Source organism: Bradyrhizobium sp. SZCCHNS1050, from assembly GCF_032484785.1.
In the GTDB taxonomy this organism is placed as follows: Bacteria; Pseudomonadota; Alphaproteobacteria; order Rhizobiales; family Xanthobacteraceae; genus Bradyrhizobium.
The window spans coordinates 1,424,566-1,480,185 of sequence record NZ_JAUETR010000001.1; the positions used below are offsets into that span (position 1 = coordinate 1,424,566).

Consider the following 55,620-nt stretch of genomic DNA (forward strand, 5'->3'; position numbering starts at 1 on the left):
AGCGACGTCAGGCCGACGGCGACGATGCCGATCGCGATCGCCAGCCCGGTCTGCACGCCGGCGATATTGACGAGCGCGGCGCGGGTCCCGTGGCGCAGACCGTTGGCGATCAGCAGCGTCACGACGGGACCCGGCAGCAGCGCCAGCCCGATACAGGCGGCGACGAAGGCGAGATAGACTTGCAGGGACATGAAGCGCCTCGATGCGAATGAGGCGCTCACTAATGCACGACATGTCTGCAGAGGGAAGCCCGCTTGTCCTCGCGCGATCCACAACGCAGCGCCCTTGACACGCAACCATTTGGTTGCCTATTCTTTCTCACATGGATGATGTCTTCAAGGCGCTTGCGGACGGCTCACGACGCGCCCTGCTCGACAGGCTCCACGCGCGGAACGGGCAAACCCTGACCGAACTCTGCGACGGCCTCGCGATGACGCGACAGGCCGTGACCAAGCACCTTGCCATTCTGGAAGCGGCCAATCTGGTCGCGACGATCCGGCATGGCCGCGAGAAGCTGCACTATCTCAATCCGGTGCCGATCCATCACATCGGGGAGCGCTGGATCAAGAAATTCGAGCGCGGCAAGCTCGCCGCGCTCAGCGAGTTGAAGCGGCAATTGGAGGAGCGCGATGAGTAAGCCCGAATTCGTCTACGTCACGTATATCGCGACGACGCCCGAGAAATTGTGGGAAGCGCTGACATCAAACGAATTCGCGAAGCGCTACTGGTTCGGCACCGAACTGCATTCCGATTGGCGCGTCGGCTCGCCGTTCACGCTGGTGACCGACGGGATGACGACGGATGTCGGCCAGATTCTGGAGTTCGATCCGCCACGCCGGCTCTCCTACACCTTCCAGCACGTCCTGAAAGACGAGTTTCGCAACGAGCAGCCGACCAAGGTCGTGTTCGCGATCGAACAGCACGGCGACTCCGTCAAGCTGACCCTGACGCATGAAGGCTTCGAAGGGGCGGCAAGATTGCTCGATGCGGTTTCCAACGGCTGGCCCGCGATCATGTCCGGCCTAAAAAGTCTGCTGGAGACCGGAACGGCGCTGGCGATCCCGATGTCAGCGCTCGGCAAAGGAGTCTGAGCGATGGATCTTGCAAAGTTCAAGCCCGCCACCGTCTACACGATCTACATCGCCGCCAGCCCTGAGAAGGTATGGCAGGCGCTGACCTCCGCCGAGTTCAGCCGACAATATTTCTTCGGCTTCGCCGTGGAAGCCGAACTGAGGGCGGGCGGCGCCTTCATCGTGCGCGCGCCGGACGGCTCCGAACACATCAGCGGCCAGGTGATCGTCTGCGAGCCGCCGCACCGGCTGACCGTCACGTGGGACGTCAACTGGCCCGGCCTCGTCGAGGCACTGGGCCGCACGCTCGTGACCTATGAGATCGAACCGGCCGGCGACGCCGTCCGTCTCACGATGACTGAAGCGCATGAGCGGCCGCTCTCCGACGACATCCTGTCTGGCGGACGCCAGGGCTGGCCGGCCATCCTGTCGAGCCTCAAGAGCGTGCTCGAGACCGGCAAGCCGCTCGCGGTGAAGATGACGCCGCCGACGCGCATGCTGGCGGCCCTGAAGGCGATGGGGATTGCAGTGCCTTAAACGACAACGCCTGCTACGACACCGCGGCGATCTGTGGGATGCTGGCGAGGACGGCGCCGACCTGGACCGCATTGCTCAGCATGCCACCCCAATGTAACCAGCGCAGCCGACGCAGGGCCGTCGCATCGCCGGAATCCCTGTCGCGGATGCGCGCGTCCATCTGCCGCAGAAACCAGCGGCGCGAGAGCAGCGCGAACGCCGCGATCAGCCCAATGCCCAGCCCCAGAACGGGGCGGCCGTCGGCCAGCACGGCGAGCGCGCCGATGCCGCCAGCGATCGAAAGCGCCACGAAGTAGGAGTCGAACATGCCGCGCAGGAGCCGGGTGACCGGCACGATGTCGAGCCGCACCAACAGAAAGGCCGGCGCGGCCAGCAGCAGATAGAACATCGGCAGCAACAAGACGATCGTGGCAAACAACGCGATGTTGTCCGGCATCATCCTCCTCCGACATTGGGGCCGGCCGGACCACCGGCGAGCCGCGTTTCGAAACGAGCCCGTTCGACGGCGTCCATGCGCCATCGAACCTACGTCGCGGCTCGCCCTTGCCTTATGCCGGAGCTACGATCCGGCGGTACAGATGCCAGGTCGCATGGCCTAGCACCGGCACAGTGACCAGCAGCCCGAGGAAGTACGGTAATGCCGAAATGATCAGCAGCACGGTGATGACGGCGGCCCAGCCGATCATCGGGCCGGGACTCGTCACGACCGCGCGCACGCTGGTGATCATCGCCGTCACGAAATCGACGTCGCGCTCCAGCAGCAGCGGAAACGACACGACCGTGAGCGAGAACAGCACCAGCGATAGAGCGGCGCCGTCGAGATTGCCGATCGCGAGGAAGAGCAGACCCTCGTTGGTCGTCAGCACCACGGTCATGAATTCCTTGATGCTGGAGAACGAGGCATTGAGCCCGAGCAGCAGCGCGATCAGGAGGCGCACCTGGTACATCCAGATGATGAAGAAAAATAGTGTCACGAACGCCATCCAGCCGATCTCGCCGCGCGAAGTGATCGTGCGCCAGATCCCGCCATAGGAAATCGGCTGGCCGAGTTCGCGGCGGCGGCTGACCTCGTAGAGACCGATCGCGACGAACGGGCCGATCAGCGCAAACCCCGCGGCCAGCGGATAGGCCAAGTAGACCATCCCGAAGGCGGTGACGCACAGCACGATGCTGATGCCGCCGAGTACGTAGATCAGCCCGAAAGCAAGGCCGAACATGGGCTGAGCCTGAAAATCGCGGAGGCCTTGCGTCAAGGCTTCGGCAATATCGGCCGTGGTGATGCGGCGCACCACGGGATCGGATCGTCCCGAGACGGATGCGGTCATCGGCGGTCCCTCCTGAATGTTGTTGTTGCCGTGATGCTAACAGCGGGAGGGCGGGGATTTCAATTTCAACTTGTGGGCAGAGGGGCGGAGCGATCACATATGACGATGCAGTTTTGCACTCGTCTGTCGCCATCCGTCGTGCCGTGCGGGACTGCCGGCGAGGCGAGGGAGCCAGGCGCACCATTGGGCACCCACGAACGGGAGCCCCCTACCCCCGCGCCCGCAACTCCCGCCTCAGCACCTTGCCGGTCGCCGTCATCGGCAGGGTGTCGGTGAATTCAACGTGGCGCGGGTATTCGTGCGCGGCAAGCTTCACTTTGACGAAGTCCTGGATCTCTCGCGACAGCGTGTCATTTGCAACGAAGCCAGGGCGCAGCACGATCCACGCCTTGATGGCCTCCGTGCGCACCGGGTCGGGAATGCCGACGACGGCCGCCAGCGCGACTGCCGGATGCTTGAGCAGCGTGTCCTCGATCTCCGCCGGGCCGATGCGATAGCCGGCCGACGTGATGACATCGTCCTCGCGGCTCGCATACCAGAAATAGCCGTCGTCATCCTGGGTGCCGAGATCGCCTGTCAGCAGCACGTCGCCCGCGAACTTCTTCTGCGTCGCCTCCGGATTGCGCCAATATTCGATCATGGTGCAGGGATTGGGCTGGCGCACGCCGATGATGCCCCTCTCTCCGCGCGGCAGCTCCTCGCCCTTGTCGTTGACGATCAGCACCTCGAAGCCCGGCGTCGCCTTGCCCATCGAGCCCGGCCGGATCGGAAACAGCCTCGCATTGTTGCCGACGACGAGATTGCATTCGGTCTGGCCGTAGATCTCGTGCGCATCGATGCCGAAGGTCGCGCGCACCCAGTCGAGCAGCTCGGCGCCGAGCGACTCGCCGCCGGTGAGGATGCTGCGCAGCTTGACGCCCTCGTGCTTGACATTGGCCTGGCGCATCAACTTCAGCGCGGTCGGGGGCAGGAACACGTTGCGGACGGCGTAGTCCGCCATCAGTTGCATTGCGGCCTGCGGCTCGAATTTCCTGGCGCGATAACCGATCATCGGGATCGCGTGATACCATGCAGGAAACAGCGCATCGAACAGGCCGCCGATCCATGCCCAATCCGCCGGCGTCCACATGACGTCGCCGGGCTTCGGCAGGAAGCCGTGCACCATCTCGACATTGGGCAGGTGGCCGAGCAGTACGCGATGGGCGTGCAGCGCGCCCTTGGGATTTCCGGTCGTACCCGAGGTATAGATGATGATGGCAGGGTCGTCGCTCGACGTGGCGACGGTCGGGAATTGATCGGAGGCGCGCTCCAGCGTCGGCCAGAAGGCTTGGGCGCCGAGGCCGTCGCCGTCAGTGACATAGATCGTCTTGAGTTCCGGCAGGCGGTCGCGAATGCGCGCGAGCTTCGCAAGGCCCGTGGCGTCGGTGACGACGACCTTGGCGCCGGAGTTCTGCAGCCGGAATTGCAGCGCGTCCTCGCCGAACAGCGTGAACAGCGGCACCGAGACGAGACCGGCGCGGAACGCCGCCAGATGGACGATCGGCAGCTCCAGCGACTGCGACAGGAACACCGCGACGCGGTCGCCCTGCGCGAGACCATCGGCCTTCAATACGTTGGCGAAGCGGCAGGAGTAATCGCGCAGCTCATCGAATGAGACGCGCCGTGCGGCGCCGTCCTCTTCGACGACGATCAGCGCCAGGCGCCCCGAGCCGTCGGCGTGGCGATCGCAGGTCGCGACCGCGATGTTGAACTGCGCCGGGATGTCCCAGCGGAAGTCGCGAGTGAGCTGGTCGTAGTCGGACGTTTCCTTGAGCATCGTTCTCTCCGTCATGGCCAGGCGAAGACCCGCCTGCGGGGCCGAAGCCCCTTCGGCGCGGCGAAGGCCCGGCCATCCACGTCTTTCTTCTTGATGACAGTCTTAAAGACGTGGATGCCCGGGACAAGCCCGGGCATGACGATGTGGGGATGGCTCGGCGCTTCGCGTCGCGCGGCCTAGCCCGACAGCGCCGCCTTCACCAGCGCGCTCGCCTTGGCGAAATCCATCTGGCCGGTATACTTGGCCTTCAGCACGGCGATCACCTTGCCCATGTCCTTCATGCCGGCGGCGCCGGTCTCGGCGACTGCAGCGGAGATAGCGGTCTTCACCTCGTCGTCGCTCATCTGCTTCGGCAGATAGGCCGAGATGACCGCGATCTCCTCGCGCTCGCCGGCGGCGAGCTCGGCGCGGCCGCCCTTTTCATACAGCTCGACCGACTCCTGACGCTGCTTGATCATCTTCTGCAGCACCGCGAGCACGTCGGCGTCGGTCAAGGGCGGCTTGCCTTCGCCGCGCGCGGCGATGTCGGCGTTCTTCAAGGTCGAGTTCACCATGCGAAGGGTGGACAGCTTGCGCTCGTCCTTGGCCTTCATCGCCTCCTTGACCGCATTGTTGATGTCGTCGCGCAGCATGCTCTCGCCCTCTCAAAATCCATTGGCGCTGGTCTAGGCGGTTCGCCCACCCGAAACAACACGGTTCCGCATCCGTTCCGGTCGGATGCCTCGAAACTCCGGCCGAATTGACCGAAATCGCATGTGAATCGGCCGCTTCCCGCTTTGACGCCGCGCGCCTGGGGCACTATGTAGGGGCCTCATGACACACATCGATACTGACGCCGCCTGGCCGGACCATAAACCGACCGCGCTCCTCGTGCTCGCCGACGGCACGGTGCTGGAAGGCTACGGCCTCGGCGCCGAAGGCCACGCCGTGGGCGAGGTCTGCTTCAACACCGCCATGACCGGCTATGAGGAGATCCTGACCGATCCATCCTATGCCGGCCAGCTCATCACCTTCACCTTCCCGCATATCGGCAATGTCGGCACCAACGACGAGGATATCGAGACGGTGAACATGGCGGCGACGCCGGGCGCGCGCGGGGTGATCCTGCGCACCGCGATCACCGATCCGTCGAACTACCGCGCCACCCGCCATCTCGACCAGTGGCTGCGTGCGCGCGGGATCATCGGGCTGTCCGGCATCGACACCCGGGCGCTGACCGCGCTGATCCGCTCCAAGGGCATGCCGAACGCCGTGATCGCGCATGCCAAGGACGGCAATTTCGACCTCGACGCCCTGAAGAAGGAAGCGCGGGAATGGCCCGGCCTGGAGGGCATGGACCTCGTGCCGATGGTGACCTCCGCCCAGCGCTTCACCTGGGACGAGACCCCCTGGGTGTGGAACGAGGGCTTCGGCCGACAGGTCAATCCGGAGTTCAACGTCGTCGCGATCGACTACGGCATCAAGCGCAACATCCTGCGCCTGCTCGCCGGCGTCGGCTGCAAGGTGACGGTGGTGCCGGCGACGACGCCGGCCGAGGACATCCTGGCGATGAAGCCGGACGGCGTGTTCCTGTCGAACGGACCCGGCGATCCCGCGGCGACCGGTAAATATGCCGTGCCGGTCATTCAGCAGGTGATTTCGTCGGGCACACCGACCTTCGGCATCTGCCTCGGCCATCAGATGCTCGGGCTTGCGGTCGGCGCCAAGACCAAGAAGATGCACCAGGGCCATCACGGCGCCAACCATCCGGTCAAGGACGAGACCACTGGCAAGGTCGAGATCACCTCGATGAACCATGGCTTCGCGGTCGACCAGGACACGTTGCCATCGGGCGCGACGCAGACCCACATCTCGCTGTTCGACGGCTCGAATTGCGGCATCCAGCTCGAGGGCAAACCGGTGTTCTCGGTGCAGTACCACCCGGAAGCTTCGCCCGGCCCGCGCGACTCGCATTACCTCTTTCAGCGCTTCGCCGAGCTGATGCGCGAGAAGAAGCGCAGCGCAGCCTGAGGTCGGCAGCTTGACGACACTCGACATGCCCGGGCTGGTCCCGGGCATTTTTCTGTCCGCAATCTTGTGATCGCCGGCATCTGTTTTGCCCTCGATCTTTTCGCACCGCATTCATATGATGATCATCATATATTGTAGATCGACAATATGAGCGAGACGGATTCGCGCGCTGAATTCGGCGTGGTGCCCCTGGCGGTACTGGCCTCGATGCCCGGGCTCGATTTCGTGCGCGGCATCTTCGCCGGGACCTTGCCGCAGCCGCCGATCATGCAGACCGTCGCGCCGTTCGACTGCAGCGCCGAGCCCGGCCGGGTCGTCATGCACAGCGTGCCGGCCTTGCGGCACTACAATCCGATCTGCTCGGTGCATGGCGGCTACACCGCGATCCTGCTGGATTCCGCGATGGGGCTCGCCGTCCCACGATGTGCCCGCAGGGCAGCGGTTACACCACGCTGGAATTCAAGGTCTCCTTCATCAAGGCAATGACCGAGACCACCGGCATCGTGAGAACGGAGGGCAGGACGCTGTCGTTCGGACGCCGCGCCGCGACCGCCGAGGCACGCATCGCCGAGGCACGCATCGCCGATTCGCAAGGGCGCCTGCTGGCGCACGCCACCACGACTTGCCTGGTGCTCGAGCTGCCCAAGGCGTGAGCCTGGAACGGCTACCGCGCAGGCCGGTTGATAGGGTGAGGCCCCATCCTTTGTTCCGAGGTCGCCATGCCTGCCGCCCCCTCGCCCCGCGTCAAGTCGCTCAGCATCGTGTTCGCGGATGACGGCCTGGTGCCCAATAATCCGATGCCGTTCCTGGTCTACAAGGCCGTCATCGATCTGGGTGGCGCCGATCCGGCGGCCGACATCGAGCGCGTGTTCGCCGCCAATGGCTGGGGCGACATGTGGCGCAACGGCGTCTACGACTATCTGCACTATCACGCGACCGTGCATGAGGCGCTGGGTGTCGCCGGCGGAACGGCGCGGGTCCGCTTCGGCGGCGATCAGGGCCGGGAGCTGGAGCTCAGGCCGGGCGACGTCGCCATCCTGCCGGCCGGCACTGGACATCAATGCATCGCTGCCAGCAGCGATTTCTGCATCGTCGGCGCCTATCCGCCCGGACCGAAGATGCAGATCACGCGGCCGACGCCGGAGAACCACGCCCGCGCATCGAAAACCATTCCGGAGGTGCCGCTGCCCGCGACCGATCCTGTGCTCGGCGCGGGCGGCCCGCTCACGCGCCTGTGGCACCAGGCGCGCTGATCAGGCGCAATACAGCCGATACAGCGTCTGCAGGATCTCGCGGACCTCCCGGCTCGCCAGCCGATAGTAGATGGTCTGGCCATCGCGCCGGGTGGCGACGAGATCGAGCGCGCGCATCTTCGCGAGATGCTGAGACAGCGCCGCCTGTCGCAACCCGACCTGTTCGGCGAGATCGCCGACCGCGCGCTCGCCGTCGATGAGGTTGCAGAGCACCATGAGGCGCTTCGAATTCGCCATGGCAGCGAGCAGGCCCGCCGCCTCCTCCGCCTTGTCGTCGAGCGCCGCCACCATGGCCTCACGGGTTTTGCGCCTGGCCTGTGTTGTCATGATTGTTACTTCTTCATTTTCGTATATATGCAATAATGCACATGACAGCCGATTGCAACATGCCCCCGACGAGGGAATCAAGGACGATATGATCACGGAGTATACAGCGGTCACGGCGCTCGCAGGCGGCGCCCTCATCGGCGCTGCAGCCGTCATGCTGATGGGCCTGACCGGCCGTATTGCCGGCGTCAGCGGCATTGCCGCGCGGCTGTTGCCGCCCTGGGACGGTGCGCTCGCTGGCCGGCTCGCCTTCATAGGAGGGCTGGTCGCGGCCGCCCTTGCAGTCCGCATCGTCAGCGGGAGCCTGCCGCCGCTGAAGCTGGAGGTCGGTTCGATCGATATGGTTGCAGCCGGGCTGCTGGTCGGCTTCGGGGCGGTCTGGGGCAACGGCTGCACCTCGGGTCATGGCGTCTGCGGCATCGCCAGCCTGTCGCCGCGCTCGATCGTCGCCACGCTGGTGTTCATGGCCACCGCGGTCGTGACCACCTTCCTCGTTCGCCACGTGCTGTGAGGCACCATGATCATTTTCGTCCAGTTCACCGTCGGCCTCATCTTCGGACTCGGGCTGCTGCTCTCGGGCATGTCCAATCCAGAGAAGGTGCTCAACTTCCTCGATTTCGCGGCGATCCGCTTCGGCGGCTGGGATCCGAGCCTGATCCTCGTGATGGCTGGAGCGGTGGGGGTCACCTTCGCCGGCTTCCGACTGGTTTTCCGGCGCCGGCGTCCCGTCCTCGGTGACCAATTCCACCTGCCATCCTTTCAGACGCTGGATTGGCGGATCGCAACCGGCCCTGCGATCTTCGGCATCGGCTGGGGCCTCGCCGGCATCTGCCCGGGCCCGGCCTTCGTGGCGCTCGGCTACGGCTCGCCTGCCATCGTCCTGTTCGTCACGGCCATGATGATCGGAATGGCCGCAGCCCGCATGCTCGCGAGCCGCCGGCCCTCGCTCGCCGCAGTCGCTTCAGAATGAGGGAGGCTTGAATGTCCGGCATTCCTCATCCGGTCGACCTGTCAGTGAAACCCGAGGTCACACCGTTCTTCGATCGCGCCACCAACACCGTCAGCTATGTGGTCAAGGACCCAGGCTCGCGGGCCTGCGCGGTGATCGATTCGGTCATGGACATCGACTATGCATCGGGGCGCATCGCACCGCATTCGGCCGACGAGATCATTCGCCTGATCGAGGATCGCGGCTGGCAACTGGACTGGCTGATCGAGACCCATGTCCATGCCGATCATCTGTCGGCGGCGCCCTACATCCAGTCAAGGCTGGGCGGCAGGATCGGCATCGGCGCCAACATCAGGATGGTGCAGGAGACGTTCGGCAAGATCTTCAACGAAGGCACCGAGTTTCAGCGCGACGGCAGCCAGTTCGACCGCCTGTTCCATGATGGCGACACCTACCGGATCGGCACAATCACCGCCTTCGCCATGCATACGCCGGGGCACACGCCGGCCTGCATGACTCATGTGATCGGAGACGCCGCCTTCGTCGGCGACACGCTATTCATGCCGGACGGCGGCTCGGCACGCGCCGACTTTCCTGGCGGCGATGCCCGCACGCTGTATCGCTCGATCCGCCGGGTGCTGGAGTTGCCTGACGCGACGCGGCTGTTCATGTGCCACGACTACGGTCCAAACGGCCGCGACATCCGCTGGGAAACGACGGTGGCCGAGCAGCGCGCGCACAACATCCACGTCCGCGACGGCATCACCGAGGATCAGTTCGTCGCCGCCCGCGAGGCGCGCGACCGCACCTTGGACATGCCCAAGCTGATCATCCCCTCCCTGCAGGTGAACATGAAGGCGGGACGGTTGCCGACGCCCGATCAGGACGGCCGGCGCTTCCTGAAAGTCCCGCTCAACGCACTCTAGGACACCCCTCGCCCCACCGACCGCGCGGCAGACGTCGCGGCTCGGCTTTCCCATTTGGCAACGGCCGGGCACCGGCGCGGCACGCCACTCCGGAGCATCGCAGGATGACCTTGTCCGCTGCCCAGCTTGCGCTCGGCTCGCTGTCCGGCTCTTTCGTCGGATTCACGCTCGGCCTGATCGGCGGGGGCGGATCGGTGCTGGCCGTGCCGCTCATGGTGTATCTGGTAGGCGTCGGCAATCCCCACGTCGCGATCGGCACGAGCGCGGTCGCCGTAGCGATCAACGCGGCGGCCAATCTCGCCAATCATGCCCGCTCCGGGAACGTCAAATGGCCTTGCGCGCTGGTGTTTGCTGCAACGGGCGTGGTCGGCGCCTTCGCTGGCTCGACGCTCGGCAAGATGGTCGACGGTCAGAAGCTGCTGCTGCTGTTCGCCCTGGTCATGATCGTGATCGGCCTCTTGATGCTGCGCAGGCGCGGCACGAACAGCCAGCTGGACGTCAAGCTTTCGCGCGACAATCTGTTGCCGCTCTTGGCATTCGGTTTCGGCACGGGAACACTGTCCGGCTTCTTCGGCATCGGCGGCGGCTTCCTGATCGTTCCGGCTCTGATGTTTGCGACGGGCATGCCGATCCTCTACGCGATCGGCTCCTCGCTCGTGTCCGTCACGGCGTTCGGACTGACGACCGCAGCAAACTACGCGCTGTCGGGACTGGTCGACTGGGCGCTGGCGGCGACCTTTCTCGTCGCCGGCATCGCCGGTGGCCTGGTCGGTGCGAAGCTGGCGGCTCGCCTGTCCGGTACGCGCGGCACCCTGAACAAGGTGTTTGCCACGGTGGTATTCGTGGTGGCGGCTTACATGATCTATCGGAGCTGGTCGGCACTCGGCCACTCCGCATAGCCTGGCATGAGCCGGAGGCCGGCATCGAGGCCGGACCGGCGCGCCACGTCCTCGCAGCGCGCCCGGACCTCAACTCGACGCGGGCCCGCCTATGCCGCGTTGCTGCCTTCCTGACGGCTGGCTTCGAACAAGAACCAAGTGCGGCGCTCGGTCTCGTCGATGAAGGTCTCCAGCAATCCCGCGGTGGCGGGATCGTCATTGTCGTCGCACAGCCCGTGCGCTTTCCGCATCGCAGCCGCGACGTGCTTGTTGTCCTCCATCAACTCCCGCAACATCTCGCGCGGCGGCACATACTCCTCGTTGTTGTCCTTGATGGTCTGCAGCTTGCTGATCTGGCTGATCGATTTCAGCGTGGTGCCACCGAGCTTGCGCACGCGCTCGGCGAGCTGGTCCGTGGTGGCAAAGATCGCGTCCGACTGCTCGTCGAGCATCTCGTGGTAGTCATGGAAATGCCGTCCGCTGACGTGCCAATGGAAGTTCTTGGTCTTCAGATAGAGCGCAAAGGCGTCCGCAAGCAGCGTGTTCAATGCCGTCGAGATCTTGTTCACGGCATCCGGGGACAGATCGGTCGGGGTATCGAGCTCGGGGGCGGTCTTGTCGGTCTTTGCTTTACTCACGGCTTGGCCTTCCTGTTAGAAGCAGCGATGGACACGGATGATCGGACCCGTTAACGCTCGCTGACCCCTCCAGTTCCGATCAAGGAACTGTGTTTGCCGGAACCCGCCATGGACGACTGGATCGATTATTACGATTCCACGCACACGATCTATGCGAGCAAGCTGCATCGCGACCTGCACTTCGAGGGGATCGCGCGCGACATCGTCGGCTATATTCCCTCGCCCGACGCAGTCGTTCTCGACTATTCCTGCGGAGAGGCCCTGTCGGCCGCCAAGGTCGCCGACGCCTGCATGACGCTCATCCTGGCCGAGCCGGCGCCGGGCGTGCGCGGCCGGCTGATCGCGCGCTTCGCCCCCAACACCAAGATCCGCGTGCGGTCGCTGGACGAGCTGCGCAACATGCAGGAAGGCTCGATCGACCTCGTGGTCATGAACTCCGTGGCCCAGTACATGAGCGAGGCGGAATTCGATGCAGCCCTGGCCGTGATCAGGCGGCTGCTGAAGCCGTCGGGAAAGTTCGTCCTCGGCGACGTCCTGCGTCCGGACGTCGGCATGGGCCGTGACGTGCTCGCGCTGCTGATGTTCGCGGCGCGGGACGGCTTCCTCAGGGATGCCCTGGTCGGGCTGGTCGCCACTGCCCTGTCCGATTACCGGCAGTTGCGGACCAAGGTCGGCCTGCAGCGCTACAGCGAGGCCGAGATCCTGGCACGGCTGAAGAAGGCCGGCCTCTCTGCCGTCCGGGCGCCGAAGAATATCGGCCACAATCCCTGGCGCATGACCTTCGTGGCGCAGCCGGCAATGGGAACCGTGTGACCGGCCGAGCCGACCAACCCCACGCCGTGGCCCAACATCGAGCAACCGGATTAGGGTTAACTGAAACACGGGCTGGCTCACGCGGCCGTGAGAGGTAAGATCACCCCCCGGCCCGGTGGCGGAAGCTACGACGCGAAGAGCGGTGCAACGCTCTTGAACCTGGTTCAAGTCCAGGCCGGGCCTCCAGCCGTCGCTGCTGCGCAGCTTCGGCTCGGCGAGCCAGCGACGGCGCCGTGCCCCTCAGACCCTCTTCGGCCAAATTGGCCGTTGATTTCGGCCCAAAACCCTTTTCGCTCAGAGGAAACTGGTCTAAAGACCGCTCGCGCGCGAGCAATGGTCGCGCCTTGGCCTTCGGGGACGCGCGGCACGCGCGCCCTTTTTTTGTGCCCAATTCCTGCCCGTTTCTTGCCCGTGAGCTTGAATGCCGAAACGAACCGACATCTCGACCATCCTGATCATTGGCGCCGGTCCGATCGTGATCGGCCAGGCCTGCGAATTCGACTATTCCGGTACGCAGGCGGTGAAGGCGCTGAAGGAGGAGGGCTATCGCGTCGTCCTCGTCAATTCCAATCCGGCCACGATCATGACCGATCCGGAATTGGCCGATGCGACCTATATCGAGCCAATCACGCCGGAGATCGTCGCCAAGATCATCGAGAAGGAACGCCACGTCATCCCCGGCGGCTTCGCACTGCTGCCGACCATGGGCGGGCAGACCGCGCTGAACTGCGCGCTGTCGCTGCGCCGGCAGGGGACACTGGAGAAGTTCGACGTCGAAATGATCGGCGCGACGGCTGACGCGATCGACAAGGCCGAGGACCGCCAGCTGTTCCGCAATGCGATGGAGAAGATCGGGCTGCAGACCCCGAAGTCGCGGCTCGCCAATGCGTCGGCGCTGAAGAAGCAGTATCGAGACAAATACTTGGCCGAGCGCGAGACGCTGTCGGGCGCCGCGCGCGACGAGCTCGACCGGCAATGGACGCTCGGCGAGAACGAGCGCCGCAAGCGCTATCAGGAGCATGCGCTGGGACAGGCGCTGATGGCGCTGTCCGAGATCGGCCTGCCCGCGATCATCCGTCCCTCCTTCACCATGGGCGGCACCGGTGGCGGCATCGCCTACAACAAGGAAGAGTATCTCGACATCATCGAGCGCGGTCTCGATGCCTCCCCCACCAACGAAGTGCTGATCGAGGAATCGGTGCTCGGATGGAAGGAGTACGAGATGGAGGTCGTCCGCGACAAACACGACAACTGCATCATCGTCTGCTCGATCGAGAACCTCGATCCGATGGGCGTGCACACCGGCGACTCGATCACGGTGGCGCCGGCGTTGACGCTGACCGACAAGGAATATCAGATCATGCGCGACGCCTCGCTGGCGGTGCTGCGCGAGATCGGCGTCGAGACCGGCGGCTCCAACGTGCAGTTCGGCGTCAACCCGGCCGACGGCCGCATGGTCGTGATCGAGATGAATCCGCGCGTGTCGCGCTCCTCGGCCTTGGCCTCCAAGGCGACCGGCTTCCCGATCGCCAAGGTCGCGGCCAAGCTCGCGGTCGGCTACACGCTGGACGAGATCGCCAACGACATCACCGGCGGCGCGACCCCGGCCTCGTTCGAGCCGACGATCGACTACGTCGTCACCAAGATCCCCCGCTTTGCCTTCGAGAAATTCCCGGGCGCCTCGACCACCTTGACGACCTCGATGAAGTCGGTCGGCGAAGTCATGGCGATCGGCCGCACGTTCCAGGAAAGCCTGCAAAAGGCGCTGCGCGGCCTGGAGACGGGCCTCACCGGCCTCGACGAGATCGACATCGAGGGGCTCGGCCGCGGCGATGACAAGAATGCGATCCGCGCCGCCCTGGGCACGCCGACCCCGAACCGCCTGCTCCAGGTGGCGCAGGCGATGCGCCTCGGCTGGTCGGACGAGGACATCTTCAACTCCTGCAAGATCGATCCGTGGTTCCTGGCGCAGATGCGCGGCATCGTCGAGATGGAGGACAAGGTTCGCCGTCATGGCCTGCCGCCGAATGCCAGCGGCATGCGCACGCTGAAGGCGATGGGCTTCTCCGACGCGCGGCTCGCGGTGCTCGCCAACACCACCGAAGCCGAGGTCGCCGCCAAGCGGCAGGCGCTCGGCGTCCGTCCGGCGTTCAAGCGAATCGACACCTGCGCAGCGGAGTTCGCTTCGCCGACCGCCTACATGTATTCGAGCTATGAGACGCCGTTTGCCGGCGCTCTCGGCGACGAGAGCGCGCCGTCGGACAAGAAGAAAGTAATCATTCTCGGCGGCGGTCCGAACCGGATCGGCCAGGGCATCGAGTTCGACTATTGCTGCTGCCATGCCTGTTTCGCGCTGGCCGATGCCGGCTACGAGACCATCATGGTCAACTGCAATCCGGAGACGGTCTCGACTGACTATGACACCGCCGACCGGCTGTATTTCGAGCCGCTGACGGCCGAGGACGTGCTCGAGATCATCGCCACCGAGCGAAAGAACGGCACCGTGCATGGCGTCATCGTGCAGTTCGGCGGCCAGACGCCGCTGAAGCTCGCGCGCGCGCTCGAAGCCGCCGAGGTACCGATCCTCGGCACCTCGCCGGAAGCCATCGACCTGGCCGAGGACCGCGACCGCTTCAAGCGCATCCTCGACAAGCTGCATCTGAAGCAGCCGAAGAACGGCATCGCCTATTCGGTCGAGCAGGCGCGCCTGGTGGCGGCCGATCTCGGCCTGCCGCTGGTGGTGCGCCCATCCTATGTGCTCGGCGGCCGCGCGATGCAGATCATCCGCGAGGACAACCAGCTCAGCGACTACCTGCTCGGCACCCTGCCGGAGCTGGTGCCGGCCGACGTCAAGGCGCGCTATCCCAACGACAAGACCGGCCAGATCAACACGGTGCTGGGCAAGAACCCGCTGCTGTTCGACCGCTACCTGTCGGACGCCACCGAGATCGATGTGGACTGCCTTTCCGACGGCAAGGACACCTTCATCGTCGGCATCATGGAGCACATCGAGGAGGCTGGCATCCATTCCGGCGATTCCGCCTGCTCGCTGCCGCCGCATTCGCTCGACGAGGCGACCATCGCCGAGCTTGAGCGGCAGACCCGCGAGCTGGCGCTCGGGCTCGACGTCGTCGGCCTGATGAACGTGCAATATGCGATCAAGGACGGCACGATCTACGTGCTCGAGGTCAATCCGCGCGCCTCGCGCACGGTGCCCTTCGTCGCCAAGGTGGTCGGCACGCCGGTCGCCAAGATCGCGGCCCGGATCATGGCGGGCGAGAAGCTCGCCGATTTCGGGCTGACCAAGCGCGCGCTCAAGCATGTCGGGGTGAAGGAATCGGTCTTCCCGTTCGCCCGCTTCCCCGGCGTCGACACCGTGCTCGGCCCGGAGATGCGCTCCACCGGCGAGGTGATGGGCATCGACCGCTCGTTCGCCGTGGCGTTCGCCAAGAGCCAGCTCGGGGGCGGCACACGCGTGCCGCGCAAAGGAACGGTGTTCGTGTCGGTGCGTGAAAGCGACAAGGCGCGCATCACCGAGGTGGTGCGGATGCTGCACGAACTCGGCTTCAAGGTGGTAGCGACTTCCGGGACCCAGCGCTTCCTGACCGACCAGGGCGTGCCGACCGAGAAGATCAACAAGGTGCTGGAAGGCCGGCCGCACATCGTGGACGCCATCACCAACGGCGACATCCAGCTGGTCTTCAACACCACCGAAGGCCCGCAGGCGCTGGCCGACAGCCGCTCGCTGCGGCGCGCTGCCCTCTTGCATAAAGTGCCGTATTACACCACTCTTTCGGGTGCCGTGGCGGCCGCGCAAGGCATCCGTGCCTATCTCGGGGGAGACCTTGAGGTCCGCACCCTGCAGAGTTACTTTTCCGAAAACTAATCGCAGCGTGCGGGCGAACGCCCGCTAAGCGGTTGGCAACAATCGGCAATAGAAGCTTTCAGGAACTCGCCGCCCCGTTCGATGTTGTACCGGCCTTTGACGGGACGGTCTTGCCGGGCCTTGAGGCTTTGCTTTGAGCCGCAAAGGCCTATTCTGAAGATGCTGATCGTGCGCGCCCCCGCCCGCACGACTGAAGGACGAGAAGAGATGGTGGAAAAGGTTCCCATGACTTCGATGGGCTACGCCGCGTTGGAGAACGAGCTCAAGCAGCGCCAATCGGTGGACCGTCCGCGCATCATCGAACATATCGCGGAAGCGCGTTCGCATGGCGACCTGTCCGAGAACGCGGAATATCACGCCGCCAAGGAAGAGCAGTCTCACAACGAGGGCCGCATCGCCGAGCTCGAGGACAAGCTCGCGCGCGCCGACATCATTGATGTGACCAAGCTCTCCGGCGACACGATCAAGTTCGGCGCGACGGTGACCCTGATCGACGAGGACACCGAGAAGAAGACGGTCTGGCAGATCGTCGGCGAGGTCGAGGCGGACGCCAAGAAGGGCAAGATCTCGATCACCTCGCCGCTGGCGCGCGCGCTGATCGGCAAGAAGATGGGCACTACCGTCGAGGTCATGGCGCCCGGCGGCGCCAAGTCCTACGAGATCGCCAAGGTCGAGTGGCGCTGAGGACCCGAGGCACCGGAGCGGTGCCTGTAACCGTTCGGACGAAACCAGGGCTGCGCGAAGGCGCGGCCCTTCGTCGTTTGGCCGGCCGCACTGCGGCACAATGGCGTTCGGCAGCACACGGTCAATTCATCGGGCTCCAGGCCACACGCCGGTGACGGGCTTTCGGGAATGAGCTAGTGCAGAACCGACGAGCCGTGCCGGGAGGATGGGTCCGGTCCGTCGCATCATGATGGCTTTGATTGGGGGATGATCGACATGGAGCAGATGTTCTCGAAATGGCAACCGGCTGTACTCAGCCTGTTTCGCTTCGTCACGGGTCTGTTGTTGTTTCAATACGGCGTGGCGAAGATCTTCAAGTTTCCAGTGCTTCCGTATTTCGCAAACATTCCGCCGCTCATCTATACGGCCGGCCTGATCGAGCTCGTGCTGGGCGGATTGCTGATGGTGGGTCTGCTCACGCGGCCCGTCGCGTTCATTCTGTCGGGTCAGATGGCCTTCGCCTATTTCCTCGGTCACATGTTCAAGACAGGTGAGCCGGTGTGGCTGCCGCTCCTGAACAACGGCACCGCGGCAATCGCATTCTGCTTCTCATGCCTTTATCTGGCGACGGCCGGCGGGGGTCCGATCAGCCTCGACGCGATGCTGCGTAAGAAGGCGTAGGCTTTCACTCACAGTCATTCCGGGGCGCCTCGAACGAGGCGACCCCGGAATGGCGGTGGGCCTAGCTGCGTCCCTTGACCTCGAGCGGCACCGCCGCCTCGTATTTCGAGTTGTGCAGCACCAGGGACGTTCGCACGTTGCGCACGTGAGGTGCCGCCGTCAGGTGGGTCACGAACTCCTGAAACGTCGCCATGTCCGGCGCCACGCATTTCAGGATGAAGTCCACCTCGCCGGACAGCATCCAACATTCCCGCACCAGCGGCTCGGACCGCACGAACTCTTCGAACGCCTTCAGGTCGGCGTCCGCCTGGCTCGACAGGTGGACCGAGGCGAACACGGTCACGTCGAAGCCGAGCTTGCGCGGGTCGAGCAGGCCCCGGTAGCCGGTGATGTAGCCTTCCTCCTCCAGGGTCCGCACGCGGCGCAAGCAAGGCGGCGGCGAGATGCCGACCCGCTTGGCGAGCTCGACATTGGTGATCCTGCCGTCGGCCTGAATTTCGCTCAGGATTTTGAGATCGATCTCATCAAGATTCTTGGACACGGGGATTGTGGGCTCTGGCGGAACAGGAGGAGGCGCAGGGGGCGCCGGGCGACGATGGGCAACTCTCTTAGCGCAAGCCGGTCAATCCACGCAATTTTATTGCTTTAGATTTCCCCTGTTGACCGGCTCGTGAAGGGAAAATTCGCCGAGATGCGTTGCAATTCTTGCATAGCTTGCCAGATGGCTTAGACTTGGATTTGACATTTTCGATGGGGCTTCGGAGCGTTTCTTCAGCGCATTCCGCTCGCTGCGTCGGTAATCCTCCCTTTTCCAGCGAGTCTTCGGCCACATGCAAGCTCCGATCCATGCCAAAGTCGTCATCATCGGTTCCGGCCCTGCTGGCTATACGGCGGCGATCTACGCGGCACGAGCTATGCTGGAGCCGGTGCTGATTCAGGGCATCCAGCCAGGCGGCCAGCTCACCATCACCACCGACGTGGAGAACTATCCGGGATTTGCCGACGTCATCCAGGGTCCCTGGCTGATGGAGCAGATGGAAAAGCAGGCGACGCATGTCGGCGCCCAGATCAAGACGGACCTCGTGACCAAGCTGGAGCTGGGACAGCGTCCGTTCCGCCTGACCTGCGACTCCGGTGACGTCTACCTCGCCGAGACCGTCATTCTGGCGACCGGCGCCCAGGCGCGCTGGCTCGGGCTGCCGTCGGAGGAGACGTTCAAGGGCTTCGGGGTCTCGGCCTGTGCGACCTGTGATGGCTTCTTCTATCGCGGAAAGGAGGTCGTCGTCGTCGGCGGCGGCAACACCGCGGTCGAGGAAGCGTTGTTCCTGACCAATTTCGCATCGACCGTCACCGTCGTACACCGGCGCGACCATTTCCGCGCCGAGCGCATCCTGCAGGAGCGGCTGTTCAAGCATCCCAAGATCAAGGTCGTCTGGGACAGCGCCCTCGATGAGATCTGCGGCGCCAGCTCGCCATCCAAGGTCACGCATGTCCGGCTCAAGAACGTCAAGACCGGCGCGCTCACCGAGCTGCCCGCCGATGGCGTGTTCGTTGCAATCGGCCACGCGCCGGCAACCGAGCTGGTCGCGGGGCAACTGAAACTGAAGCCTTCCGGTTACGTCGAGGTGGCGCCGGGCTCGACCGCGACCTCCGTTCCCGGCGTGTTTGCGGCCGGCGACGTCGCCGATGAAACCTATCGGCAGGCGATCACCGCAGCCGGCATGGGCTGCATGGCCGCCCTCGAGGCCGAACGCTTCCTCGCCCACGCCGCGAGCGAACGCGCCGCGGCGGAATGAACTGACGATGCCACGATCACGGGATGGATTTACGGATATGGATTGGGACAAGCTGAAGGTGTTTCACGCAGCGGCGGAAGCAGGCAGCTTCACGCATGCCGGGGAGCAGCTCGGGCTGTCACAATCGGCGGTGTCGCGCCAGGTCAGCGCGCTCGAGCAGGAGCTCGCAGTCTCGCTGTTCCACCGCCACGCCCGCGGGCTGATCCTGACGGAGCAAGGCGACCTCCTGTTCCGAACCGCGCATGACGTCTTCATGCAGCTGCAGGCGGCGCGCGCCAAGCTGACCGATAGCCGCGAGCGCCCGAGCGGCGACCTGAAGATCACGACCACGCCGGGCGTCGGCATCAACTGGTTGATCCCGCGACTCGGAGAATTCACCGCGCTCTATCCGGAGATCCGGATCTCGCTGATCGTCACCGACGAGGAGCTTGATCTGTCGATGCGCGAGGCGGACGTGGCGATCCGCACCCGCAAGCCGACCCAGCCCGATCTGATCCAGCGCAAGCTGTTCGCGATCAGCTTCCACGCCTATTGTTCACCGGAATATGTCAAGCGCTTCGGCACGCCGCGCACGCTCGACGAGCTCGATGATCATCGCATCATCATGCTGGCCGACGGCCAAGTCGCGCCGCATCTCCAGAACCGCAGCTGGCTGGTCGATGCCGGCCGCAACGGCTCCGGTCCGCGCGAGGCCTATTTCAGGGTCAACAACATTCTCGGCCTGGTCCGCGCCTGCCAGCAAGGACTCGGCATCGCCGCGCTGCCGGACTACCTCGTCGAGGAAAACAGCCGTCTCGTGCAATTGTTTGGGGAGTCGGATTCGATCCAGCTCGACACCTACTTCGTCTATCCCGAGGAATTGAAAACGGTCGCTCGCGTTCAAGTGTTCCGTGACTTCGTCGTGAGCAAAGCGCAGCGCTGGCCGGCGTAAGATTGTGCATGTCTGACATGCGGCTTGCATGGTTGCTGCGACGCCATGCGAGAGCCCATACTGAGGATGTGCTGAGCGTTGGCGTTGCGCATTGTCCCCCTCCTCCAGTGGCGCGAGCGTTCAGAAATCCCTCTTGGAAGGTGATTGTGTCGGCCGCTTTGGCCAATACCTCCAGCCGGGCTCATTTGGGCCCGGCTATTTTTTTGCCGAATGTTTCCGTGTCGTGCCCGATGCGGCGTTGACAGCATCGCCCGCACCGCGCATCTAGATCTTATGTCCACGTCTTCGCACGCCAAGTTGTCGTCGAAAAAAGCTCCCCTCCCGGGGACATGTGGACGCGCGCGCTAGAATCTCTCGAATTCACCGCCGCATCACCAGCCCCGCCGCGAGGACGGGGCTTTTTTTGCGTGTCCCGTCTCCGGCTCCTGCCAACCCAAGGAGATGGACCATGACCGACGTTACGACCCGATTGCAGGGCCTCTGGCTGCCCCTGATCACGCCGTTCCGCGATGGCGCGCTCGACGAACCATCCTTACGCAGTCTGGTTCGGCACTACGCCGCCAAGCGGATCGATGGACTGGTGCTCGGTGCCACGTCAGGCGAAGGACTGGCGCTGTCATGGGACGAGCGCGCCCGTCTGATCAGCGTGGTCCGGGACGAGCTCGACACCACCGGCCGGTCGCTGCCGATCTGTCTTGGTGTCGGCGGCGTGGCGACGGCCGAGGTGATCGAAGCGCTCGACCGAACCGCGTCATGGCCGATCGACTTCTATCTGATCTCGAGTCCGCCTTACGTGCGTCCGTCGCAGCGCGGCCTGCTGGCGCATTTCACCGCGTTGGCTGACCGCACCGCCCATCCGATCGTGCTCTACAACATTCCCTATCGGTCGGCGGTCGGCCTCGACAACGAGACGTTGCTGCAGCTCGCCGAGCATCCCGCCATCGCTGGGCTCAAGGATTGCTGCGCCAACCGCACGCAGACGCGCGACCTGATCACGCGCCGGCGCGCTGGCTTTCATATCCTGACGGGCGAAGACGCCCAGAGCTTCGATGCGCTGCAGGCCGGTGCCGACGGCGCCATCCTGCTCTCGGCGCATCTGGAGACCGAGACGTTTGCCGCAATCCTGCAGCACGTAAAGGCCGGCCGTCACGACGCGGCAGCAGCGTGCTGGGCGCAGGTCGAGCATCTCACGCGGCTGCTGTTCACCGAGCCGAGCCCGGCCCCGGCCAAGTACTGGCTGGCGCGGACCGGCGTCATTGCGAGCCCCGAAGTGCGGCTGCCGATGGTGGAGGTTGGCGACGACCTCGCCGCACGGCTGGATCAGCAGATCGAGCGGCGCCAGCCGACGACCACGCAGAACCGCGTTGCCTGAGCACGCCCCAACCTATTCGCCGGCTCTGCCTTGCCGTCCCGATCGGGACGGCCAGGCAGAGCCGCGCCACCGCTGCGGAGCCGGAGCAGAATCTCCGTGGTTAATCCGAGCTAACAAACGCGATCAAAAGCGGCGCAGTCCGCAACCTCGTGTTTAAAGATGTTCCGCTATGGATGTTGAAAACATCAAAGAGCGCGAGGGCGTCGTGGCTTTGCAGGATCATCCATACCCTGAGCACCAGGGGTTCAGCGTCGAAGACATTCTCTGGGCGGTCGGGATCTGGTCCGTCATCCTGACCCTGACGCCGGCAATCGCCTTCTATTTCCTGATGGTTGCCTGACCTCGCCGCGCCCTCTCGCGCGGCGCGAGGTCGGCACTCACGCCAGATCGTGTGACCCGACGCAAAAAACGCGCGGAAGACCGCGCGTCGATGCCTCATCTGATGCCGCGATCAGGCCGCCTGCTTGTGCATGGCGCCGTTGGCCGACACAGTCCCGCGAATCGCCCGCACCGAACGCTCGATCGCAGCCCAGAGGCGTGCGATCTCGGCCGCAGCCCGGCCCTCCGCATAATATTCCCGCACGCCTTCACCCTGGCCCAGCGCCATCAGCAGATCGGCGCGGTTGGTGATCTGGCCGCCCCACACCGGGGCCTTGAACTTCGCCAGCGCCTCGCGGGCGATGGTGACGATCGGGCTTTCGGCATCGTCGCGGCGCGCCGGCGCGCCATTGAGAACGACCGCGTAGGGCTTGCGCGCGGCGCGGCAGGTCTGGATCGTCTCCTGTACCGCGTTGACGTCGAACACGCCGGGGCGGGCCGGGATGATCACCATGGTCGCGTTCTTGATCGCATCCTCGACGACGGCCGAGATGGTCGGCGGCGTATCGATCAGCACCCATTCGACGCCGTCGCGGCGGGCGGCGGACACGATCGCGCTCACCGAGTTCACGGCCGTCTTGATCGGCGGCTCGTTGGTGCCGCGCAGCTTGTGCCAAAGCGTCAGCGACCCCTGCGGGTCGGCATCGATGAGCAGACAAGACTTGCTCGACTTGATCTGCGCAGCGAGATGGGCGGCCAGGGTGCTCTTGCCTGAACCGCCCTTACGCGATGCGAAAACAATAACGTTCATACCTTGGCCTCCAGATTGACCCCGGCAGCGAAAATGAATCAGCGGACTGATTCGCGGAAGATAAATTTAGCGATCGATAAGACGTAACTCCTGATTGCCGAAACGCATTGGTTTTTGAGTCACACCAAAGCAGGCAAAACAGCAGATCAGGCCGCGATGTTCGACAACATCCGGTCATGCCCCATCGCATTTACATGTTGAGGCTGCGCGTCGAGAACCGCCGCCATTCCCGGTGCCGCCAAATGCGGCCATCGGCATCGCTCACGTCGCGTCCGGTCGCGTCGACTTCTTCGATTTGCCGGCGCGCGCAGTGATCGGCTTCCTGGTGACAAGACGAATGCTCATCGGCCGCTCCGCGCGGCCCGATGACGCTGTCTGGCGCTCTGGCGGCCCGAATTGGGCGCGGCATGGCGGCGACAGCTCGGCCTTGCGGCGGACCATGCAGGCGGTGACACGATCGACATCGGGAATGTCGGAACTACAAAGCCGGAACGCATCGCCTGTGCACGCCTGCTCCTGCTCGGCGGTATAGGCCCGTGCGGTTACGGGGACTAACAGCGCGGCTATAGCGATCAGTACGGCAGAGATGCATGGATCGAGATCAATCCCTCTCATCGCCCCCTCCCCCTCGTTGCCGCCAACTGTGATTGAAGGAGACCGGATTCGCAAGCAACGGCGCCACGCCGTGCTACCGATCCGGCGCAGCAAAACCGCAAGCGAGCGCACGATCCGGCGATATATCCGTCGAAATACGGAGACCGGGCTCGGGCTTCCGCGACCAAAGCTCTGCGCCCACGCCCCGGCCCTGCGCGAGAGGTCGCGACGGGGCTACAAATCACGGCGCAGGATCAATGGGGCGCGGAGCACGGATGGAGGTGAGCTTGCGAACGGCACAGCGATGGGCGTGGCCATGGTACAGTTGGGTGGGCTCGAACCACCGACCTCCTGTTCCACAGACAGGCGCTCTAACCAACTGAGCTACAACTGCATCCGCATGGGACGGCCCACGAGGGGCGTCCGAACGGGGCGGAAACTAGGTGCAACGGGCGAATTTGGCAAGGCCGAGAACGGATAAAGTCCCCTGCCGTGACGGCGTTTTTTGGACGCGGCTTCGGCCCGAACGAGCCCCCGTGCAAACGGTGAGCCCCAGAAAGCAAACCCGGCCGCGAACGCGCCCGGGTCATGGATCTCCCGCCGTCCATGCCGGCACACGGCCGTACCGCGCACCCGGCGAGACTTGAGGCTGGCCCTCAGGCCGCCGTCTTGAACAGCTTGGTGGCGCTTTCCTTGATCGGCTCGACCGTCTCGGCCGCAACCTTCTGGCCGAGCTCGCCGAGCTCCTTGGCCTGGGCCGTGAAGGTCTCGAACTGCTTGCGCGCGAAGCCCGTCCACAGCTCCATCGCCTCCGACGGCGACTTCACGCCGAACAGCTCCTGGGCGAAGTCGAGCGAAGCCGTGGTATTGGCCTTCGTGAATTCCATGACCTTTGACGAGTAGGCGCCGGCGCCCTTGCTGGCGTTGGCGAAGAAGGCCTCGATGGCCGAATTGTGGGTTTCCGCTGCGTCCTTGAACTTGGCGTAGTTCTCGCGGGCCTGCGACACGCCTTTTTCGGCGAACGCGCGCACCTGTTCAGGGACCTCGAACGGGATGATGGACGCGGAGAAAGGATCGGTGGCATTGGTCATGGCATGCATCCTTCGAAACATTGAGACTGGACCGTCCCGGCAATCGGGACGTCACTTCGGATCACGCAGAGGAACCGCCCCTGGGAGGTAACAACCTCGCGTAGAGCTATATCGTGGCGCTTTTGTGCAACGCAACGGAAATTCCACTATCAGGAACTGTTTGCCGCACCCGCTTCCAGATTTTTCGGGAGCGGAGAACGTTCGGTCAGGCCTTAGGCTTTGTGGCGTCGATCGCAACCTTGCCGATGGCCTGCCCCATTTCGCTTGCCTGCTCGGCGAGCGACCGCATCTGGCCCTGAACAAATTCGCCGTGCAGCCGCAGCACCTCGGGCAGGTCCTTGGCGTGCACCAGCGATTGGGCGTAGTCGAGCGACGACTGGACGTTCTTTTCAGCGTAGGACAAGACCTTGGCGCCGATGTCCTTGGCCCCGGCCCGCACCGTCGTGCTGCGGTGTTCGAGCGAGCCGGCCGTCGCCTCCGCTCCAGCCAGGAACTTCTCGAACGTCTGACGTGCCTGGTTGAAGCCTGCCGCCGCCATCGCCCGCATGTCTTTCGGAATCTCGAATCGTCGCCCGTCGTCGGTCATGGTTCCCTCCTTCTGACGTCACGATTGGCTGCGCCCTTAGCGCCTCGTCCTCGCGGTGACCGTCCCGTTGCCCGCGCAGCTCTCGACCTGCCCAGGTATCATCGTGGTCCCCAACAGGGGGTTCGCCGCGATTCCGCGCGCTGCGGCCCACGAGGAACACATTAAGGTTATCCAAGCTTTAGCAGGACAGGAGCGCGGCCCCGCCGTGGACCTCGGCCCTCAAAACGCGCGATAGTAACGAATTCTTAACGCGACCAGTTCCGACAGCCGATCCGTCGGCCGATCAACATCACAAGAGCCATTTGCCGTCGTCGCCCATGACCTACGCCGATCTCGAATTGCAGGCCCTCAGCGACCCCCGGCTGGCCGTCCACGCCGCCGGCAGTCTGCCGGCCTGGCTTTGGTCGGCCGATGGCAGCCGTGTGCTGTGGGCCAATGCGGCCGGTGCGCGCGCCCTCGGCGCGGCGAGCGCAGCGGCGCTGATCGCTAAGGCGCTCGGCCCTGCCGACGCGCATCGTCGCCAGGTCGCTCAATTGGGACGGCGGCTGCCCGAGACCGGCGCCGTGCGGCTCGAACGTCTACGTGGTTTCGGCGCGCCGCTCGGCACGCTCGCGACCTGCGGCTGCGCCCGGATCGATCTGCCGGATGGCACGCGCGCGGTGCTGATCACCGGCACCGACGGGGGTGGACGTAGCTTCCCCCTGGCGGATCGCCTGAAGCGGCTCGTGGAGACGAGTGAGCATGCGCTGATCGCATTCACCCAGGACGGTCAGTTCGCCGGCATCAGTTCAGCCGGACGGCGCCTGTTTGGCATGCGCGACCTGAGCGAGCCGGATTTCGTCGGGATACGCAGGGCGGCGCTGGCCGATGGCATGGCCGAGGTGGCGTTCGGCACGGAGCGCGCAGCGCTCTACCGCATCGGCAGCGGCAACCAGGTTGGGCTGGTGGCCGTCCCGATGCCGGCCCCTGCCGAGGAGATCGAGGCGCCGGGCACGGCGCCAATACCTGAGCCAACCGCGGATGCCGCCCCGGCATCACCACCCCCCGTGGACGTTGCCGCTGGGCCCGCGGTCGTGACTTCGCCTCCTCTTCCGATGGATGCAATGACTGAACGCCAAACCGACGACGAATCCCCCGCGCTGTCGAAAGCGCCGGCCGAGTTCCTGCTGATCGACGATCCGGCCGAGGCCGACCTATTCAAGGCGTCGGCGCCGCAAACGGAAGATCACGCGCATCCTGCCGATTCCGGCGCGGCCGACCCTTCAGTCGGCCGCCGCCATCCGCTCCGATTTTCCTGGCAGATGGATGCCGAGGGACGGTTCTCGATCGGCTCCGATGAATTCATCCGCCTGATCGGGCGGCACAGCGCCGCCAAGCTCGGCCGTCCCTGGCATGAGCTCACTGCATCGTTAGGCCTCGATCCCGAAGGGCGGGTCGGTGCCGCGATCGAAACGAAAGAGACCTGGAGCGGGATCGTCGTCAGCTGGCCCGCCGAGGGCGAGCGGCTTGCGGTCGAATTGTCGGGACTGCCTGTCCTGACGGACGAAAGAACCCATGCCGGCTATCGCGGCTTCGGCGTCTGTCGCGACCTCGACGCCCTGGACCGGCTGGCCGCACTGCGTCGCCCCGCATCGACCGATGCAGCCGCGACCGATGCTCCGGACGCCGACGAAACCGAACCTGCCCAATCCGACCATGTGCAGGCCGCAGATGTGCCGCCGCAGCAGGACAACGTCACTGCGTCATCGCGTGAGGCTTCCATTGCGCCGGACGTACACCACATCGACGGTATCGGGCTCGAAACGACCGGGAACGTGGTCCCGTTCCGCGCTCCGGGCGAGTCCAAGCATCCGGTGCTCACGCCGGTGGAGAACAGTGCGTTCCATGAACTCGCGCGTCAGCTGTCGGCCCGGCTCGAAGGCGAGATCCGCAACTCAGCCGCGGGCGTCGCGAGTGCGGCGCTCGAGCCGGGATCGCGCGTGAGCGATCCGTCGGTCCCGCCGCAGCAGCAGGCTCCGTCGGCGACGGAAACGGCGACCGATCATGGCGCGGAGCTGCAGACCGAATGGCTCAGCCCCGAGGAGCCGCCGGCCCAGGGCGACAGTCAGCGTGACCGCATCCTGCTCGACCTGCTGCCGACGGGCATGCTGATCTACCGGCTCGATCGTCTGCTCTATGGCAATCCGGCCTTCTTCAGGCAGATGGGCTACGCCGATCTTGCGGCCCTGGAGCAGGCAGGCGGGCTCGATGCGCTCTATGTCGAGCCGGGCGTGTCGTCCGCGTCGAACAAGTCGGAGGCCGGCACCCCCGTCACGATCTCGGCCGCCGACGGCTCCTCCAGCGAGGAGGTGAAGGCGGAAGCCCGCCTGTTCACGATCACCTGGGACGGCGATACCGCCCATGCCCTGATCTTCGCTCCGGCGCCCGGCACCGCAGCCGCGGTTCCGACGGCCGCCGACGCCGCACCGATGTCGGCGCAGGCCTCGGCTGCACCGGCCCCCCTGGTCGTGGCCCCGCCTCCGGCCGCCGGCCACGCCGAAGCCGAAGATCTTGCGGCGATCCTCGACGTCACAGCCGAGGGCATCCTGATGTTCGACGCCGGCGGCAACATCCACGCCTGCAACCGCAGCGCCGAGGCGCTGTTCGGCTACGATGGCGCGGCGCTGGTGCGCCGTAACCTGATTGAGCTGTTCGCGCCGGAAAGCGCCCGCCTCGTGCTCGATGACCTCGACAGCGTGCAGCAGGCCGGCGCGTCGAGCGGGCTCGATCAGGGCCGCGAGGTGCTCGGGAAGGTCGCTCAGGGCGGCGTCATTCCGTTGTCGATGGCAATTGGCCGGACCCGGCCCGGCGGTCCGAATTTCTTTGCCGTGTTCCGCGACCTGTCGCAACTCCATCGCGGCGATAGCGAGTTGCTGCAGGCTCGTCGCGTGGCCGATCGGGCCGCCAACGCCAAGGCCGACATGCTGGCCCGGATCAGCCACGAGGTGCGCGCGCCGCTGAACGCGATCATCGGCTTTGCCGAGGTCATGATCGGCGAACGTTTCGGCACGATCGGCAACACGCGCTACGCCGAATACATGAAGGACATCCGCGCCTCGGGCGAGCGCGTCGTCTCCCTGATCGACGATCTCTTGGAGCTGTCGCGCATCGAGACCGGCAAGCTCGAGCTCACCTTCACCAGCCAGAACCTCAACGAGCTGGTGGAGAACTGTGTCGCAGTGATGCAGCCGCAGGCCAACCGCGCCCGCATCATCATCCGCACCTCGCTGTCGCAACTGCTGCCGCCGGTCATCGCCGACACAAGGGCGCTGCGCCAGATCGCGATGAACCTGATCTCGGCCTCGATCTCGCTGGCAAATCCCGGCGGCCAGGTCATCGTCTCGACCGCGCTGACCGATTTCGGCGAGGTCGCGCTGCGCGTGCGCGACACCGGTCATGGCCTGAACGATCAGGAGGTGGCCGCCGCGCTCGAACCGTTCCGTGCGCCCTCGGCTTCCGAGCAAGGCCCCGATGGCGCCGGTCTCAGCCTGTCGCTCACCAAGGCGCTGGTCGAAGCCAACCGGGCGCAGTTTCATATCAAGGCGGCGCCGAAATCCGGCACGTTGATCGAGGTGGTGTTTCCCCGCGCCGTGGCGCGCAATCAGAGCACTGGTTGAGCCGATCCCGCCCGCCGCACGGCCAGTGACCGACGCTTGAGACCGAGCAGAAGCGGACCGAACACCAGGACGAAGCCGGCGAATGCGACGATCCAGGCCAACGCCGCGACGTGCAGCAGCACCTCGCCGTGCGCCGGCGCCACTGCGGCGCAGATCCGCGTCACCGCTGCGATGATGATCGCCAGATAGATCGCCTGGGTCGCGGGCGCGGCCGTCAGCGCCTGGCCGGTGTGGCCGAGCGTGGCCCGCGTCATCACGGAAAGCGTCGTGATGCCGGCGGCTCCGACCATCCAGGCATGCAGCCCGGCGCTGGGCAGAATCCATCCGAGGCTGGCGGCCGCCGTGAGCAGGAAGCCGAGCGGAACGAACATGTAACCGACATGCAGGATGACCAGCAGCCGTTCGCGCAAGGTGCGATCGCCGGCCCAGCGCGCGAGCCTCACCACATGCAACATGCCGGCCGCAGCCAGCGCGAGCGCGGTCGGCGCGCTCTCAGGAACCAGGATCCAGCCGAGCAGGCTCAGCGCGCTGAACAGCACGACCGCGATGTCGAAGCGGCCGAACGGCGCCGGCAGCCGGCCGGGATTGTGCTTGACCAGCCAGTTGCGCGTGAAGCTCGGCGTGATGCGGCCGCCGATCAGCGCGAGCAGCAGCACGATCACGGCAACGCCGACGCGGATCGCGTAATCGGCCGAGCCACGCAGATGGGCCTCGACGTGGAAGGCGATGTTGCCGGCGCACAGCACCGTGACGATCGCGACCACCGGCAGATTGCGCCAATTGCGCCCGGCGACGATCTCGCGCGCCGCGGCCAGGACGACGAGCACGAGGAAGCTCGCATCGATCAGCAGCGCGGCCCACCAGGGACCCAGCGCCGACACCGTGACGGCCAGTCGTCCGGCCGTCCATACGAGCACCAGGGTGAGCAGCGGCAGGCCCCGGATCGGCAGCCGTCCGGTCCAGTTCGGGATCGCCGTGAACAGGAAGCCGGTGACGATGGCCGGCAGGTAGCCGTAGAGCATCTCGTGCACGTGCCAGTCTCGGGGGACAAAGCCCGAGCTCAGCTTCAGCTCACCGTAAAAGGCCGGGAGCCAGATCAGGATCGCCAGCGCAGCCTGGAGCGCGCCGAGCAGGAAGAACGGCCTGAACCCGTTGGCGAGGACGGTCCAGCCCTGATAGTTGCGTGGAATGGCCATGTGCATGCTCGCTCGATGAAGGACGGGAACCGCACCGATCTCGGCGCTGTGCTTAACATGTAGTTGCGCGTCGCCCACTATGGCTTGCGCCAGCACAAACTTCCGACGGATCGCAAAAACGTGCTATTGAGCGCCGCAAAATTGAGCCGAATCCGGCCCCGGAGAACATCATGGCTTCCATCGACCGTTCGCTGGTCGCGCATCTGCCGCTGTTTGCAGGGCTGTCCGCTGAGGATCTCACGGACGTGCTGCGGGAGGCCCGCTCCCTTCGCGTCCCCCGCAACGGCGCGGTGTTCGAGCAGGGCGCCGATGCGACCTCGTTCTTCCTGCTGCTCCACGGTCATGTCCGCGCCAGCAAGACGACGCCCACCGGCGACCAGATCGTGGTGCGCTATGTCGTGCCAGGGGACACGTTCGGCGTCGCCCCCGCCATCGGACTCCAACATTATCCGGCGACAGCGACCGCCGTCGATGACAGCATCGTGCTGGCCTGGCCGTCCGCCTCATGGCCGCGGCTGGTCGCGAAGTTCCCATCGCTGGCGGCGAACACGCTGCAGACGGTCGGCCAGCGGCTGCAGGAAAGCCATGCGCGCGTGATCGAAATGTCGACGCAGCAGGTGGAGCAGCGCATCGCGCATGCGCTGCTTCGGCTCGCCAACCAGGCCGGCCGCAAGCTCGATCATGGCGTGCAGATCGATTTCCCGATCAGCCGGCAGGACATTGCGCAGATGACCGGGACGACGCTGCACACGGTGAGCCGCATCCTCTCCGGCTGGGAGCAGCTCGGCCTGGTCGAAAGCGGCCGTCAGAAGATCGTCCTGCGCGAGCCGCACAAGATAGTGCTGCTGGCGCAGCAGGGCGCCGGCGACGCGGCCGCATCCCGCACCTGATCACGTGCAGGCACACAGGGCCGCGAGGAACGCGTCGGGATCGACGCCATGCTCGTGGCAGGCATCCGCGACGTTGTGAAAACAGGCGATCGGGCAACCGACGCAACGCATCTGGAAAGCAAGAAAGACGCCGATCGTCTCCGGCCTTCGCCGCATGACATCGTCGACCAGTTCATCGAAGGAGATTGGCATGCGCGCCTCCATTCCAGCGCGAACGGTAGCGGGCATGCCCTTTGCGGTCTTTGTCGCGGCACAAGCACCGCGGCACCTCGACAGTCAGACCGCCCGGCTGTGCAGCTGCTTCGACGCGTCGAGATGCGCATCGAACGCCGCAGCGACGCTGCGCACCAGGAACCGGGAATGCTCGCTCACCGCGAGCGTACCGCCGTTGAGCTCCACCACACCGTCGGAGATCAGCGATTGCAGCCGCGGCGCCGATCTCAGCATGTCGTCGGCGTCCGTGCCATGGCGGGTGCAGATGACGTCGAGATCCACGCCGTAGTCGCACATGATGCGCTCGATGATGTCCGCCCGCAGGCGGTCGTCATCGGTCAGTCCATAGCCTTTCACGGTCGCGAGGCTGCCGGACGCGATCTTCTGCTCATAGGCCCGGACCTGCGGCGCGTTCTGGACATAGCCTTGCGGCAGCTGTCCGATCGCCGAGGCGCCGAAGCCGAGCAGCAGATCATTGGTATCGGTCGTGTAGCCCTGGAAATTACGATGCAGCCGGCCTTCGCGGAACGCGATGGTCATCGGGTCCGTGGGCAAGGCGAAATGATCGAGCCCGATCTGGACGTAGCCTGCGTCCTTCAGCGCGTCAGCGATCGCGCACGCCTGATCGTAGCGTTCCAGACTGTCCGGCAACGCCGAGTCCTGAATCTTGCGCTGGTGCGTCTTGAACGATGGCACATGAGCGTAGCCGAACACGGAGAGCCGGTCGGGGCGCAGGTCGATGGCGCGCCGGACGGTGTCGAGACAGGACTCGACGCTCTGATGCGGCAGTCCGTAGATCAGGTCGAAGTTGATGCCGGCAACACCGGCCTGACGCAACCCGTTCGTGGCCGCCGCAGTCTGCTCGAAGCTCTGCACGCGGTTGATGGCCTGCTGCACCCGCGGATCGAAACTCTGCACGCCCAGGCTGGCGCGATTGACCCCGCTCACCCCCAGCGCCGCGATCATCTCCGCCGTCAGCGTGCGCGGATCAATCTCGATGGCGATCTCCGCCGATGGCAACACGAAAAAGGAATGGCGCAGCGATCCGACGAGATCGACGAAGGACTCCGGCGCCATGATGGTCGGCGTGCCGCCGCCGAAATGAATGTGCCCGACCTGCAGCCGCCGGCCGATCTGGCGCGCCACCATGTCGACCTCGCAACGTAGTGCCGATTCGTAGACCGCAATCGGCTCGTCGCGTTTGGCGACCATGGTGTTGCAGCCGCAATACCAGCACATCGAGCGACAGAAGGGCACGTGCAGGTACAACGATGCCGTCGCGCTTGCTGGTATCGCGCGCAGCCATTCTGCGTAGGTGGACGGGCCGACCGCGTTGGAGAAATGAGGCGCCGTGGGATAGCTGGTGTAGCGCGGGAGGCGCTCCTGTCCGTAGCATGCTGCAAGATCTGGTCTCATGTCCTGCCTGTCACCTGAGCGTGTCGACCTGGGGTTCGGAGGTTCTTGACACAAGGCAAGAGGGACGACCTTGAGCTTTCTCAAGGCGCGGCCGGCAGATACCCTGTTGGAGCAGTAGAACGCCGGTGATCACCGCGGACTTTGCGCTTCCTCAAAGTGGCCGGCTCATTTCCCGTCATCATCGAATCATCGACGATTCGAGGAAATCGCAATGGAAGCTGTGCAACTGCTGATCCGTTCATTTGCTCTCCTCGCCGGCATCCGCGGCCATATCCCCCAGTCCGACGGCTTCGAATCGTTCCGCGACGAGTCGGGGCCGACAGGCCTGCTCGGCAACATCGCCATGTTCATGACCACGGTGTTTTGCATCGCGGCGGCAGTGGCCTTCATGGTGTTGCTGGCGGTGCGCTGGCTGAGCTGACGAGTTCGGGAGCCCATCGTCGATCGGTCCAGAGCTGCGCTCTGAAGCGCGCATCATAGCGCCCGCGATTCTCGTGCCGTATGGGCAAACGGACAGATCCCATCTTATCGCGTCGTCGCGCGGGACAGTCCGACCCGCTTTGCTCCGCACCCTGTCCGGCCTCCCAAGAAACTGCGCGCCGATGCAACTCATTCGCGCGCTGCGCGGGCGCAGCCGCGCCAAATTCGCTCAAAATCCGCCGCCTGATTCCGCAATTGCGAAGTTGCTTGTTGCAGCACAAACAAGCCGAGTTCCAACGGGAGCATGGTGATTGCGGCACTACAACAGATCCAATGAAGGAGCGATCCATGTTGACCCGCCGCACCGCCATGTTCAGTGCAGCCATCGCCGCGATGATGCTTGCGGCTCCCGCGATGGCCGAGGACCTCAAGCTGCCGCGCCAGAAGGTCGATCTGGTGGCTCCGCCGTTCGTGCATGCGCACGAGCAGGCGACGAAGCAGGGGCCCAAGATCATGGAGTTCAAGCTCGTGGTCCAGGAAAAGAAGATGGTGATCGACGAGAAGGGCACCACCTTCCAGGCCATGACGTTCAACGGCTCGATGCCAGGCCCGCTGATGGTGGTCCATGAGGGCGACTATGTCGAGGTGACCCTGGTCAATCCCGCGACCAACAGCATGCCGCATAACATCGACTTCCACTCCGCGACCGGAGCGCTGGGCGGCGGCGCGCTGACCCTGGTCAATCCGGGCGAACAGGTCGTGCTACGCTGGAAGGCGACGCGGACCGGCGTGTTCGTCTATCACTGCGCCCCCGGCGGACCGATGATCCCCTGGCATGTCGTCTCCGGCATGAACGGCGCCGTGATGGTGCTGCCGCGCGACGGTCTCAATGACGGCCGCGGACACGCGCTGCGCTACGATCGCGTCTACTACATCGGCGAGCAGGACCTCTACGTCCCGCGCGACGAGAAGGGAAACTTCAAGTCCTACGACTCGCCCGGCGAAGCCTATAGCGACACCGAGGAGGTCATGCGCAAGCTCACGCCGACCCATGTGGTGTTCAACGGCAAGGCCGGCGCGCTCACCGGAAAGAATGCGCTCACGGCCAATGTCGGCGAGAACGTTCTGATCGTGCACTCGCAGGCGAACCGCGACAGTCGTCCGCATCTGATCGGCGGCCACGGCGACTATGTCTGGGAGACCGGCAAATTTTCCAACGCGCCGGAGACCGGGCTCGAGACCTGGTTCATCCGGGGCGGCTCGGCAGGCGCCGCGCTCTACAAATTCCTGCAGCCCGGCATCTACGCCTACGTCACCCACAACCTGATCGAGGCGGCCAATCTCGGCGCGACGGCCCATTTCAAGGTCGAAGGCAAGTGGAATGACGACCTGATGACGCAGGTCAAGGCCCCGGCGGACATTCCGACCGGCACGACGAACTGATCGGCCCTGGGGGCCGGCGTATCCGGCCCCCACTCTCCTGAGTGTGCTGCCATGCTGCTCGCTTTCAAGCTCAAGCTCACCATCGCCTGCGTCGTCGGATTGGCTGGCCCGACCGCAATGGCACCGATCCTTGCCGATCTGCCAAACCGCGTTGCGGACTTCGACGGCCCCGCCCTCACCGAGATCGCACCTGGTACGATCAGCTACCGCGACTCCGGTGACCATCTCCGCAGCGGGCGGCAGGCCGAAGCGCCCATCACGACGGTCCGCTTTGATCATCCGCTGACGATCATGACGAACCAGGTCAGTGCCGCGGACTACCACGCCTGCGTCGAAGCGCATGCGTGCCGCGCGCTCGATCGCAACGTTCCCATCGCCAGCGATCGCCCGGCCGTGCAGGTGAGTTGGCATGACGCGGTGGCCTACGCCGAATGGCTCTCACACCGGACCGGCCACAGCTATCGTCTGCCGACCGATACCGAGTGGGCCTATGCAGCGGGCAGCCGCTTCAAGGACGATGGCGTCTCGATCGACGACGCCGATCCCTCCCGACGCTGGATTGCCCGCTACGAGCGGGAAGCCGCGCTGCAAGAGGACTCCGAGACGCGCGGCTTCGGCAGCTTCGGCATCAACGAGCACGGCATTGCCGACCTCGCGGGTAATGTCTGGGAGTGGACCTCGACCTGCTTCACACGCAAGATGCAGGATAGTGCAGGTCGCGTCACCAAGACCGTCAGCAATTGCGGCGTGCGGCTGGCCGAAGGCGCGCATCGAGCCTACGTGACCGACTTCATCCGCGACGCGCGCGCCGGCGGCTGCGCCTCCGGCACGCCACCTGCCAATCTCGGCTTCCGGCTGGTCCGCGAACAGCCCTCATGGAGCCGCAGCATGACGCAGCGTCTCAGCCGGCTCCTCGGCGCCATTCGCGCCTGACGCGGCGTGCTCAGCGTTAAGCACGCTCGACAGCAACCCATGCCGGTGCCGGATCGGCGGTGCCCTGACACTGGCACAAATGACAGTCACGCAAAATCAACTTTCGATTGCGAGATGCAAGCTACAAACGTTAGACAATTTTCGTTGAGAGACGCGATAAGCGGACCAGGAGGCGAGTGTGAATTCTCGACATCCGCCGGTCTTCTTCACGTCCGACCTGCATGGTTACGGAATTGGCAACACCAGCTGGTTCGACGACGATTCGCCCCGCGCACTGGCTGGACGCTGCCTCATCGACGCGCTCGAATATCTGCGGACGTCGCCTAAATTCGCCGCCAGGGACTGGCACGTGGTGAATGCGGGCGCGGCGCGTCTCGTGCACCAATGTCTCACGGACGGCGCGCTGGCGCGCAAGGATATTCTCGATCGCGTGGCTCCCGCCATCGAACAGGCTTGCGCACGGATCGTCGCGAGCCGCCAATATCGCATTCCGTTCTATGGCGACGACTTCTGGGACTGGGCCAGTGTGGTCGACGGTTTGTGCGAGGTGCAGCAGGTTTCGGTGACCGCGGCCCAGGTCGCAAGACGCGAGCTCGACCAGTTTCGCAGGACCGTCCACATCCGCATGCCGAGCGGTCTCTCGGTCGGCGACCCCGAGCACGAATGGTTCGGACCGGCGATCGCAACACGCGCCTATCGTCTGCTGGATTCCCGCGCATCGGGAATAGATCCCGACCTGCGCAACGAGTTGCAGGCGCAATCGCTCGAACGCATCGAGCGCGGCAGGTATCGCGGACGGCAGGTGACGCCGTGGCAATTGAGCTGGCACTACGGTCAGGTCGTCGGCGAATTCCAGCGCGCCGCAAGCGAGCAGGCGGCCGAGCTGGCTGATTTTGCCTGGCTCGCCGTTCCGCTCGAACTTGGCAAGCGCGCCCAGGTTCTCGCGCGCATCCTGCAAGGAGCCTACGCCGTCAAGGACCGCAGGACCGTCCTGCAGGCATTGGAGGAGCTCTACCGTTGCGAGACACCCGGCCGCCCGCTCGGCCAGGGCGTGATCGGCGCCGGCATCGAGGCCTCCCTGGACGTGCTCGAAGCGCTGTGGCAGCAGCTCGATGGTCGGGAGAAGGCCAGCATCAACGCGATGCTCGACGCGCTGCGATTTCTCCATGCCAAAGCCAACACGATCGGTTTCGTGGTCGAAACGCCGGAGGATATCGAAGCCCTGGTCCAGGCCATGGGCCCGGGCACACTGATTGAACAGCGCAACGCGGCGCGCGCCATCATCAGGCATTCCTGCTTCCATGCGGTCGTGTGCCTCGGGCGATCGATGGCCGAGGTGGCGAGCGCGGCCGCAGTGGCGATCGAAGAGCATGGGGCGCAGTGGCTGATCATGCCGGGACGGGCCGAAGCACTGGGCCCGAATCTCCCGCACGCGGCCCGCGGCCCGCGATTCGTCGGCGCCGGCCCCGGTGATCTCGTCATCGCCACCGCGGTCGCGCCATTCCGGATTCAGATCAAGCTGCGCGACGCGCTCAGCATTGCCGAGCCGCCCTTGGTCGATGACAGCGGAATGATCATTCCGGCCGATCCCGAGCTTTGCCGCCTCGCGCACGAGGCCGCGGATGGCATGCTGGATGACATCGGCGTGTTCTTCGAAGGAATGACGGTGACGTGCGATGGCGACGGCACGAATGCCGAGATCTCGGCAGCGTTTCCAGGCGCGCTTGCGACGGATAACATGGCCTATGCGATGGGGCTGATCTGCCTCAGCCGCAGTGTGCCGTGTCTCATCATTCAGGGGCTGGCGGAGACCGCGCAGTCCACTGCTGCGAGCCCGCCGCGGCGAGCGGCATGCCGGCTCGCCGTCAAGGTCGCGGAGATGCTGTGCCGGCGCTGGTAGCCGCGCCCTCAGGCATTCTTGAGCGCGACCCGGAACTCGGCTTCGGTCTTGGCCTTGACCTCGTCGAGCGTCACGCCGTCGGCGAGCTCGATCAGGGCCATGCCGTCATTGCCGTGCTTGTCGATCGTGAACACCGCCAGATCGGTCACCACCATGTCCACCACGCGCTCGCCGGTCAGCGGCAAGGTGCACTGCTTGAGCAGCTTCGGGCCATCCTTGGCGCTGTGCTCCATGACCACGACCACGCGCTTGACGCCGGCGACGAGATCCATCGCGCCGCCCATGCCCTTCACCATCTTGCCGGGGATCATCCAGTTGGCGAGATCGCCGTTCTGGGCGACCTGCATGGCGCCGAGGATCGACAGGTCGATGTGGCCGCCGCGGACCATGGCGAAGGATTCGGCTGACGAGAAATAGCTGGTGATCGGCAGCTCGGTAACGGTCTGCTTGCCGGCATTGATGAGGTCGGGATCCTCCTCGCCCTCATAGGGGAACGGACCCATGCCGAGCATGCCGTTCTCGCTCTGCAGCGCGACGTCGACGCCCGGCGGAATGAAGTTGGAGACCAGCGTCGGAATGCCGATGCCGAGATTGACGTAGTAGCCGTCCCGCAGCTCCTTGGCGGCGCGCGCCGCCATCTGCTCTCGCGTCCAGGCCATCAGACTTCCTCCCCGGCTGCGGCGGCGGCTTCACGTTTGCGCACGGTGCGCTGCTCGATGCGCTTGAGCGCAGTTCCGACCTGGATGATGCGCTTCACGAAGATGCCCGGCGTATGAATGTGGTCGGGATCGATCTGGCCGGCCGGCAGCAGATGCTCAACCTCCGCGACCGTCACCTTGGCCGCAGTGGCCATCATCGGATTGAAGTTGCGCGCGGTCTTGCGGTAGACGAGGTTGCCGGCAGTGTCGCCCTTCCAGGCGTGCACGATCGCCAGATCGGCAAACAGACCGCGCTCCATCAGATATTTCTCGCCGTCGAACTCCCGCACCTCCTTGCCCTCCGCGACCAGCGTGCCGACGCCGGTCTTGGTGAAGAAGGCCGGGATGCCGGCGCCGCCGGCGCGGATGCGCTCGGCCAGGGTGCCCTGCGGGCAGAATTCGAGCTCCAGCTCGCCGGCCAGATATTGCTGGGCAAACAGCTTGTTCTCGCCGACATAGGACGAGATCATCTTCTTGATCTGCCGCGTCTCCAGCAGCCGGCTCAGGCCGATGCCGTCCACCCCGGCATTGTTGGAGATGACGGTGAGGTCCTTCACCCCGGACTCGCGAATGGCGTCGGACAGGGTTTCTGCGATGCCACAAAGACCAAACCCACCCGACATGATGGTCATGCCGTCCTTGAGGAGGCCGGCAAGGGCGGATTTGGCGTCCGGATAGACCTTGTTCATACGGGAATGACCTGATGGAGAGCGGCGACCGCGCGGATATCGACCGGATTATTAGGCGAAATCTTCGCAATGCGTCAATGATGCCTTCCCAACGCGCACATCCTGCTTTAGCTGTCGCACCAGCCTGCGCCTCCGTGGCGATCCGGAGTCCGGAATATCAGGGCTCCGCCGCAATCCGGCCACACCGGCGGCGTGGCCTTGAAAGCGTCAAGAAAGCGCATCAAGTTGTTGATGTTGGCAGGGGTTTTCGGCGCACCCTGCCCATCCCGCGTAACCAGCGATCCGACGATCCCAGGACATGTCCGTGACCATGGCCCAAGGAATGAGGCGCCTCGGCACACCGATCGCGGTGCTGCTGGGCATCGCGTTCGTGGCCCTGCTCGCGAGCTCCTGGCTGGTCAATCGCGAGGCACTGCGGCAGGCGGTGGAGAGCCAGATCCGCGCGGTGACCGGCCTCGAGCTCGTCGTCAAGGGACATATCGACGTCTCCTTGTTTCCGGGCAGCTATGTCTCGTTCCACGATGTCGGCCTGAAGGGCAGCGGCACCGAGGATCCGGCCCTGCGCGTCGACGTGCTGACCGCCAATCTGCAGTTGTTGCCGCTGCTGCTGCAGCGGTTCGAAATCGCCGATGTCATGATGCTGCGGCCGCAGATCAACGTCACCCGCGAGGCCGACGGCAACAGCAACTGGACTCCCTTCATCGAGACCATCGCGCGCACGATGCGTCCGGGGCCCGACAGCCAGATGTCGTTCTCTGAGATCCGCATTCAGGACGGCATCCTGGTCTACGAGGACACCGACCACCACGCTTCCGAGCGGCTCGACGATATCGACCTGTCGCTCGCCTGGCCGTCGATCTCGCGCTCGTTCGCGGCGACCGGGCAGTTCGATTGGCGCGGCCAGCGCATCGAGGGCTCCATCAGCGTCAGCGACTTCCTGGCTGCGCTGTCGGGGGACCGGTCCGGCTTGAAGATGCGGCTCGCCAGCGCGCCGCTGAAAGTCGCCTTCGACGGCACGGTCGCGAACCGCACCAGCGCGCTGATGGAAGGCATGCTGACGGTGGATAGCCCTTCGCTCCGCGATGCGCTGCGCTGGACGGGGCAGACGCCGCTCGGCGGCGGCGGCTTCGGGCGCTTCGCCTTGCGCGCCCGTGCCAACGTGGTCGGCGCCTCGATCGCCCTCACCAATGTCAACGTCGAACTCGACGGCAACACCGCCGAAGGCGTGATGACCTACGCCAATAACGGCCGGCAGACGCTGCAGGCGACGCTGGCGGCCGACGCGCTCGACTTCACCCCCTACATCTCGACGGTCCGGCTGCTGGCCAATGGGGCCCGCGACTGGAATCGGCAACTCTTCGACCTCAAGGCCTTGTCCACCACTGACCTCGACATGCGGCTATCGGCCGCAAAGGTCACGGTCGGCTCCTCGAAAATCGGACGCACGGCCTTCGGCGCCAACCTGCGCAACGGCGTGCTCGCCCTCTCGGTCGGCGAGGCTCAGATGTATGGCGGCATCGTGCGCGGCTCGTTCGGAATCGCCCGTGCCGACACCGTGGCCGACGTGAAGGCTGAGCTGCAATTCAACGATGTCGATCTGCAGGCCTGCGCGAACGAGATGTTCGGCGTGTCGTCGCTGTCGGGACGCGGCAATCTCAACGTCTCGCTGACGGCTTCGGGCTCGAGCCCGTTCGGGCTCGCCCAGTCGCTCGACGGCAGCGCCAACCTGCAGGGCCGCGATGGCGCGATCTCCGGCTTCAACGTCGAGCAGCTCCTGAAGCGCCTCGAGCGCAGCCCGCTGTCGCGCGGCGGCAATTTCCGCTCCGGTTCGACGCCTTACGATTCGCTGACGATCGCGGTCAAGTTCTCCGAGGGTATCGCGACCGCAGAGGACATCCGCGTCGAGAGCCCGACCGCGCGCATCACGATGACCGGTACGGCCTCGGTGCCGACACGGGAATACGATTTCAAGGGCGTCGCGAGCCTGCTGTCGTCCGGCAACGGCAGCAACGGCTTCGAACTGCCTTTCGTCGTCCAGGGCCCCTGGGAAGATCCACTGATCTTTCCCGATCCGGAAAGCCTGATCCGCCGCGCTCCGGCCGCCGCCCCTCTGCTCGATGCGGTCAAGGACCGCAAGACGAGGGATGCGGTGCGCTCGGTGTTGGAACGATTCACCGGCGGCGGATTGCGCCCGGCGCAGCCAGACACTGCGCCGCAGGCTGACGCCCCGACGGGCGACCCTCCCACGAAGCAGAACTGACCGACGCGGCTTGCTTCGCGTGCCGATACGCGGCCGCCGTCACGACCTATGTCTGATATATTACTTCTGGATCACGTCGGGTCCCTGGGCTAGTGTCCGGCCGCAACCGATCAAGCAAGATCGGCGGATCAGGGAGAGACACGTGAAATCCAGGGGAATGGGTGCGCTTTCGATCGCAGTCGCAGCCGCCGGGCTTTTTTGCGCTGCAGCACCAGCCATCGCTCAGGACACCATCACGATCTGGTGGAGCAAGGGCTTCTACAAGTCCGAGGACGATGCGCTGCTCAACGTCGTCAAGAAGTTCGAGGCCAAGACCGGCATCAAGGTCGAGCTGTCGCAATACGCGATCCAGGACATGATTCCGAAGACGGTCGCCGCGCTCGATTCGGGCACCGTACCCGACGTGGCCTACGCCGACACCTACGACGTTCAGGCCCAGGGCAAGTGGGCCTACGAAGGCAAGCTCGAGGATCTCACCGACATCCTGGAGCCGATGAAGTCGGCGTTCGCTCCGAACACGCTCGAGACCGCCTACCTCTACAACAACGTCACCAAGAAGAAGGCCTATTACGGCTTCCCGCTGAAGCAGCAGAGCATGCACGTCCAGATCTGGGGCGACCTGCTGAGCAAGGCCGGCTTCAAGCAGAGCGACATCCCCACCAAGTGGGAAGACTACTGGACGTTCTGGTGCGACAAGGTGCAGCCGGCGGTCCGCAAGGCCACCGGCCAGCGCATGTATGGCGTCGGTCAGCCGATGGGCGTGGAATCCACCGACTCGTTCCAGTCGTTCTACACCTTCATGGACGCCTACAACGTCAAGCTGGTCGACGACGACGGCAAGCTGCTGGTCGACGACCCCAAGGTGCGCGACGGCCTCGTCAAGGCGATGAAGGATTATACCGACACCTACATCAAGGGCTGCACGCCGCCCTCGTCCACGACCTGGAAGGATCCGGACAACAACGTCGCGTTCCACAACAAGACGATCGTGATGACCCACAATTTCACGATCTCGATCGCGGCCAAGTGGTTCGAGGACTCCACCAACCCGGCGCTGACGCCCGAGCAGCGCGCGGCTGGCAAGAAGGCCTATGAGGAGGACATCATCACCGCGTCCTTCCCCAACAAGCCGGACGGCACGCCGATCAAGTACCGCTCCGACGTCAAGACCGGACTGATCTTCGCCAATGCTCCTCACAAGGCGCAGGCCAAGGAATTCATCAAGTTCCTGATGCAGGAGGAGAACCTCGGCCCCTACATCGAGGGCGCGCTGGGCCGCTGGTTCCCGGTGACGACCGCAGGCCAGAAGAGCCCGTTCTGGCAGGCCGACCGCCATCGCAAGGCCGTTTACACCCAGTTCACCGGCGGCACGACGCCGTTCGACTTCACCAAGAACTACAAGTTCACGATCCTCAACAATGAGAACGTCTGGGCCAAGGCGATGAACCGCGTGGTCAGCGAGAAGGTGCCGGTCGAGAAGGCCGTCGACGAGCTGATCGCGCGGCTGAAGGAGGTCGCCGGCTAGTCTCTCGCCTCGCGAGGCACTAGCTCGATATCCTGACAACGACAACAGATCCCGGCCGCAGCGCATGCGGCCGGGATGGCTTATAGGCGGGAAGAGACGACCCGGGAAAAACGACCATGGCGATCACGCTCTCAGCTTCCGATTCCGCAATCGCGGAGGCGCCGCGCCCGGTGCTGCTGACACCGTCACAGGTGTGGGGCATCGTCATGCTTGCCCCCTATCTGCTCGTCTTCCTCGCCTTCGTCGTCTATCCCGTCGGCTACGGCCTGTGGCTCGCCCGGGAGCCGGCCAGCTACGTCGCGCTGTATAACGACCCCATCTTCGCGCGCGCCGCCGTCAACACGCTGATCTTCCTTGTGGTCGGCATCAATCTGAAGATGGTGATCGCGCTGTTCCTGTCCGGCTTCTTCATTCAGCAGCGCGGCTGGATCAAATGGCTGTCGGTCATCTTCATCCTGCCCTGGGCGGTGCCTTCGATCCCGACCATCCTTTCGGTGCGCTTCATGCTCAATCCCGAATGGGGCGTCGTGAACCAGCTGATCTTCAAGTTCACCGGCGAAGACGGCCCGAACTGGCTGAACGACCCGACGGTCGCGCTGTCGATGGCGATCGGCATGCACATCTGGAAATCGCTGCCGTTCTGGACCCTGATCCTGATGACCGGGCGGCTGGCGATCTCGCAGGACCTGTTCGAGGCCGCCGAGGTCGACGGCGCCACCTGGTGGCAGAAGTTCCGCTTCATCACCTGGCCGTCGATGCAGACGCTCTACATCACCTGCACGCTGCTCTCGATGATCTGGACGCTCGGCGACTTCAACAGCGTGTATCTCCTGACCGGCGGCGGTCCGGCCGATCTCACCCACGTGCTGGCGACGCTCGGCATCCGCTATCTCCGGCTCGATCAGCTCAGCCTCGCGATGGCCTCGATCGTCTGCGCGATGCCGCTGGTGCTCCCCCTGGTCTATTTCATGATGAAGCGGTTGTCGCGATGAAGCTCCCCACCCTGCGCGAAGTCGGCACCGAGGCCCGGCTGCTGCTGATCGGCATCCCCGTCTTCATCTGGACGATGATCCCGATCTACCACATGTTCCTGTTCGCGATCTCGCCGAAGGAGGACGCGTTCTCGGGCAAGCTGTGGCCGGACCATCCGACGCTGCACAATTTCTCGATCGTGTTCCACCAGCAGCATTACTTCCTGCGCGATTTCTGGATCCAGTTCGGCAACTCCGTCATCATTGCCGCCGCCGTCGGCGCGCTGACCCTGGTGATCGCGACTTGCGCGGCTTACGCCATCTCGCGCCTGCGCGTGCCCGGCAGCCGGGTGGTGATGAACCTCGCGCTGTTCACCTATTTCATCCCGGCGGCGTTCCTCGCGGTGCCGATGTATCGCACCATGGGCAAATACGGCCTGCTCAACAACGACTGGTCGCTGATCCTGGCGATGGTGACGATTGCCTCGCCCTACGCGATCTGGGTGCTGAAACAGGCCTCCGACAAGCTGCCGGTCGAGCTGGACGAGGCCGCCGTCATGGATGGCGCCAGCCCGCTGCAGATATTCCGCCTCGTCTATGTGCCGCTGATGATGCCCTCGCTGGTCGCGATCGGAACCTATGCGGTGCTGCTGGCCTGGAACGAGTACCTCTACGCGTTCCTGCTGCTGTCGAACGACAAGGATATCACGCTGCCCGTGGCGCTCGGCAACTTCCTGGCCGCCGACGATTCGCCGTGGGAGCTTCTGATGACCACCGGCTTCATCTACGCGCTGCCGCCCGCGGCGGTCTATTATGCCTTCAAGCGCTACATGGTGGGCGGCCTGACCGCCGGCGCCGTGAAGTCGTGACGGAGCGATGAGGGTCGGATTTCGTCAGGGACGGTTCGCCGACGCTTCGCGGCCGAACTGGGACGGCGACGGGCCGCGGCCCATCGACTGGTTCGCCTGGTATCCGGCCACGGATAGCGCGATCGAAGCAGCGCTTCCGGTCGCCCCATGGCCGCAAGGATGGTTCGAGGCGGGACCTGCGGCGCTGGATGCGCCGCTCGGTCCCAACGGGACTTGCCCGCTCGTAATGTATTCGCATGGTACCGGCTGCAACGGCCTGCAGTTCGAATGGCTGGCGCGCGAGCTGGCGTCCCGCGGCTTTGTCGCGGTCGCCGTCAATCATCATGGCAACAGCAACGCTGAGCCCTACCGCGCAGAGGGCTTCCTCTGCTCATGGGAACGCCCGCGCGACGTGTCCTTGCTGATCGACCACATCGCCGCTCATCCCGATTTCGAAGGCCGTATCAACCTCGACCGCATCTACGTCGTCGGCTATTCGCTCGGCGGCGTCACCGCCACCGCCTTGCTCGGCGCCATCATGCTCCGCTCGCCGTTCGAGCCAGGCGCCAATCTGGGCCGCGGACCGCGCGAGTTTCCCGATCTCGTCGATCATCTGCCGCGGCTGATGGAGAAGAGCCAGATCTTCCGCGACTCCTGGGGGCGGATGTCGGCCTCCTATCGCGATCCCCGCATCAAGGCTGCGCTGCTGCTGGCGCCGGGCCGATCGGTGCAGGGCTTCTCCGACGAGAGCGTCGCCGCGATCAGCGTACCCGCACGCATCATGGTCGGCGGTGGGGACGCCCTGCTGCCATCCGCGCGCTGGCTGCATGAGCGGCTCAGCGGCAGCACCTTTGATGTCGTTGCCGACGAGGCCGGCCACTATGTGTTCCTGCCGAAGAGCACCGCGCTCGGACGCAGCGCCGACCCGGCGTGCTGCGTCGATCCGCCGTTGGTTGACCGCGGCGCGGTCCACCGCACGGTTGTGGCCGCCGCGTTGCAGCTGTTCGGCGCCTGAGCGACGCTGCCGCAGCATTCTCCGTCATTTTGAGCGCAGCGAAGCAATCCAGAGTCCTTGCGCGGCCCTGGATTGCTTCGCTACGCTCGCAATGACGACTTCTATAATGGCGCAGCGCTCTCGCCGCGATCACTCGACAGCTTTGAAGCTAACGACGCCACGACGATCACCACGGCAATCAGCCCGATCACCAGCGTGCAGATCGCGTTGATCTCCGGCTTCACCCCGAGCCGTACTTCCGAATAGATCCGGATCGGCAATGTCGCCGAGCCCGGGCCGGTGGTGAAGCTCGCGATCACGAGATCGTCGAGCGACAGCGTGAAGGCGAGCATCCAGCCGGCGACCACCGCCGGGGCGATCAGTGGCAATGTGACCATCACGAACGCGCGCAAGGGATCGCAGCCGAGGTCCATCGCGGCTTCCTCCAGGCTGCGGTCGAGCGAGACCAGCCGCGACTGTACGATCACCGCAACGAAGCACATCGTGAGAGTCGTGTGGGCGAGCGTCACCGTCCAGAAGCCGCGCTCGGCCTCCAGCGCCACGAACAGCAGCAGCAGCGACAGGCCGGTGATCACCTCGGGCATCACCAGCGGCGCATACAGCATGCCGGAGAACAGCATGCGGCCGCGAAATCCCTGGCCGCGCGACAGCGCCACCGCGGCAAGGGTGCCGAGCAAGGTCGCCACCGTCGCCGAGGTGGCGCCGACCCGCAGGCTCATCCAGGCCGCATCGATCATGGCGCCGTCGTTGAAGAACTCGTGATACCAGCGCAGCGACCAGCCGCCCCAGACCGTGACCAGCCGCGAGGCGTTGAACGAATAGATCACCAGGATCAGGATCGGCAGATAAAGGAACGCGAACCCGAGCGCCAGCGAGGCGACGTTGAAGCGCGACAGGCGAGAGGGACTAGGCATGACCTCCCCCTCCATCGATCCGGGGGAGGCCCTTTCCGTTCCCTCCCCCCTTGTGGGGGAGGGTCAGGGAGGGGGGTACCCGACAACGACTGCCGATGCGGACCCCCAACCCCAACCCATCCCCGCAAGGGGGAGGGGAGCGAGAGGTCGTGCCTTGCCGCGGTCCATTCATCACCTGCCCTCCTCCAGCTGCCGGCGTTGCAGCCGGTCGTAGAGCAGCAGCGGGAGCAGCAGCACCGCGAGCAGCACGACGGCGATGCTCGAAGCCACCGGCCAGTCCTTGTTGGTGAAGAATTCGAGCCACAGCGTCTGGCCGATCATCAGCGATTTCGAGCCGGCGAGCAGATCGGGAATGACGAACTCGCCGACGATCGGAATGAAGCACAGCAGCGCGCCGGCGCCGACACCCGGCAGCGACAGCGGAAACGTCACCAGCCAGAAGGTCTGGCGCGGCGAGGCGCCGAGATCGGCGGCGGCCTCTTCCAGGGCCGGCTCCAGCTTCGTCAGCGTCGCAAACAGCGGCAGGATCATGAAGGGCAGATAGGAATAGACGATCCCGACGTACATCGCGCTGTCCGTCGACAGCCACACCACCGGCGCGGACACCAGATGCAGCGCGAGCAGGATCTGATTCAACAGGCCGTCATGCTGCAGGATGTTGACCCAGGCATAGATGCGAATCAGGAACGAGGTCCAGAACGGGACGATGACCAGCATCATCGCGATGCCCCGCCAACGCCTGGGCAGCCGCGCCATGCCATAGGCGATCGGGTAGCCGATCAGGAGCAGGATCGCGGTCGACGTCGCCGCGACGACGACGCTGCGCAGATAGGACGCGAGATACAGATCGTCCGACAGCAGCAGGCGGAAATTGTCCAGCGACAACGCAGCGAACGCATCCGAGAGCGACGACAAACCATCAGCCAGCGAGAACACCGGCGTATAGGGGGGCTGCGCGATCGCAGTCTGCGACAGGCTGATCTTGGCGACGAAGGCGAACGGCACCAGGAAGAACAGCACCATCCAGACGTAAGGCGCGATCGCCGCAAATCGCGCCGGACGCGAAAAGATGCGGCGCGCGCTCATCGCTCCAGCACCACGCAATCATCGGGCGTGAACCAGGCCACGACGCGCTGTTTCAGCCCATAGCCGTCGGCGTCGAGTCGGGCCGTGTTGGCTTGCGACGCGTGCAGGACAGCGCCGCCGTCGAGCTTGATCTTGTACACGGTCTTGCCGCCGAGATAGCTCGCATCGGAAATGGCGCCCTCGACACAGTTGATCGCTGCGGCATCAGCCGCCGGCCGGCGAAGCGCGAGGCGGATCTTCTCGGGACGGATCGCGACTGCGACCTTGCTCTCGCTGATCGGAGTGACGGGTTGCGCCGCGGCGAGCTCGCCGGCAGCGGCGGTCGTGATCCGGAGCCGGTGCGACTCACGCGCGGTCACCTCGCCCTCGAACAGGTTGATGTCGCCGACGAACTCCGCGACCCACCGCGACACGGGCTCTTCATATAGGCGGCGCGGTGCAGCGACCTGCTCGAGCCTTCCCGCGTTCATTACCCCGATCCGGCTCGCCACCGTCATCGCCTCCTCCTGGTCGTGGGTGACGATGATGAAGGTCATGCCGAGCTTGCGCTGCAACTCCATCAGCTCGAACTGCGTGCTCTCGCGCAGCTTCTTGTCGAGCGCCGCCATCGGCTCATCGAGCAGCAGCACCTTCGGCCGGCGCGCCAGCGAGCGTGCCAGGGCGACGCGCTGCTTCTGTCCCCCGGACAGTTGATCGGGCTTGCGCTTCTCCAGGCCTTCGAGCCGGACCAGCGCCACCATCTCCGCGACGCGGGTGGCGATCTCGGCGCGCGGCATGCCGGCGCGCTTCAGGCCGAAGGCGATGTTGTCGCGCACGTTCAGATGCGGGAACAGCGCGTAGTTCTGGAACATCATGTTGATAGGCCGCTGATGCGGCAGCACCTGCGCGATCTCCTCGCCCGACAGCAGGATGCGCCCTTCATCCGGCGTCTCGAAGCCGGCCAGCATGCGCAGCAAGGTCGTCTTGCCGCAGCCGCTGGGGCCGAGCAGCGCGAAGAACTCGCCGGCTCGGATGTCGAGCGAGACGCCGTCGACGGCGCGGAAGCTGCCGAAGGTCTTGACGACGTTCTCGATCCGCAGGATCGGCGGCTGAGGATCGGGGCGCGGTTCCGGCAGTAGTGATGCCGCCGGCTCCTCGGCGGGCGCTGGATTTGCGATGTCGTCAGCCATGTCCTGATCAAATCACCCCTGGCCGGCCATAACGCCCGGCCGGTCGGCAAGCTAGCCGCCCATGGATTGCAGCTCAACCGCACAGGCCCGACTATCCCCGCTCGCGTCATCGGCCTGCGGCGAGCCCCGGCCACAGGCGACCGTCGCCATGAACGCGGCGAGCGCATCGCGTTCGGCAGCGGGAAGCGTCAGGCCCAGCTTGGTCCGCCGCCACAGCACGTCGTCGGGAAACCGCGCCCATTCGCGCGTCATGAGGTAGCGGACCTCCGCCTCGGTCAGCTTCGGCCCGAACGCCTGTCCGAGATCGGCCCGGCATCTCGCCCCGCCGAGGATCTCCGCCAGCCGGGTGCCATAGGCGCCGACCAGCCGCCGGGCCTCGGCTTCGCCGAGAAAGCGCCAGCGCTCCCGTGCGTCGTCGACGAGATCCTCGAACCGATCCCAGGCGAAATCGCCACCCGGAAGCGGCGCGCTCGCAGTCCAGCGCGGCGACATCGGGTAGAAGCGCGCAAGCCGCGAGACCGCCCGCTCGGCCCGGTGCCGGGCTGTCGTGACATCGCCGCCGCACATGGTCAGGAGCGGCGCCTTGGCGGGCTCCTTGGCGCGGCCGGCATCAAGGCTCACGATCGTTTCCAATCCCCCGCTGTCGGCGGCACGCAGCACCATCATGTTGGCGCCGGACACGCTCCGGACCACATCCGCGGGCTGGACGTCCGAGCGGAAATAGCGGTTCGCCGCCTTGCAGAGATAGGCCACGTCTGCCGCCGGCACCGCCACCACGGCTGGGTCGCCCTTGAAGCCGTGGGCCACCGTGCCGATCAGGGTGAAATCTTGCTCGTAGGGCTGGGCAAAGATCAGCCTTCCATCCGAATTCTGAAACACGTAGACCGCTTCGACATCGAACAGCCGCGGCACGATGATCTGGCTGACCTGCCGCGCGGTGACCCGCGGCGGCGGCTGACGCAGCACGGTTTCCGCCGTCGAGACGCTCCACGCGCCGGTTGCGTTGGCGAGCGCGCGCGAGGTGACGATGCGGCGATGGCCGCGGTCGATGATGGCGAGCCGCCATAGATGGTCGCGGTCGGCTCGCACACAGCGGGCGCCGGTGCGGATCTCGGCGCCGCGCTCGGCGGCATCCATCGCGGTCAGGACCACCAGGCGGGAATCGTCGACCACGCAGTCGGAATAGTCGAACGCCGTCCCGATCGGACGCTTCAGGGCATCGCCGATCGGATGATGCGTGACGTCGAGCGTCGACGCGGCCGGCAGCCGGTTGCGCGCGGCGAGGCGGTCGTAGAGCCAGAGCCCTGCGCGCAACTGCCATGGCGGCCGCTCATTGGCGTGAGCCGGAATCGCAAAGCGGATCGGCCGCACCAGATGCGGCGCGACCGTGAGCCAGACGTCGCGCTCGGCGAGCGCGCGGCGCACGCGCAGAAAGCCGCGGCGCTCCAGCGCCGCGAGGTCCCCATGCACCAGCCGCGACGTGGCCGACGAGGCGGCACCACCGAGATCGCCCTGCTCGACCAGGATCACGCGCAAGCCGCGGCCGGCCGCATCGCGTGCCAGGCTGACGCCGTTCAGACCGCCGCCGATGATCGCAAGATCGTAGTCCGCCATACGCAAGGTCTTCGAGCGTGCCAGGGCGAATGATCGTAGACCGGCGGAAGTGATTCTCGTAGCGGCCGAGCTGTCGTGCGCGCGGATAAATTCGCGCTGTTGCGCAACAGCCTCTGACCGGAGTGCCTGGTCAGCCCGTCTTGCGAACGGACGCGACGTCGTCGTCGTGAGCGCGACCGACAATGCCGTCGTATTTGTTGATCGGCAGGGGCTTGCCGAGCAGATAGCCCTGAACCGAGTCGCAGCCCTGCTCGGCGAGGAAGCCAAGCTGCTCGGGCGTCTCGACGCCTTCCGCCACGATCGACATGTTCATGCCGTGACCCAGACCGATGACCGCACGAATGATCGCCGCCGATTGCGGATTGCGACCGATATTCATGACGAAGGCGCGGTCGATCTTGATCTTGTCGAACGGGAACGCCTGCAGGTAGCTCAGCGACGAGTAGCCGCTGCCGAAATCGTCCATTGAGACGCGAACGCCGAGCGCCTTCAGCCGGCGCAGCAGCGCGACACCGCGATCGAAATCCTCGATCAGCACACCCTCGGTGATCTCGAGCTCGAGCCTGCCGGGCGCGAGCCCCGTCTCGATCAGGATCGAGTGGACCAGCGCAACGAGGTCGCCATGGACGAACTGGGCCGGGGACAGGTTGACCGCGACCTGCAGCGGCTTCGGCCACGACGCCGCCTCGCGGCAGGCCTCGCGCAGGATCCACTCGCCCATCTCGACGATGAGGCCGCTCTCTTCCGCGAGCGGAATGAAGTCGCTCGGCGGCACGAAACCCCGGACCGGGTGCTGCCAGCGCGCCAGCGCCTCGAAGCCGATGATCTCGCTGGCGTCGACCGTGCGGCCCGAGACGGCCTGCGGCTGGAAGTACAGCGACAGTTCGCCATGCTTGATCGCGACAGACAGCTCCTGATGCAGAACGCGGCGGTCGCGAATCTGCTGATCCATTTCAGGCTCGTAGAAGGTGATGCTGCCGCGCGATTTGGCCTTGGCGCGGAACAGAGCGGCACCCGCATTGGCGAGCAGCGACGCCGGATCCGAACCATTGTGCGGGAACACCGAGATGCCCGTCGTCAGCGCGGTGCGGATCGACTTGCCGTAGATCTGGAAGTCCACCGCGATCGCTTTCGCCAATTGCTCGGCCAGCGCCCTGCCCGTTTCCGGCTGCTTGCCGTCGATGATCAGCCCGAACTCATCGCCGGAGAGACGCGCAACCACCCCGCCGCGGGCAACGGCGTGGACGCGGCGGGCGACCTCGATCAACAGCTTGTCGCCGATGGCGTGGCCGAAGACGTCGTTGACGTCCTTCAGGCCCTTGAGATCGACGTTCAGGACCGCGAACTCCTCGTCCGTATCCGCACAGGCCTCGATCATCTGGCTCAGGGCCTGCAGGAACGCGGCGCGGTTCGGCAGATCGGTCAGGCCGTCGTGATAGGCCATGTGCGCCATCCGCGATTCGGTCTGGCGCCGGTCGGTGACGTCCTCATAGGTCTTGATCAGATATTGCGGCTCGCCGGTCTCGCCCAGCACGGTTGCCCGCCGGGTCAGGAACAGCCGCAGGCCGTCCTTGGTCGAGATCGGATGTTCCTCGGTCAGAAGGCCGCGCTTCTTGATGGCGGCTTCGTCGCGCGCCGTGATCAGTCTGGCCTCGCGCGGATTGAAGATGTCGGCGGTGGTCAGGCCCGTGGCGTCCTCGCGCTTGCGGTTGAGGATGATCTCGGCGCTGCGGTTGGCGAGCAGATAGCGGCCGTCGCTGACGCTCTCGACGATGAGCGAAACCGGAATGTTGTCGACGACCAGTTCCAGGAACTTCTTGCTGTTCTCCAGCTCGCGGCTCAGCGATCGCCGCTCCGTGGCATCGTCGAACAGCGCGATGAGGAATTGCGGTTCGTTCTTGTCGTTGCGTGCAACGACCCGGTGGGCGTCCAGGATGCGCTTCTCGTCACCGCGTTGAACCACGAGTTCGCTGCAATAGGTGGTGCCGGGCGCCAGCATCGCTTCGCGATCGGCAGCCGCGATGGCGGCCGCGGTCTCCTCGCCGAACAGGTCGCTCGGGCACCGTCCGATGATCTGATCCCGCGGCACCTGCGCGAACTGCTCGAACGCCCGGTTGGCGAAGATGTAGCGACCGTCCTCGATGTTCTTGGCGGCGACGCAGACGGGAACCTGATCGACCACCGATTCCAGGAACTGCTTGGTCGAGGCGAGCTCGCGCTCCAGCCGGTGCTGCACCGTACAGTCTTCATGGATGCCGATCGATCCTCCGGTGGGAAGACGGAAAATCTGGGCACGCACCACACGTCCGTCGGGCAGTTCGGTCAGGCACCCATCCGGTGCCCGCGCCTGGCGCGCATAGTCCTCGACCGTCAGATTGAGCAGGCCACGCTGCCGCCGCAACTCGACCAGATCCCGGCCGGTGCAACCGGGCGGAATGTCGGCCCGGCTCATGCCGTAGATCTCGAGAAAGCGATGGTTGTAGAAGACGACGCGGTTGGCGGCGTCCGTCAGCATCAGCCCCTGGCTCAGATTGTTGAGCGCGGAGCTGATGAAAACATTGCGCCGCAGTTGTGCTCGCTTGGCGCGCCGCAAGGCCGAATGGATCCAGATCACGACCGACGCGAGGAAGGCGCAGACGACAACGCCGGCGATCAACACCTTCCAGAGCACGTCCGGCTCGATGGTGGCCAGGTAGCCGGAGGGCGAGAAATCGGAGGAAGCGGCCCAGGCTCGGGTCGGCGCAGCCGCCCACGCTGCCATGGCGGCCACCGAGGCCGCAACGACACGCGCAGAAAACGCGTTTCGGTCGCTCGCCTGCCAATTCTTGCCAGCCATCAATCACCCGCGGTATTCGGCGACAGTATCTGGCTTCACCTATTGGGATCGGGTAAACGGGTTCTGCAAACTTCGAAAAAGACGAAGCAAATTTGGTCAATGGCGCCTTATGATGAATGGTTTGCTAAGGGCCCTCGCACTCCGGACCGAGGTTCCGCCCACCAGGGATTGCAGCGAGTCATGACTTCTCCCAATCGTCTCAGGACTATGCATGGATAGAGTGGATTGCGTCGTCGTTGGCGCCGGCGTCGTCGGACTTGCCGTCGCACGTCAATTGGCGCGGGCCGGACGCGAGGTCATCGTTCTCGAGGCGGCCGAGGGTATCGGAACCGTCACTTCGTCTCGCAACAGCGAAGTGATCCACGCCGGCATCTACTACAAGGCCGGGAGCCTGATGGCCCGCTTCTGCGTGGCCGGCAAACGCCTACTTTACCGCTATTGCGACGACCATGGCGTGCCCTACCGCAATTGCGGGAAGCTGATCGTTGCGACCAATCCGGCCGAGACCGAGAAGCTGCAGGGCATCCGCGCGCACGCCGAAGCCAATGGTGTCGAAGGTATGCGGCTGCTATCCGGAACCGAAGCGCTGGCGCTGGAGCCGGCCCTGGCCTGCCAGGCCGCGCTGCTGTCGCCGTCCACCGGCATCCTCGACAGCCATGCCTTCATGCTGTCGCTGCGCGGCGAGATCGAGGATGCCGGCGGTGCCTTCGCCTTCCACACGCCGTTGCTGCGGGCCAAGGCGACCGGGGGATCAATCGAGGTCGATGCGGGCGGCGCGCAACCGATGAGGCTGAGCTGCCGGCTGCTGGTGAACGCCGCCGGCCTCGACGCGCCGAAGCTGGCGCGGCTGATCGACGGCATGCCGTCGTCGCTGGTGCCGACGGCCTATCTCGCCAAGGGCAACTATTTCAGCTGCAGCGCCCGGGCACCGTTCAGCCGGCTCATCTACCCGGTGCCGGAACCAGGCGGTCTCGGCGTGCACCTCACGCTCGACATGGCAGGCCAAGCCAGATTCGGCCCCGACGTCGAGTGGATCGACCGGATCGACTATACGGTCGATCCGGCGCGCGCCGAGCGCTTCTACCCGGCGATCCGCAAGTATTGGCCGTCGCTGCCGGATGGGGCGCTGATGCCGAGCTATTCCGGTATCAGGCCGAAGATCGTACCGCCGGCCGTGGCGTCGCAGGATTTCGTCATTCAGGGCCCGCGCGATCACGGGGTGCCCGGACTCATCAATCTGTTCGGAATTGAATCGCCTGGATTGACGTCATCGCTCGCGATTGCGGCTCACGTCTGCGATCTCGCCTCGAGCTGAAGACCCCAGATATCGCGATGAACGGCGTGTCGCGATAGATGCGCCGGCAGACAACGCAGGCAGATGCGTCCGCGTCATCGTATATCGCAACTAATTTGATTGGAGTTGCGTCTGGGATGGACTCGTCACCATCCCAGGCGCACGGTCTTACGATCAGATGGTACGGCGGATGATGGTCACATGTCAGTGAAGTGTTTCGCTGGTTACCTGTCTCAAGCGCTCGATCTCATCCTTCACCATCAGTTTGCGTCGCTTCAGTTCGACAATTCGCAGGTCGTCCGTCGATGGATGCAGGAGAGCTTGATGCAATTCGTTTTCAAGAACTTTATGCTTACGCTCCAGTTCAACGAGATGCGCCTGAATGGCCATTCGAAACCTCCTCGGTAGGTGAACCTGAGATTCGACCAGGGCTAATGAGTGTACACAAGTCGCTTGACCTGTCGATGGGGCCAAAAGACCGCACATGCAAATTTGAGCGCCGTGTGTAACGAAGCGTGAGCAGATCCGGACGAATCTAAAGCCGGCGCCAACCCGAAATTCACGGGACAGCTGCACCGATCTCGAGGAGTGCGACTTGCTTATCAGCTTCGCAGGCGCAATATTTGCGCCCGCCTTCGCAAGGCTTTCCACTTCCTTCCGCTTTTTTGCTATCATAGATCATGGCTGACCAAGACGAGCGCGAACTGCAGGCCGAACTCGCGCGCCTGCAGCAGGAGCACCGCGATCTCGACGCGGCGATCGACGCTTTGCATCAATCGCCCGCCCCCGATTTGTTGCGGCTGCAACGACTGAAGAAGCGGAAGCTTCTGCTACGCGATCGGATCGCCTTCATCGAAGACCAGATCACGCCCGACATCATCGCCTGAGGCGAAGCGTCAGCACGGCTGACCGTATGCACACAAGCAATACGCAACAGCGGTGCAGGATTTGCCGAAGCGCCTTGACAATAAGAACAAAAAGAGAACAATGGGACCAGTCCCTCGTAACTCCTGACGACAACAAGGATGGTTGTGATGCCCGCCTCCTTCTCCCCACAGGATCGCCTCTATGAACAGGCCTGTGACCAAGCCATCGCGATGTGCGACGGCAATCTGCGCTCCACGATCAAGGCGCTGATCATGGCGAACGAGTATCTCGAGCTGGAGCTGCAGGAGATGCGGGCGGCAATCTCCTGCGGCTGCATGCCCAACACCATTTCGGACGATGCGCAGAACAATGCGGCCTGAGCCCTAGGCCGTCGAGGCTCTCCGGACGTTTGCCACCGCGCTCGCTCGCAGCTTCGACGAAGGCCGGGAGGTGCGTGCAATGCCTGACATCACCTATTACGTCGCCATGCCGTTCA

General features: G+C 65.0%; 55 protein-coding genes, 2 tRNA genes and 1 pseudogene (2 of these 58 cut by a window edge). 34 read left to right on the forward strand and 24 right to left on the reverse strand.

What is annotated here, in order from left to right:
- Nucleotides 1-191: the start of a LysE family translocator gene (locus QX094_RS06540; protein ID WP_315717501.1), read on the reverse strand. The gene continues 430 nt to the left of window position 1, outside the view; only the first 191 of its 621 coding nucleotides appear in the window; its start codon is at nt 189-191; its stop codon lies beyond the left edge, outside the window.
- Between the two features lie 131 nt (nt 192-322).
- Here QX094_RS06540 and QX094_RS06545 point away from each other — a divergent pair, with 131 nt between their 5' ends.
- From QX094_RS06545 to QX094_RS06555, 3 genes are read left to right on the forward strand one after another with little or no spacing between them, the layout of a single operon-like run.
- On the forward strand, nt 323-637 hold the full coding sequence (locus QX094_RS06545) for a helix-turn-helix domain-containing protein (RefSeq protein WP_315717502.1): 315 nt from the start codon (nt 323-325) through the stop codon (nt 635-637).
- Complete coding sequence (locus tag QX094_RS06550; protein ID WP_315717503.1) at nt 630-1,091, forward strand: SRPBCC family protein; 462 nt, start codon at nt 630-632, stop codon at nt 1,089-1,091. Before QX094_RS06545 ends, QX094_RS06550 begins: the two co-directional genes overlap by 8 nt.
- A gap of 3 nt (nt 1,092-1,094) precedes the next feature.
- A complete protein-coding gene (locus QX094_RS06555; protein ID WP_315717504.1) occupies nt 1,095-1,607 on the forward strand; it encodes an SRPBCC family protein in 513 nt (170 codons plus the stop codon).
- 13 nt (nt 1,608-1,620) lie between these two features.
- Here the strand turns inward: QX094_RS06555 and QX094_RS06560 are convergent, their stop codons facing one another.
- The 4 genes from QX094_RS06560 to QX094_RS06575 all read right to left on the reverse strand — a co-directional run bounded on the left by QX094_RS06560 (nt 1,621) and on the right by QX094_RS06575 (nt 5,380).
- Complete coding sequence (locus tag QX094_RS06560; protein WP_315826724.1) at nt 1,621-2,043, reverse strand: hypothetical protein; 423 nt, start codon at nt 2,041-2,043, stop codon at nt 1,621-1,623.
- Nucleotides 2,044-2,155: 112 nt separating this feature from the next.
- The gene (locus QX094_RS06565) at nt 2,156-2,932 is read right to left on the reverse strand and encodes a DUF2189 domain-containing protein (protein WP_315717506.1); all 777 of its coding nucleotides are present in this window, start codon (nt 2,930-2,932) and stop codon (nt 2,156-2,158) included.
- Nucleotides 2,933-3,140: 208 nt separating this feature from the next.
- Complete coding sequence (locus QX094_RS06570; RefSeq protein ID WP_315717507.1) at nt 3,141-4,748, reverse strand: acyl-CoA synthetase; 1,608 nt, start codon at nt 4,746-4,748, stop codon at nt 3,141-3,143.
- 176 nt (nt 4,749-4,924) lie between these two features.
- Nucleotides 4,925-5,380, reverse strand: coding sequence for a GatB/YqeY domain-containing protein (locus QX094_RS06575; RefSeq protein WP_315717508.1), 456 nt, complete (start codon nt 5,378-5,380; stop codon nt 4,925-4,927).
- Between the two features lie 181 nt (nt 5,381-5,561).
- Here QX094_RS06575 and carA point away from each other — a divergent pair, with 181 nt between their 5' ends.
- The 3 genes and pseudogenes from carA (at nt 5,562) to QX094_RS06590 (ending at nt 8,011) form a co-directional block, all read left to right on the forward strand.
- On the forward strand, nt 5,562-6,758 hold the full coding sequence (gene carA, locus QX094_RS06580; RefSeq protein WP_315754612.1) for a glutamine-hydrolyzing carbamoyl-phosphate synthase small subunit: 1,197 nt from the start codon (nt 5,562-5,564) through the stop codon (nt 6,756-6,758).
- A 147-nt stretch (nt 6,759-6,905) separates the two neighbouring features.
- Nucleotides 6,906-7,411 (forward strand): annotated as a pseudogene (locus QX094_RS06585) (PaaI family thioesterase).
- A gap of 66 nt (nt 7,412-7,477) precedes the next feature.
- Entirely contained in the window at nt 7,478-8,011 is a 534-nt protein-coding gene (locus QX094_RS06590; protein ID WP_316186057.1) for a cupin domain-containing protein, read from the forward strand.
- Here the strand turns inward: QX094_RS06590 and QX094_RS06595 are convergent, their stop codons facing one another.
- Nucleotides 8,012-8,338 (reverse strand): metalloregulator ArsR/SmtB family transcription factor, encoded by a 327-nt coding sequence (locus QX094_RS06595; RefSeq protein WP_315717511.1) that lies wholly within the window; start codon nt 8,336-8,338, stop codon nt 8,012-8,014.
- On the opposite strand from QX094_RS06595, the gene QX094_RS06600 reads away from it, so the two are divergent.
- The 4 genes from QX094_RS06600 to QX094_RS06615 all read left to right on the forward strand — a co-directional run bounded on the left by QX094_RS06600 (nt 8,337) and on the right by QX094_RS06615 (nt 11,112).
- Nucleotides 8,337-8,849: a YeeE/YedE family protein gene (locus QX094_RS06600; RefSeq protein ID WP_316188197.1), complete on the forward strand. Its 513-nt coding sequence runs from the start codon at nt 8,337-8,339 to the stop codon at nt 8,847-8,849. The two genes, QX094_RS06595 and QX094_RS06600, sit on opposite strands and share 2 nt — an antisense overlap.
- 6 nt (nt 8,850-8,855) lie before the next feature.
- Nucleotides 8,856-9,308, forward strand: coding sequence for a DUF6691 family protein (locus QX094_RS06605; protein ID WP_315717513.1), 453 nt, complete (start codon nt 8,856-8,858; stop codon nt 9,306-9,308).
- An 11-nt stretch (nt 9,309-9,319) separates the two neighbouring features.
- Nucleotides 9,320-10,213 (forward strand): MBL fold metallo-hydrolase, encoded by an 894-nt coding sequence (locus tag QX094_RS06610; protein WP_316187687.1) that lies wholly within the window; start codon nt 9,320-9,322, stop codon nt 10,211-10,213.
- Between the two features lie 104 nt (nt 10,214-10,317).
- Nucleotides 10,318-11,112 carry a sulfite exporter TauE/SafE family protein gene (locus QX094_RS06615; RefSeq protein ID WP_315717515.1) on the forward strand — a complete coding sequence of 265 codons (795 nt, stop codon included), beginning with the start codon at nt 10,318-10,320 and terminating at the stop codon, nt 11,110-11,112.
- A gap of 89 nt (nt 11,113-11,201) precedes the next feature.
- Here QX094_RS06615 and QX094_RS06620 read toward each other — a convergent pair whose 3' ends face one another.
- Nucleotides 11,202-11,729: a DNA starvation/stationary phase protection protein gene (locus tag QX094_RS06620; RefSeq protein ID WP_315717516.1), complete on the reverse strand. Its 528-nt coding sequence runs from the start codon at nt 11,727-11,729 to the stop codon at nt 11,202-11,204.
- Between the two features lie 108 nt (nt 11,730-11,837).
- Between QX094_RS06620 and QX094_RS06625 the strand changes: the two genes are divergently transcribed.
- From QX094_RS06625 to QX094_RS06645, 5 genes are all read left to right on the forward strand, one after another.
- Nucleotides 11,838-12,542: a class I SAM-dependent methyltransferase gene (locus QX094_RS06625; protein WP_316166902.1), complete on the forward strand. Its 705-nt coding sequence runs from the start codon at nt 11,838-11,840 to the stop codon at nt 12,540-12,542.
- A gap of 109 nt (nt 12,543-12,651) precedes the next feature.
- Nucleotides 12,652-12,728, forward strand: a tRNA-OTHER gene (locus QX094_RS06630).
- A 235-nt stretch (nt 12,729-12,963) separates the two neighbouring features.
- Nucleotides 12,964-16,428, forward strand: coding sequence for a carbamoyl-phosphate synthase large subunit (gene carB / locus QX094_RS06635; RefSeq protein WP_315717518.1), 3,465 nt, complete (start codon nt 12,964-12,966; stop codon nt 16,426-16,428).
- 207 nt (nt 16,429-16,635) lie between these two features.
- Nucleotides 16,636-17,112, forward strand: coding sequence for a transcription elongation factor GreA (gene greA, locus QX094_RS06640; RefSeq protein ID WP_315717519.1), 477 nt, complete (start codon nt 16,636-16,638; stop codon nt 17,110-17,112).
- 255 nt (nt 17,113-17,367) lie between these two features.
- A complete protein-coding gene (locus tag QX094_RS06645; protein ID WP_315717520.1) occupies nt 17,368-17,772 on the forward strand; it encodes a DoxX family protein in 405 nt (134 codons plus the stop codon).
- Between the two features lie 61 nt (nt 17,773-17,833).
- Here the strand turns inward: QX094_RS06645 and QX094_RS06650 are convergent, their stop codons facing one another.
- A complete protein-coding gene (locus tag QX094_RS06650; protein ID WP_015664493.1) occupies nt 17,834-18,313 on the reverse strand; it encodes an Lrp/AsnC family transcriptional regulator in 480 nt (159 codons plus the stop codon).
- A 289-nt stretch (nt 18,314-18,602) separates the two neighbouring features.
- On the opposite strand from QX094_RS06650, the gene trxB reads away from it, so the two are divergent.
- From trxB to QX094_RS06670, 4 genes are all read left to right on the forward strand, one after another.
- Nucleotides 18,603-19,568, forward strand: a complete 966-nt coding sequence (trxB, locus tag QX094_RS06655; protein ID WP_315717521.1) for a thioredoxin-disulfide reductase — start codon at nt 18,603-18,605, stop codon at nt 19,566-19,568.
- Between the two features lie 7 nt (nt 19,569-19,575).
- Nucleotides 19,576-20,499: a LysR family transcriptional regulator gene (locus QX094_RS06660; protein WP_315717522.1), complete on the forward strand. Its 924-nt coding sequence runs from the start codon at nt 19,576-19,578 to the stop codon at nt 20,497-20,499.
- 448 nt (nt 20,500-20,947) lie between these two features.
- A complete protein-coding gene (dapA, locus tag QX094_RS06665; protein WP_315810592.1) occupies nt 20,948-21,871 on the forward strand; it encodes a 4-hydroxy-tetrahydrodipicolinate synthase in 924 nt (307 codons plus the stop codon).
- Nucleotides 21,872-22,040: 169 nt separating this feature from the next.
- On the forward strand, nt 22,041-22,211 hold the full coding sequence (locus tag QX094_RS06670) for a hypothetical protein (RefSeq protein WP_315717524.1): 171 nt from the start codon (nt 22,041-22,043) through the stop codon (nt 22,209-22,211).
- Between the two features lie 111 nt (nt 22,212-22,322).
- Here QX094_RS06670 and QX094_RS06675 read toward each other — a convergent pair whose 3' ends face one another.
- The 5 genes from QX094_RS06675 to QX094_RS06695 all read right to left on the reverse strand — a co-directional run bounded on the left by QX094_RS06675 (nt 22,323) and on the right by QX094_RS06695 (nt 25,271).
- Nucleotides 22,323-23,000 carry a ParA family protein gene (locus QX094_RS06675; protein ID WP_231327589.1) on the reverse strand — a complete coding sequence of 226 codons (678 nt, stop codon included), beginning with the start codon at nt 22,998-23,000 and terminating at the stop codon, nt 22,323-22,325.
- 261 nt (nt 23,001-23,261) lie between these two features.
- The gene (locus tag QX094_RS06680) at nt 23,262-23,615 is read right to left on the reverse strand and encodes a hypothetical protein (RefSeq protein ID WP_316186056.1); all 354 of its coding nucleotides are present in this window, start codon (nt 23,613-23,615) and stop codon (nt 23,262-23,264) included.
- 296 nt (nt 23,616-23,911) lie between these two features.
- A tRNA-His gene (locus QX094_RS06685) sits at nt 23,912-23,988 on the reverse strand.
- A gap of 262 nt (nt 23,989-24,250) precedes the next feature.
- Complete coding sequence (locus tag QX094_RS06690; protein ID WP_316186055.1) at nt 24,251-24,685, reverse strand: phasin; 435 nt, start codon at nt 24,683-24,685, stop codon at nt 24,251-24,253.
- A 205-nt stretch (nt 24,686-24,890) separates the two neighbouring features.
- On the reverse strand, nt 24,891-25,271 hold the full coding sequence (locus QX094_RS06695; RefSeq protein WP_316186054.1) for a phasin family protein: 381 nt from the start codon (nt 25,269-25,271) through the stop codon (nt 24,891-24,893).
- Nucleotides 25,272-25,588: 317 nt separating this feature from the next.
- Here QX094_RS06695 and QX094_RS06700 point away from each other — a divergent pair, with 317 nt between their 5' ends.
- Nucleotides 25,589-28,927 (forward strand): PAS domain S-box protein, encoded by a 3,339-nt coding sequence (locus QX094_RS06700; protein WP_316186053.1) that lies wholly within the window; start codon nt 25,589-25,591, stop codon nt 28,925-28,927.
- On the opposite strand, the gene QX094_RS06705 is transcribed toward QX094_RS06700, so the two are convergent.
- Nucleotides 28,912-30,123 (reverse strand): NnrS family protein, encoded by a 1,212-nt coding sequence (locus QX094_RS06705; protein WP_316166891.1) that lies wholly within the window; start codon nt 30,121-30,123, stop codon nt 28,912-28,914. The two genes, QX094_RS06700 and QX094_RS06705, sit on opposite strands and share 16 nt — an antisense overlap.
- Nucleotides 30,124-30,293: 170 nt before the next feature.
- On the opposite strand from QX094_RS06705, the gene QX094_RS06710 reads away from it, so the two are divergent.
- Nucleotides 30,294-31,013 (forward strand): Crp/Fnr family transcriptional regulator, encoded by a 720-nt coding sequence (locus QX094_RS06710; RefSeq protein ID WP_316186052.1) that lies wholly within the window; start codon nt 30,294-30,296, stop codon nt 31,011-31,013.
- Here the strand turns inward: QX094_RS06710 and QX094_RS06715 are convergent, their stop codons facing one another.
- Together QX094_RS06715 and hemN are read right to left on the reverse strand one after the other, a co-directional pair.
- Nucleotides 31,014-31,217, reverse strand: coding sequence for a DUF1858 domain-containing protein (locus tag QX094_RS06715; protein ID WP_409999240.1), 204 nt, complete (start codon nt 31,215-31,217; stop codon nt 31,014-31,016).
- Nucleotides 31,218-31,289: 72 nt separating this feature from the next.
- Nucleotides 31,290-32,642 carry an oxygen-independent coproporphyrinogen III oxidase gene (gene hemN / locus QX094_RS06720; RefSeq protein WP_316186051.1) on the reverse strand — a complete coding sequence of 451 codons (1,353 nt, stop codon included), beginning with the start codon at nt 32,640-32,642 and terminating at the stop codon, nt 31,290-31,292.
- Between the two features lie 211 nt (nt 32,643-32,853).
- Between hemN and QX094_RS06725 the strand changes: the two genes are divergently transcribed.
- The 4 genes from QX094_RS06725 to QX094_RS06740 all read left to right on the forward strand — a co-directional run bounded on the left by QX094_RS06725 (nt 32,854) and on the right by QX094_RS06740 (nt 37,338).
- Complete coding sequence (locus tag QX094_RS06725; RefSeq protein WP_315810588.1) at nt 32,854-33,063, forward strand: hypothetical protein; 210 nt, start codon at nt 32,854-32,856, stop codon at nt 33,061-33,063.
- Nucleotides 33,064-33,410: 347 nt separating this feature from the next.
- Nucleotides 33,411-34,505: a copper-containing nitrite reductase gene (gene nirK / locus QX094_RS06730; RefSeq protein ID WP_315754991.1), complete on the forward strand. Its 1,095-nt coding sequence runs from the start codon at nt 33,411-33,413 to the stop codon at nt 34,503-34,505.
- Nucleotides 34,506-34,556: 51 nt separating this feature from the next.
- Nucleotides 34,557-35,438, forward strand: a complete 882-nt coding sequence (locus tag QX094_RS06735; RefSeq protein ID WP_315754989.1) for a formylglycine-generating enzyme family protein — start codon at nt 34,557-34,559, stop codon at nt 35,436-35,438.
- A 178-nt stretch (nt 35,439-35,616) separates the two neighbouring features.
- On the forward strand, nt 35,617-37,338 hold the full coding sequence (locus QX094_RS06740) for a hypothetical protein (RefSeq protein WP_316186050.1): 1,722 nt from the start codon (nt 35,617-35,619) through the stop codon (nt 37,336-37,338).
- Between the two features lie 8 nt (nt 37,339-37,346).
- On the opposite strand, the gene QX094_RS06745 is transcribed toward QX094_RS06740, so the two are convergent.
- A complete protein-coding gene (locus QX094_RS06745; protein WP_315717539.1) occupies nt 37,347-37,997 on the reverse strand; it encodes a 3-oxoacid CoA-transferase subunit B in 651 nt (216 codons plus the stop codon).
- Entirely contained in the window at nt 37,997-38,725 is a 729-nt protein-coding gene (locus QX094_RS06750; RefSeq protein ID WP_315717540.1) for a CoA transferase subunit A, read from the reverse strand. The genes QX094_RS06745 and QX094_RS06750 overlap by 1 nt, the downstream gene beginning before the upstream one ends.
- 310 nt (nt 38,726-39,035) lie before the next feature.
- Between QX094_RS06750 and QX094_RS06755 the strand changes: the two genes are divergently transcribed.
- The 5 genes from QX094_RS06755 (at nt 39,036) to QX094_RS06775 (ending at nt 45,344) form a co-directional block, all read left to right on the forward strand.
- A complete protein-coding gene (locus QX094_RS06755; protein WP_315769536.1) occupies nt 39,036-40,985 on the forward strand; it encodes an AsmA family protein in 1,950 nt (649 codons plus the stop codon).
- A 142-nt stretch (nt 40,986-41,127) separates the two neighbouring features.
- Entirely contained in the window at nt 41,128-42,510 is a 1,383-nt protein-coding gene (locus QX094_RS06760; RefSeq protein ID WP_315717541.1) for an ABC transporter substrate-binding protein, read from the forward strand.
- Between the two features lie 116 nt (nt 42,511-42,626).
- Nucleotides 42,627-43,502, forward strand: coding sequence for a sugar ABC transporter permease (locus QX094_RS06765; protein ID WP_315717542.1), 876 nt, complete (start codon nt 42,627-42,629; stop codon nt 43,500-43,502).
- Complete coding sequence (locus QX094_RS06770; protein WP_315717543.1) at nt 43,499-44,350, forward strand: carbohydrate ABC transporter permease; 852 nt, start codon at nt 43,499-43,501, stop codon at nt 44,348-44,350. The genes QX094_RS06765 and QX094_RS06770 overlap by 4 nt, the downstream gene beginning before the upstream one ends.
- A 7-nt stretch (nt 44,351-44,357) precedes the next feature.
- Nucleotides 44,358-45,344, forward strand: a complete 987-nt coding sequence (locus QX094_RS06775) for an alpha/beta fold hydrolase (RefSeq protein ID WP_316186049.1) — start codon at nt 44,358-44,360, stop codon at nt 45,342-45,344.
- A gap of 101 nt (nt 45,345-45,445) precedes the next feature.
- Here QX094_RS06775 and QX094_RS06780 read toward each other — a convergent pair whose 3' ends face one another.
- The 5 genes from QX094_RS06780 to QX094_RS06800 all read right to left on the reverse strand — a co-directional run bounded on the left by QX094_RS06780 (nt 45,446) and on the right by QX094_RS06800 (nt 52,963).
- Entirely contained in the window at nt 45,446-46,258 is an 813-nt protein-coding gene (locus QX094_RS06780; protein ID WP_316187688.1) for an ABC transporter permease, read from the reverse strand.
- A gap of 171 nt (nt 46,259-46,429) precedes the next feature.
- Entirely contained in the window at nt 46,430-47,344 is a 915-nt protein-coding gene (locus QX094_RS06785; protein ID WP_316187689.1) for an ABC transporter permease, read from the reverse strand.
- Nucleotides 47,341-48,513 carry an ABC transporter ATP-binding protein gene (locus QX094_RS06790; protein WP_316187690.1) on the reverse strand — a complete coding sequence of 391 codons (1,173 nt, stop codon included), beginning with the start codon at nt 48,511-48,513 and terminating at the stop codon, nt 47,341-47,343. The genes QX094_RS06785 and QX094_RS06790 overlap by 4 nt, the downstream gene beginning before the upstream one ends.
- Before the next feature lie 51 nt (nt 48,514-48,564).
- The gene (locus QX094_RS06795) at nt 48,565-50,127 is read right to left on the reverse strand and encodes a glycerol-3-phosphate dehydrogenase (protein WP_316187691.1); all 1,563 of its coding nucleotides are present in this window, start codon (nt 50,125-50,127) and stop codon (nt 48,565-48,567) included.
- A gap of 130 nt (nt 50,128-50,257) precedes the next feature.
- Nucleotides 50,258-52,963, reverse strand: coding sequence for an EAL domain-containing protein (locus tag QX094_RS06800; protein WP_316187692.1), 2,706 nt, complete (start codon nt 52,961-52,963; stop codon nt 50,258-50,260).
- Between the two features lie 211 nt (nt 52,964-53,174).
- Here QX094_RS06800 and QX094_RS06805 point away from each other — a divergent pair, with 211 nt between their 5' ends.
- Nucleotides 53,175-54,278 carry an NAD(P)/FAD-dependent oxidoreductase gene (locus QX094_RS06805; protein ID WP_316175047.1) on the forward strand — a complete coding sequence of 368 codons (1,104 nt, stop codon included), beginning with the start codon at nt 53,175-53,177 and terminating at the stop codon, nt 54,276-54,278.
- 183 nt (nt 54,279-54,461) lie between these two features.
- Here the strand turns inward: QX094_RS06805 and QX094_RS06810 are convergent, their stop codons facing one another.
- The gene (locus QX094_RS06810) at nt 54,462-54,647 is read right to left on the reverse strand and encodes a YdcH family protein (protein ID WP_315717551.1); all 186 of its coding nucleotides are present in this window, start codon (nt 54,645-54,647) and stop codon (nt 54,462-54,464) included.
- Nucleotides 54,648-54,937: 290 nt separating this feature from the next.
- Between QX094_RS06810 and QX094_RS06815 the strand changes: the two genes are divergently transcribed.
- The 3 genes from QX094_RS06815 to QX094_RS06825 all read left to right on the forward strand — a co-directional run.
- Nucleotides 54,938-55,144 (forward strand): YdcH family protein, encoded by a 207-nt coding sequence (locus QX094_RS06815; protein ID WP_009028242.1) that lies wholly within the window; start codon nt 54,938-54,940, stop codon nt 55,142-55,144.
- A gap of 147 nt (nt 55,145-55,291) precedes the next feature.
- Complete coding sequence (locus QX094_RS06820; protein ID WP_316187693.1) at nt 55,292-55,504, forward strand: hypothetical protein; 213 nt, start codon at nt 55,292-55,294, stop codon at nt 55,502-55,504.
- Between the two features lie 79 nt (nt 55,505-55,583).
- Nucleotides 55,584-55,620: the beginning of a hypothetical protein gene (locus QX094_RS06825; protein WP_316171496.1), read on the forward strand. The gene runs 215 nt beyond the window's last position; only the first 37 of its 252 coding nucleotides appear in the window; the start codon lies at nt 55,584-55,586; its stop codon lies beyond the right edge, outside the window.

Coding starts and splice junctions, on each gene's coding strand:
- QX094_RS06545 (WP_315717502.1), top strand. CDS start 323: ATGGATGATGTCTTCAAGGCGCTTGCGGACGGCTCACGACGCGCCCTG.
- QX094_RS06550 (WP_315717503.1), top strand. CDS start 630: ATGAGTAAGCCCGAATTCGTCTACGTCACGTATATCGCGACGACGCCC.
- QX094_RS06555 (WP_315717504.1), top strand. CDS start 1,095: ATGGATCTTGCAAAGTTCAAGCCCGCCACCGTCTACACGATCTACATC.
- QX094_RS06560 (WP_315826724.1), bottom strand. CDS start 2,043: ATGCCGGACAACATCGCGTTGTTTGCCACGATCGTCTTGTTGCTGCCG.
- QX094_RS06565 (WP_315717506.1), bottom strand. CDS start 2,932: ATGACCGCATCCGTCTCGGGACGATCCGATCCCGTGGTGCGCCGCATC.
- QX094_RS06570 (WP_315717507.1), bottom strand. CDS start 4,748: ATGCTCAAGGAAACGTCCGACTACGACCAGCTCACTCGCGACTTCCGC.
- QX094_RS06575 (WP_315717508.1), bottom strand. CDS start 5,380: ATGCTGCGCGACGACATCAACAATGCGGTCAAGGAGGCGATGAAGGCC.
- carA (WP_315754612.1), top strand. CDS start 5,562: ATGACACACATCGATACTGACGCCGCCTGGCCGGACCATAAACCGACC.
- QX094_RS06590 (WP_316186057.1), top strand. CDS start 7,478: ATGCCTGCCGCCCCCTCGCCCCGCGTCAAGTCGCTCAGCATCGTGTTC.
- QX094_RS06600 (WP_316188197.1), top strand. CDS start 8,337: ATGATTGTTACTTCTTCATTTTCGTATATATGCAATAATGCACATGAC.
- QX094_RS06595 (WP_315717511.1), bottom strand. CDS start 8,338: ATGACAACACAGGCCAGGCGCAAAACCCGTGAGGCCATGGTGGCGGCG.
- QX094_RS06605 (WP_315717513.1), top strand. CDS start 8,856: ATGATCATTTTCGTCCAGTTCACCGTCGGCCTCATCTTCGGACTCGGG.
- QX094_RS06610 (WP_316187687.1), top strand. CDS start 9,320: ATGTCCGGCATTCCTCATCCGGTCGACCTGTCAGTGAAACCCGAGGTC.
- QX094_RS06615 (WP_315717515.1), top strand. CDS start 10,318: ATGACCTTGTCCGCTGCCCAGCTTGCGCTCGGCTCGCTGTCCGGCTCT.
- QX094_RS06625 (WP_316166902.1), top strand. CDS start 11,838: ATGGACGACTGGATCGATTATTACGATTCCACGCACACGATCTATGCG.
- carB (WP_315717518.1), top strand. CDS start 12,964: ATGCCGAAACGAACCGACATCTCGACCATCCTGATCATTGGCGCCGGT.
- greA (WP_315717519.1), top strand. CDS start 16,636: ATGGTGGAAAAGGTTCCCATGACTTCGATGGGCTACGCCGCGTTGGAG.
- QX094_RS06645 (WP_315717520.1), top strand. CDS start 17,368: ATGGAGCAGATGTTCTCGAAATGGCAACCGGCTGTACTCAGCCTGTTT.
- trxB (WP_315717521.1), top strand. CDS start 18,603: ATGCAAGCTCCGATCCATGCCAAAGTCGTCATCATCGGTTCCGGCCCT.
- QX094_RS06660 (WP_315717522.1), top strand. CDS start 19,576: ATGCCACGATCACGGGATGGATTTACGGATATGGATTGGGACAAGCTG.
- dapA (WP_315810592.1), top strand. CDS start 20,948: ATGACCGACGTTACGACCCGATTGCAGGGCCTCTGGCTGCCCCTGATC.
- QX094_RS06670 (WP_315717524.1), top strand. CDS start 22,041: ATGGATGTTGAAAACATCAAAGAGCGCGAGGGCGTCGTGGCTTTGCAG.
- QX094_RS06675 (WP_231327589.1), bottom strand. CDS start 23,000: ATGAACGTTATTGTTTTCGCATCGCGTAAGGGCGGTTCAGGCAAGAGC.
- QX094_RS06680 (WP_316186056.1), bottom strand. CDS start 23,615: ATGAGAGGGATTGATCTCGATCCATGCATCTCTGCCGTACTGATCGCT.
- QX094_RS06690 (WP_316186055.1), bottom strand. CDS start 24,685: ATGACCAATGCCACCGATCCTTTCTCCGCGTCCATCATCCCGTTCGAG.
- QX094_RS06695 (WP_316186054.1), bottom strand. CDS start 25,271: ATGACCGACGACGGGCGACGATTCGAGATTCCGAAAGACATGCGGGCG.
- QX094_RS06700 (WP_316186053.1), top strand. CDS start 25,589: ATGACCTACGCCGATCTCGAATTGCAGGCCCTCAGCGACCCCCGGCTG.
- QX094_RS06705 (WP_316166891.1), bottom strand. CDS start 30,123: ATGGCCATTCCACGCAACTATCAGGGCTGGACCGTCCTCGCCAACGGG.
- QX094_RS06710 (WP_316186052.1), top strand. CDS start 30,294: ATGGCTTCCATCGACCGTTCGCTGGTCGCGCATCTGCCGCTGTTTGCA.
- QX094_RS06715 (WP_409999240.1), bottom strand. CDS start 31,217: ATGGAGGCGCGCATGCCAATCTCCTTCGATGAACTGGTCGACGATGTC.
- hemN (WP_316186051.1), bottom strand. CDS start 32,642: ATGAGACCAGATCTTGCAGCATGCTACGGACAGGAGCGCCTCCCGCGC.
- QX094_RS06725 (WP_315810588.1), top strand. CDS start 32,854: ATGGAAGCTGTGCAACTGCTGATCCGTTCATTTGCTCTCCTCGCCGGC.
- nirK (WP_315754991.1), top strand. CDS start 33,411: ATGTTGACCCGCCGCACCGCCATGTTCAGTGCAGCCATCGCCGCGATG.
- QX094_RS06735 (WP_315754989.1), top strand. CDS start 34,557: ATGCTGCTCGCTTTCAAGCTCAAGCTCACCATCGCCTGCGTCGTCGGA.
- QX094_RS06745 (WP_315717539.1), bottom strand. CDS start 37,997: ATGGCCTGGACGCGAGAGCAGATGGCGGCGCGCGCCGCCAAGGAGCTG.
- QX094_RS06750 (WP_315717540.1), bottom strand. CDS start 38,725: ATGAACAAGGTCTATCCGGACGCCAAATCCGCCCTTGCCGGCCTCCTC.
- QX094_RS06755 (WP_315769536.1), top strand. CDS start 39,036: ATGGCCCAAGGAATGAGGCGCCTCGGCACACCGATCGCGGTGCTGCTG.
- QX094_RS06765 (WP_315717542.1), top strand. CDS start 42,627: ATGGCGATCACGCTCTCAGCTTCCGATTCCGCAATCGCGGAGGCGCCG.
- QX094_RS06770 (WP_315717543.1), top strand. CDS start 43,499: ATGAAGCTCCCCACCCTGCGCGAAGTCGGCACCGAGGCCCGGCTGCTG.
- QX094_RS06775 (WP_316186049.1), top strand. CDS start 44,358: ATGAGGGTCGGATTTCGTCAGGGACGGTTCGCCGACGCTTCGCGGCCG.
- QX094_RS06780 (WP_316187688.1), bottom strand. CDS start 46,258: ATGCCTAGTCCCTCTCGCCTGTCGCGCTTCAACGTCGCCTCGCTGGCG.
- QX094_RS06785 (WP_316187689.1), bottom strand. CDS start 47,344: ATGAGCGCGCGCCGCATCTTTTCGCGTCCGGCGCGATTTGCGGCGATC.
- QX094_RS06790 (WP_316187690.1), bottom strand. CDS start 48,513: ATGGCTGACGACATCGCAAATCCAGCGCCCGCCGAGGAGCCGGCGGCA.
- QX094_RS06795 (WP_316187691.1), bottom strand. CDS start 50,127: ATGGCGGACTACGATCTTGCGATCATCGGCGGCGGTCTGAACGGCGTC.
- QX094_RS06800 (WP_316187692.1), bottom strand. CDS start 52,963: ATGGCTGGCAAGAATTGGCAGGCGAGCGACCGAAACGCGTTTTCTGCG.
- QX094_RS06805 (WP_316175047.1), top strand. CDS start 53,175: ATGGATAGAGTGGATTGCGTCGTCGTTGGCGCCGGCGTCGTCGGACTT.
- QX094_RS06810 (WP_315717551.1), bottom strand. CDS start 54,647: ATGGCCATTCAGGCGCATCTCGTTGAACTGGAGCGTAAGCATAAAGTT.
- QX094_RS06815 (WP_009028242.1), top strand. CDS start 54,938: ATGGCTGACCAAGACGAGCGCGAACTGCAGGCCGAACTCGCGCGCCTG.
- QX094_RS06820 (WP_316187693.1), top strand. CDS start 55,292: ATGCCCGCCTCCTTCTCCCCACAGGATCGCCTCTATGAACAGGCCTGT.